The sequence below is a fragment of the Streptomyces luteolus genome (assembly GCF_029968015.1).
Classification (GTDB): domain Bacteria; phylum Actinomycetota; class Actinomycetes; order Streptomycetales; family Streptomycetaceae; genus Streptomyces; species Streptomyces luteolus.
Genome location: NZ_JASCIS010000063.1, coordinates 1 through 41,080, shown reverse-complemented (window position 1 = coordinate 41,080; position 41,080 = coordinate 1). Strand labels below are relative to the sequence as shown.

33 protein-coding genes, 2 tRNA genes and 2 pseudogenes are annotated in these 41,080 nt (G+C 70.7%); 29 read left to right on the top strand and 8 right to left on the bottom strand.

From position 1 onward, the window contains the following. Window positions 1-378: amino acid permease (locus QIT00_RS35675; protein ID WP_282539653.1), on the bottom strand; the 378-nt coding region annotated here is incomplete at its 3' end. A 164-nt stretch (window positions 379-542) separates the two neighbouring features. Between QIT00_RS35675 and QIT00_RS35670 the strand changes: the two genes are divergently transcribed. After that, complete coding sequence (locus tag QIT00_RS35670) at window positions 543-1,031, top strand: ribose-5-phosphate isomerase (RefSeq protein WP_282539652.1); 489 nt, start codon at window positions 543-545, stop codon at window positions 1,029-1,031. A gap of 185 nt (window positions 1,032-1,216) precedes the next feature. Then, the gene (locus QIT00_RS35665) at window positions 1,217-2,041 is read left to right on the top strand and encodes an Fpg/Nei family DNA glycosylase (RefSeq protein WP_282539651.1); all 825 of its coding nucleotides are present in this window, start codon (window positions 1,217-1,219) and stop codon (window positions 2,039-2,041) included. A 25-nt stretch (window positions 2,042-2,066) separates the two neighbouring features. Here QIT00_RS35665 and QIT00_RS35660 read toward each other — a convergent pair. Beyond that, a pseudogene (locus tag QIT00_RS35660) lies at window positions 2,067-3,343 on the bottom strand (GNAT family N-acetyltransferase). Window positions 3,344-3,484: 141 nt separating this feature from the next. Between QIT00_RS35660 and QIT00_RS35655 the strand changes: the two are divergent. Further along, complete coding sequence (locus QIT00_RS35655; protein WP_282539650.1) at window positions 3,485-4,660, top strand: PP2C family protein-serine/threonine phosphatase; 1,176 nt, start codon at window positions 3,485-3,487, stop codon at window positions 4,658-4,660. 203 nt (window positions 4,661-4,863) lie between these two features. On the opposite strand, the gene QIT00_RS35650 is transcribed toward QIT00_RS35655, so the two are convergent. Then, on the bottom strand, window positions 4,864-6,027 hold the full coding sequence (locus QIT00_RS35650) for a cation:proton antiporter (protein ID WP_282539649.1): 1,164 nt from the start codon (window positions 6,025-6,027) through the stop codon (window positions 4,864-4,866). A 237-nt stretch (window positions 6,028-6,264) separates the two neighbouring features. Between QIT00_RS35650 and QIT00_RS35645 the strand changes: the two are divergent. The 3 genes and pseudogenes from QIT00_RS35645 (at window position 6,265) to QIT00_RS35635 (ending at window position 9,507) form a co-directional block, all read left to right on the top strand. Next, a pseudogene (locus QIT00_RS35645) lies at window positions 6,265-6,799 on the top strand (HD domain-containing protein). A 64-nt stretch (window positions 6,800-6,863) separates the two neighbouring features. Next, on the top strand, window positions 6,864-7,997 hold the full coding sequence (locus QIT00_RS35640) for a type VII secretion integral membrane protein EccD (RefSeq protein ID WP_282539648.1): 1,134 nt from the start codon (window positions 6,864-6,866) through the stop codon (window positions 7,995-7,997). Window positions 7,998-8,394: 397 nt separating this feature from the next. Beyond that, window positions 8,395-9,507: a MinD/ParA family ATP-binding protein gene (locus tag QIT00_RS35635; RefSeq protein WP_282539647.1), complete on the top strand. Its 1,113-nt coding sequence runs from the start codon at window positions 8,395-8,397 to the stop codon at window positions 9,505-9,507. Window positions 9,508-9,622: 115 nt separating this feature from the next. Here QIT00_RS35635 and QIT00_RS35630 read toward each other — a convergent pair whose 3' ends face one another. Next, window positions 9,623-10,732 carry an acyltransferase family protein gene (locus QIT00_RS35630; RefSeq protein ID WP_408909920.1) on the bottom strand — a complete coding sequence of 370 codons (1,110 nt, stop codon included), beginning with the start codon at window positions 10,730-10,732 and terminating at the stop codon, window positions 9,623-9,625. An 875-nt stretch (window positions 10,733-11,607) separates the two neighbouring features. Between QIT00_RS35630 and QIT00_RS35625 the strand changes: the two genes are divergently transcribed. After that, a complete protein-coding gene (locus QIT00_RS35625) occupies window positions 11,608-11,802 on the top strand; it encodes a hypothetical protein (RefSeq protein ID WP_282539645.1) in 195 nt (64 codons plus the stop codon). A 123-nt stretch (window positions 11,803-11,925) separates the two neighbouring features. On the opposite strand, the gene QIT00_RS35620 is transcribed toward QIT00_RS35625, so the two are convergent. Then, a tRNA-Gly gene (locus QIT00_RS35620) sits at window positions 11,926-11,996 on the bottom strand. Window positions 11,997-12,201: 205 nt separating this feature from the next. Here QIT00_RS35620 and QIT00_RS35615 point away from each other — a divergent pair. The 6 genes from QIT00_RS35615 (at window position 12,202) to QIT00_RS35590 (ending at window position 17,691) form a co-directional block, all read left to right on the top strand. Continuing rightward, window positions 12,202-12,278: transfer RNA gene (locus tag QIT00_RS35615), tRNA-Pro, on the top strand. A gap of 292 nt (window positions 12,279-12,570) precedes the next feature. Then, the gene (gene tig, locus QIT00_RS35610) at window positions 12,571-13,941 is read left to right on the top strand and encodes a trigger factor (RefSeq protein WP_282539644.1); all 1,371 of its coding nucleotides are present in this window, start codon (window positions 12,571-12,573) and stop codon (window positions 13,939-13,941) included. A gap of 471 nt (window positions 13,942-14,412) precedes the next feature. Then, window positions 14,413-15,018: an ATP-dependent Clp protease proteolytic subunit gene (locus QIT00_RS35605; protein ID WP_282515113.1), complete on the top strand. Its 606-nt coding sequence runs from the start codon at window positions 14,413-14,415 to the stop codon at window positions 15,016-15,018. Window positions 15,019-15,128: 110 nt separating this feature from the next. Continuing rightward, the gene (locus QIT00_RS35600) at window positions 15,129-15,821 is read left to right on the top strand and encodes an ATP-dependent Clp protease proteolytic subunit (protein ID WP_282539643.1); all 693 of its coding nucleotides are present in this window, start codon (window positions 15,129-15,131) and stop codon (window positions 15,819-15,821) included. Window positions 15,822-15,979: 158 nt separating this feature from the next. After that, a complete protein-coding gene (gene clpX, locus QIT00_RS35595; RefSeq protein ID WP_282539642.1) occupies window positions 15,980-17,266 on the top strand; it encodes an ATP-dependent Clp protease ATP-binding subunit ClpX in 1,287 nt (428 codons plus the stop codon). A 101-nt stretch (window positions 17,267-17,367) separates the two neighbouring features. Beyond that, the gene (locus QIT00_RS35590; RefSeq protein WP_282539641.1) at window positions 17,368-17,691 is read left to right on the top strand and encodes a hypothetical protein; all 324 of its coding nucleotides are present in this window, start codon (window positions 17,368-17,370) and stop codon (window positions 17,689-17,691) included. Window positions 17,692-17,781: 90 nt separating this feature from the next. Here QIT00_RS35590 and QIT00_RS35585 read toward each other — a convergent pair whose 3' ends face one another. Further along, entirely contained in the window at window positions 17,782-18,717 is a 936-nt protein-coding gene (locus QIT00_RS35585) for a hypothetical protein (RefSeq protein WP_282539640.1), read from the bottom strand. Between the two features lie 135 nt (window positions 18,718-18,852). Here QIT00_RS35585 and QIT00_RS35580 point away from each other — a divergent pair, with 135 nt between their 5' ends. Beyond that, window positions 18,853-21,507, top strand: coding sequence for a valine--tRNA ligase (locus QIT00_RS35580; protein ID WP_282539639.1), 2,655 nt, complete (start codon window positions 18,853-18,855; stop codon window positions 21,505-21,507). A 345-nt stretch (window positions 21,508-21,852) separates the two neighbouring features. Here QIT00_RS35580 and QIT00_RS35575 read toward each other — a convergent pair whose 3' ends face one another. Next, window positions 21,853-22,461, bottom strand: a complete 609-nt coding sequence (locus QIT00_RS35575; protein WP_282539638.1) for a hypothetical protein — start codon at window positions 22,459-22,461, stop codon at window positions 21,853-21,855. A 213-nt stretch (window positions 22,462-22,674) separates the two neighbouring features. Here QIT00_RS35575 and QIT00_RS35570 point away from each other — a divergent pair, with 213 nt between their 5' ends. Further along, on the top strand, window positions 22,675-23,838 hold the full coding sequence (locus QIT00_RS35570) for a sensor histidine kinase (RefSeq protein WP_282539637.1): 1,164 nt from the start codon (window positions 22,675-22,677) through the stop codon (window positions 23,836-23,838). Between the two features lie 11 nt (window positions 23,839-23,849). Here the strand turns inward: QIT00_RS35570 and QIT00_RS35565 are convergent, their stop codons facing one another. Beyond that, the gene (locus QIT00_RS35565) at window positions 23,850-24,857 is read right to left on the bottom strand and encodes a rod shape-determining protein (RefSeq protein WP_282539636.1); all 1,008 of its coding nucleotides are present in this window, start codon (window positions 24,855-24,857) and stop codon (window positions 23,850-23,852) included. Between the two features lie 101 nt (window positions 24,858-24,958). Here QIT00_RS35565 and folC point away from each other — a divergent pair, with 101 nt between their 5' ends. The 14 genes from folC to QIT00_RS35495 all read left to right on the top strand — a co-directional run. Continuing rightward, window positions 24,959-26,518, top strand: a complete 1,560-nt coding sequence (folC, locus tag QIT00_RS35560) for a bifunctional tetrahydrofolate synthase/dihydrofolate synthase (protein ID WP_408909919.1) — start codon at window positions 24,959-24,961, stop codon at window positions 26,516-26,518. A gap of 3 nt (window positions 26,519-26,521) precedes the next feature. Beyond that, complete coding sequence (locus QIT00_RS35555; protein ID WP_282539635.1) at window positions 26,522-26,875, top strand: DUF4233 domain-containing protein; 354 nt, start codon at window positions 26,522-26,524, stop codon at window positions 26,873-26,875. Between the two features lie 113 nt (window positions 26,876-26,988). Next, window positions 26,989-27,402 (top strand): nucleoside-diphosphate kinase, encoded by a 414-nt coding sequence (ndk, locus tag QIT00_RS35550; RefSeq protein WP_282539634.1) that lies wholly within the window; start codon window positions 26,989-26,991, stop codon window positions 27,400-27,402. Window positions 27,403-27,716: 314 nt separating this feature from the next. Further along, window positions 27,717-28,736, top strand: a complete 1,020-nt coding sequence (locus QIT00_RS35545) for a rod shape-determining protein (protein ID WP_282539654.1) — start codon at window positions 27,717-27,719, stop codon at window positions 28,734-28,736. A gap of 170 nt (window positions 28,737-28,906) precedes the next feature. Further along, the gene (gene mreC, locus QIT00_RS35540) at window positions 28,907-29,986 is read left to right on the top strand and encodes a rod shape-determining protein MreC (RefSeq protein ID WP_282539633.1); all 1,080 of its coding nucleotides are present in this window, start codon (window positions 28,907-28,909) and stop codon (window positions 29,984-29,986) included. A 5-nt stretch (window positions 29,987-29,991) separates the two neighbouring features. Next, window positions 29,992-30,666, top strand: a complete 675-nt coding sequence (mreD, locus tag QIT00_RS35535; protein ID WP_282539632.1) for a rod shape-determining protein MreD — start codon at window positions 29,992-29,994, stop codon at window positions 30,664-30,666. Beyond that, a complete protein-coding gene (gene mrdA / locus QIT00_RS35530; protein ID WP_282539631.1) occupies window positions 30,663-32,843 on the top strand; it encodes a penicillin-binding protein 2 in 2,181 nt (726 codons plus the stop codon). Before mreD ends, mrdA begins: the two co-directional genes overlap by 4 nt. Then, window positions 32,843-34,033: a rod shape-determining protein RodA gene (gene rodA, locus QIT00_RS35525; RefSeq protein WP_282539630.1), complete on the top strand. Its 1,191-nt coding sequence runs from the start codon at window positions 32,843-32,845 to the stop codon at window positions 34,031-34,033. Before mrdA ends, rodA begins: the two co-directional genes overlap by 1 nt. A 50-nt stretch (window positions 34,034-34,083) precedes the next feature. Continuing rightward, on the top strand, window positions 34,084-35,664 hold the full coding sequence (locus QIT00_RS35520) for a CYTH and CHAD domain-containing protein (RefSeq protein ID WP_282539629.1): 1,581 nt from the start codon (window positions 34,084-34,086) through the stop codon (window positions 35,662-35,664). Window positions 35,665-35,868: 204 nt separating this feature from the next. Next, window positions 35,869-37,791 carry a TIGR03960 family B12-binding radical SAM protein gene (locus QIT00_RS35515; protein WP_282539628.1) on the top strand — a complete coding sequence of 641 codons (1,923 nt, stop codon included), beginning with the start codon at window positions 35,869-35,871 and terminating at the stop codon, window positions 37,789-37,791. 126 nt (window positions 37,792-37,917) lie between these two features. Next, on the top strand, window positions 37,918-38,472 hold the full coding sequence (locus QIT00_RS35510) for a GNAT family N-acetyltransferase (protein ID WP_282539627.1): 555 nt from the start codon (window positions 37,918-37,920) through the stop codon (window positions 38,470-38,472). Next, window positions 38,469-39,614, top strand: coding sequence for a hypothetical protein (locus tag QIT00_RS35505; RefSeq protein ID WP_282539626.1), 1,146 nt, complete (start codon window positions 38,469-38,471; stop codon window positions 39,612-39,614). Before QIT00_RS35510 ends, QIT00_RS35505 begins: the two co-directional genes overlap by 4 nt. A 136-nt stretch (window positions 39,615-39,750) precedes the next feature. Further along, complete coding sequence (locus QIT00_RS35500; protein WP_282539625.1) at window positions 39,751-40,542, top strand: TIGR03936 family radical SAM-associated protein; 792 nt, start codon at window positions 39,751-39,753, stop codon at window positions 40,540-40,542. Window positions 40,543-40,781: 239 nt separating this feature from the next. Further along, a partial coding sequence (locus tag QIT00_RS35495) for a hypothetical protein (protein ID WP_282539624.1) occupies window positions 40,782-41,080 on the top strand: 299 nt, incomplete at its 3' end.

Sequence of the window (41,080 nt, the reverse complement as noted above, 5' to 3'; positions counted from 1 at the left end):
CGCCTCGACGGCGAGGACGACGACCCAGAAGAACCAGTACAGCCAGCCGATGGAGAACCCGGCCCACCGGCCCAGCGCCCGGTCGGCGTACTCGGAGAACGAGCCCGACGTCGGATTCGCCGCGGCCATCTCCCCCAGCATCCGCATCACGAGCACGACCATCACGCCGACGAGCGCGTACGAGACGAGGATGGCGGGACCGGCCGCCGCGATACCGGCACTGGAACCGACGAAGAGCCCGGCTCCGATCACACCACCGATAGCGATCATGGAAAGGTGGCGGTTCTTGAGCCCCGCCTTCAGGCCGTCACCGGACGGAGCCTCTTCCGGGGGTGCGGAAGGGCTGTCTTGCTTCGCAAGGGACGGTTGCGAGGTCATGGACGAATCCTTAAGTTCTCGGGTTACGAGCCCATGCATTCAAACCTCTTAGTCGGATATACGGAAGACCTGATTCCGATTCGTTGCAAGGACCACCCCGGTCCCGAGGCGGGGCGACGACCCGGGGCGGCCCCACCCTCCCCGGCCGTGCCACACTCAGACGCATGCGCGTGTACCTCGGCTCGGATCATGCCGGCTATGAACTCAAGAACCACCTCGTCGAGTGGCTCAAGGCCCATGGGCACGAGCCCGTGGACTGCGGCCCCCACATCTACGACGCCCAGGACGACTACCCGCCGTTCTGCCTCCGCGCCGCCGAGCGGACGGCCGCGGACCCGGACTCCCTCGGCATCGTGATCGGCGGCTCCGGCAACGGCGAGCAGATCGCCGCGAACAAGGTCAAGGGCGTCCGCTGCGCCCTCGCCTGGAGCGAGCAGACCGCCGCGCTCGGCCGTGAGCACAACAACGCCAACGTGGTGTCGATCGGCGGCCGCATGCACACCCTCGACGAGGCGACGAAGTTCGTGGAGATCTTCTTGTCGACCCCGTACTCCGACGAGGAGCGCCACACGCGCCGCATCGAGATGCTCTCGGCTTACGAGACCACGGGCGAGCTGCCCCCCGTTCCGGCGCACCACCCGCAGCAGCCGTAAGTCCGAGGTCGACTCGGGCACCGTCGATCGCCCTCCGGGCTCGTCCTCAAACGCCGGACGGGCTGGATTTGCCGGCCAAGGCCGCAAAATTCAGCCCCTCCGGCGTTTGAGGAGCGGGGGTCCGGGGGCTGGCCCCCGTGCGACGGACCCGCACCGCATCACGAAACCTCCGGAGGAGACCCCCCGTGCCGGAAGGGCACACGATCCACCGCCTCGCCGCCGACCACCGAGACCGCTTCCTCGACCGGCAGGTCCGCGCAACCAGCCCCCAGGGCAAGTTCAGCGACGCCGCGGCCCTCCTCGACGGCCAGTCGCTGGACACCGCCGACGCCCACGGCAAGCACCTCTTCCTCGGCTTCGGCCCGGCCGGCCACGTCCACATCCACCTCGGCCTCTTCGGCAAGCTGAACTTCGGCGACGTGCCCGCCCCGCCGCCCACGGACACCGTCCGCCTCCGCCTCGTCGGCCCCACCGCGTACGCGGATCTGCGCGGGCCCACGACCTGCGCGCTGATCACGGACGCCGAGAAGCAGGCGATACACGAGCGCCTCGGCCCCGACCCGCTGCGCCCCGTCGACGGCACCACGAACGACCCGGACAAGGCGTGGCAGCGGATCTCCCGCTCCCGCAGCACCGTCGCCGCGCTGCTCATGGACCAGAAGGTCATCGCGGGCGTCGGCAACGTCTACCGCGCGGAAGTCCTCTTCCGGCACGGCATCGACCCGTACCGCCCCGGCAAGGACCTCGCGTACGACGAGTGGACCGCGATCTGGGACGATCTGGTCGGGCTGATGCGGGAGGGGGTGCGGCACAACCGCATCGACACCGTCCGCCCCGAGCACACGCCGGAGGCGATGGGCCGCCCGCCGAGGGTCGACGACCACGGCGGTGAGGTGTACGTCTACCGCAGGGCGAACCAGTCCTGCCACATCTGTGGCGGCGAGATCCGCACCGCCGATCTCGCCGCCCGCAATCTGTTCTGGTGCCCGGACTGCCAGCGAGGCCGGTGACAACTCCCGTACGGGACGGGCTCGTTCAGAAGCCGTGCGGCAGCCACGGCGCCACCGTGCCGGAGAACGCGAGCGAGGCCTCGGCGAGCGCGCCGCGCCGCTCCTCCCGCACCCGGCCCGCCGCCGCGAGAGCGGCCAGGGAGAACCCGCCGAGGTAGACCGTCCCCAACTCCCGTACGGACAAGGTGAGATCGGCCGGGTCGTCGGTGCGCGCGCAGACGGCGCCCTTCGGCCCGCCGGACAGCCGCCAACGGCCGGTGTTCCAGGGGCAGAACGGGTCGGAGACATCCAGGACGACATCCACGTCCGTGGCGTACGTCCGCGCCTCCAGGGCCGCGCCCACCTCCACCGGCCGCAGGAACAGGCCGTCCCGCAGCGCCACCGAGCAGCGGCGGATGTCGGAGACGAGGTGCTGCCAGGCGTCGTCGGCGGGGCGGTTGCGCATCGCCACCGTCGACATCAGGTCCAGGTCGAAGAGGTACCGGCACAGCGCGGCGTACGCGCCGGGCTCCGGCGCCTCCAGGTCCTCCACCGTGACCACCCCGGCCGGAACACCCGCGCCCTCCCACTCCGGCTTCAGGCGATACCGGGCATACCCGAGCACCTCGCCGCCGCGCTCGGCGAGCACGCACTGCAGCGCCGAACCGCCCGCCCGCTCCTGCGCCGGGTCGATCACTCCGTGCCGCTCCCAGCCGGGCCGCCGCACGAGCATCCCGGGTCGCGCCGCCGCCTGCCGCGCGTACACCGCCTCGCACCGGTCGAGGACGTCCGCCGGTTCGGCGAGCCGGAGCGTGAACTCATCGGTTCCGGGCGGGAGTTGGAGGCGTACCTGATCGGTCCGGATGCGGGCGCCGAGGCGCTGCGTCGCGACGCCGTACCCGAACCGGCCGTAGATCGCGGCCTCGGACGCGGTGAGTACGGATGGGGGTCCCCCCTGTTCGAGCGCAGTCGAGAACTTGGGGGAGGCTCGCCCAGGGCGCGTATGTCGTCGAGCTGGCGCCGCATCATCGACGTCAGGATGCCGCGCCGCCGGTGCGTGGGCGCGACGCCGACCATCGTGACGCCCGCCGTGCGCACGGCCGCGCCGCCCGGCACGGTCATCCGGAACGAGAACGCCCCCGCAGTACCGACGACCCCGTCCCCGTCCCCCTCCCAGACGCCGAGGGAGCGCTCGAACTCGGTGACGTCACGGTCAAAGGCGCGCACCTCATCGGGCCACCGCACTCCCCCGAAGGCGAGCTCCAGACCGCTGAACCAGCGCTCCCAGTCGTCGGGCTGCAGTACGCGTACATCCGTCGTCATGGGCCCATCCCTATCAACCCCCGTCGAGTGAGGGCGAGGGGATTTCTGCCGTCACGTCCGGGCCGTTCGTCCCGCTCGACAGAGGGACAACCGGTACCTCCCGTGCGCATCTCCAGAAAGCCTGTATAGAGTCCGCGAGCAATGGCGGTACGACATCGGAGCCGCCGCGACCCCGAGCGGCGCGCGGCAGCGGAGACGTTCCCGGCCCGGTTGCGCAAGCGTCTGCACCGGGCCCGCATCGCGCTGCGCAAATCCGGGGTCGACTACTTCCGCGGCGACGGCTCCGACTGGATCGCCCTGGCCGGGCTGCTCCTCACCATCCCGGTGATCGCCCTCGGCACGCTCGCGATTCCGGTCTGGTTCTCGCCCGCCCTGCTCGTCCTGCCGATCGTCGCGGGCGGCCTGCTGCTCCGCCCGGCCAGCCTGCTCGGCCTGTACGCGGCGGCCGCCGGAGCCCTGATCGTCGAGTCGGTGCAGCTCGGCCCGTACACCGAGGGCGCCTCGCGGGTCACGCCCGGCGTCGTCCTGACCGTGGCGGCCTGCGGCTTCTTCGGCCTGGTCATCGCGCAGTTCCGCAGCCGGGTCGGGGTGCCGTGGCGGCGCGGCGGCACGATGCTGTTCGACCTGCGCGAGCGGATCAAGACCCAGAGCAAGCTGCCGGGGCTGCCGCCCGGCTGGCACCGCGAGATGGCGCTGCGGCCCGCGGGCGGCCAGTCGTTCTCCGGTGACTTCGTGGTCGCCGCGCGCACGAGCGGCGGGCGCACGCTTGAGGTCGTCCTCACCGACGTCTCCGGCAAGGGCATGGACGCGGGCTCCCGTGCGCTGCTGCTCTCCGGTGCCTTCGGCGGACTGCTCGGCTCGCTGCCGCCGCACGCGTTCCTGCCCGCCGCCAACGGCTATCTGCTCCGCCAGGACTGGGACGAGGGCTTCGCGACCTCCATCCACCTCGCCCTCGACCTGGACTCCGGGGACTACGAGCTCCTCTCCGCGGGCCACCCGCCCGCCGTCCAGCTGCACGCCGGCACCGGCCGCTGGGAGGAGAAGTCCGCCGAGGGCCCGCTGCTCGGGGTGTACGACGGGGCGCAGTTCGACCCGGTGAAGGGGCGGCTCGGCCCCGGCGACGTGCTGATGCTGTTCACCGACGGCCTGGTGGAGACCGCCGAGCGCGACCTCTCCGAGGGCATCGACCGCCTGACCGGCGAGGCCGACCGCTACGTTGCCGGGGGCTTTCACGGGGCGGCGTGGCACCTGATCGAGGCGGTGGCGAAGGACGTCAACGACGACCGGGCGCTGCTGCTGCTCTGCCGGGACGCGTGAGTTTTCCCGTTCACCGCTGCCGGGTGCGGGCCGTCCTGGGCCGGTCGCGCAGTTCCCCGCGCCCCTGAAGGCCTGCGGCTGCGCCGCGCCTTCCTCGATGAGCGGCGGCGCAGCCGCATCGCTCAGGGGCGCGGGGAACTGCGCGAGGACGGACCACCGGGCCGCACCCGGCGACGACACCGAACCCCTACGGCGCGTACGACTCACACCCCGGCGCCGACCCGCTCCTCCACCGCCCCCACGGGAACCCCCCGCCGGACAGGCGACCGCCCCGCCGCAAGGGGCCCGAGAACCGCGAGCAGCAACACGTACCCCGCGATGAACGGCGACAGCCGCTCGTCCAGACCCGCGGCAGCGGCCATCGTGGCGAGGATCAGCGCGAACTCCCCTCGCGCGAGCAGCGTCGTCGAGATGTTCGCGGCGGGCCCGGCCCCGAAGTCGTACACCTTCGCCGCCGCCAGCCCCGCAAGCACGTTCATCAACAGCGTCAGCGCAACCGCGGCGAGCACCGGCCACAGCACCACCGGCAGGTCGCCGGGGTCGATGGAGAGGCCGAAGGCGAAGAAGAAGATCGCGCCGAACGCGTCCCGCAGCGGATGGACCAGCTTCCGGATGCGTTCGCCGGAGCTGGTGGAGCCGAGCATCAGGCCGACCATGAACGCGCCGATCGCGTCCGCGACCCCGAACCACTCGGAGACACCGGCGAGGAAGACGGCCGCGCCGAGGAAGGAGATGACGAGCAGCTCGTCGTCCGGGGTGTTGATGAGCCGGCCGACCAGCTTCGTACCGAACCGCGCGGCCAGCGCGAGCAGCAGCAGGAAGCCGAAGGCCTTGCCGCCGTCCATCAGGGCCGACGAGAGGCTGTCGGCGCCGGACAGGATGGGCTGGAGCGCGGCCAGGTAGAGGGCGAGGAAGACGTCCTCGACCACGATGATCCCGAGGATCGGCTTGGTCTCCGGGTTGCCGAGCCGACCCGTGTCCACCAGGACCTTGGTGACGATCGCCGAGGACGAGATGCCGAGCACCCCGGCGAGAACCAGCGCCTCGGAGGTGCCCCAGCCGAGGGCGAATCCGAAGCCCAGGCCCGCGCCGACGTTCAGCACGAGGTAGGCCCCGCCGGCGAGGGCCATCTTGCGGCCGCCCGCCTTGAGGTCGTCCATGTGGAACTCGAGGCCGAGGTAGAAGAGCAGCAGCACCAGGCCGAGCGCCGAGAGCATCTCCAGGTCGTGCGGGTCGGACAGCAGCACCCAGCCGGGGGTGTGCGGGCCGAGGAGGATCCCGGCCAGGATGAAGAGGGGAATGGTGGGCAGTCCGATCCGGCCGCCGAGGCGGGCGAGGACTGCGGCGGCGAGGAAGGCGCCGCCCATGGCTATCAGGGTGTCCGCGTGTCCGATGGGCCGTACCTCCGAGTCAGGTCGTGCGCGGTCGGGTGGGCATACGTGACGCCCCTTCGGCAAGCAAAGGGCGCGTCAAGAAAGCGTCAATAATTAGGTTACCAAACGATTGAAGGCGAAACTGAGGGTCCGGTGCCGGGGCCTCCGCTCGCGTACGGGAGAATGCCGGGCAGGGAAGCGCGGCAGGATCCGCGGCGGGAGGGGGCACGGATGGAGCGGCAGCAGCAGCGGCAGCAGCAGCGGCAGCAGCCGCGTCGGAGGCTGAGCCTCACCGAGGTCGAGGCCCTCGCCCGGGACGCCCACGCCACGCAGACCGACAAGGCGGGACGGCCGTACGCCGAGCATCTCGCCGCCGTCGCCGAGGGAGTGCGCGTCCGAGGGGGCGACGACGAACAGATCGCCGCGGCCTGGCTGCACGACGCGATCGAGGACGCGGCCCTCACCGAGCAGTGGCTGGCCGACGCCCCGCTCACGGCCCGTACGAAACAGATCGTCCTGGCCCTCACCAAACGCCCCGGCGAGAACCCGCGAGGCTACGCCGACCGCATCCTCGCGACTCCCGGCGCCACCCTCGTCAAAACCGCCGATCTCGCGCACAATGCCGATCCGGCCCGGCTCGCCGCCCTGGACGAGCCGACGCGATGGGGGTACCTCCCTGCTCGAGCGCAGTCGAGAGCTTGGGGGACGGCTGACCCGCAAGTACGCGGAGATGCGCGGCCTGCTCGGACTCGGGGACGACGCATGACGAACGGCGCCAGGACTCAACTACACAGCAGGGCAAAGAGGTTGGCGATGAGAGGTTCCCGCGCGTGGTGAACGTGGTGGGTGGGGTGGGCGCCTCGGCGGAGCCGCACGACGACATGACCGCGGCGGCCGGGCGGCTCGACCTGCGGACCTGGCGCTGGCGGCCCGCCGCGCGCCGCCCGGTCGCGGCCGCCGCCGCACTCCTCCTCGCCGCCGTGACCACGCAGTTCGCCCGCGCCGCCTACCCGGCGGGCCCGGTGGCGTACGGACTGCTGGGCAGCGCACTCGTCGTCGCCGCTGTCGGCGCGCTCGCCGCCAGGACCGACAGGGGCGCCCCCGCGTCCGTCGCGGGCCGCGGCAACCGCGGGCTCGCGGCCGTACTCCTTGTGATCGCCGCCCTGTTCGCCGTGGCCGGTGCCTGGACCGCGGCCGACGCGCACGCGCTGCCCGGCGCGGCCCGGCTCGCCGTCACTGCGGCCGCCGTCGCGCTCGGCCTGCTGCTGCTCGGGCTGTGCACGCCGTTCGCCCGCGCCGGGCTCGTCGGCGCGGGCGCCGCCGTGGCGCTCACCGCGCTGTGGGAACTGGCCGCGCTCGCCGTCGACGGCGCACCGGCCCGGCTCGGCGCCCTGCTCGCGCTCGCCTCGCTCGTCCTGCTCGGCCTGCTGCCCCGGATCGCGCTGCGCGCCACCGGCCTGACGGCCATCGACGACCGGCGCGCGGCGGGCAGTTCGGTCAGCCGCCACCATGTCGCCGACGCGCTCGCCGACACCCACCGCGGCCTCGTCGCCGCCACCGTCCTCACGGCGGCCTCGGCGGCGGCCGCGGGCTGGCTGCTCACCTCGGCCGCGCCCACGCCGTGGACGGTCCTGGCCACCGCGGTCACCGCCGTCGTACTCCTCGCCAGGGCACGGGCGTTCCCGCTGGCCGTCGAGGTCGTCGCGGTGTTCGCGGCCGCCGCCGTACTCGTCGTACGGCTCGCGGAGCTCTGGCTGCGCGGCACGGACGGGCCGGGCCCGCTCCTGCTGCTCGGCCTGGCCGCGGCCCTGCCGCTGCTCGCCCTCGTCCTGCAGCCCGCGCCGCCGCTCGCGCAGCGGCTGCGGCGCGCGGCCGACCTGGTCGAATCGATCGGAGTGGTCGGCCTGTTGCCGCTCACGGTCGGAGTCTTCGGTGTGTACGCGCACCTGCTCGGCGGATCCTGAACGGGCAGCAGGGGAGAGGGACATGATGCCGAACGGAGACCAGGACCGGCCCGAGCACCACACGGGCCCGGAGGCGGTACACGGTGCGGGCTCGCCCGGCCCGTCCTTGGCGAAGGCCACGGACAGTGGGGGTACGGGAACGGGAACGGGAACGGGAGCGGGCACCGGTACCCGCACCGCCGATGCTCCTCCGCTCCTCGACGACTTCGCGGAGCCGACTCCCGCACCGACCCCTGCCCCGAGTCCGGCACCGGCGCCTGCGCAGGCTCCCGCCCCGGCTCCCGCCCCGGCCGTGCCGCTTCCCGACGCCCCGACCGCCGTACTCAGGGACGTCGTCCCCGAAGGGGTCTCAGTACCGCTTCCGCCCGCGCGGCCCGACGGTTCGGTGCCCTCATCGATGCCCGCTCCGGAAGAGGTGACAGCCGTCATCCCGTCCGTACCGGTGCCCTCCTCCGCCCCGGACCTCTCCGCCGCGCCCCCGCTCGGCCGCCCCACGGCAGTCGAACAGCAGACCCAGCCGCCCGCCGCGCCCCCGCAGGCCCCGCCGCGGTCCCCGTACGCCCCGCCCGGCGCGGCCCCCGCGCCCGGCACGTTCAGCTCGCTGCCGGTCGTGGACGACTCGCTCGCCGGAACCCGGCGCAAGCCGCGGCACGGCGAACCGCTCGTCGGCCGCGCCCTGCGGGCCGTGCGCCGCACCGTCTCCTCGTCGGCGGCGCGCGAGGTCGCCGAGGCCTCCCGTACCGCCGAGACGCTGCAGCAGCCGGTGGCCACGGGGCGGCAGATCGCCGTCACCTCGATCCGGGGCGGCGCGGGCAAGTCCACGGTCGCCGCGCTGCTCGGCCGGACCTACGCGCACTACCGGCACGACCCGGTGCTGCTCGTGGAGGCCGACCCGGCACTCGGCACCCTGCCGTTCCGGCTCGGCGCCGAGTCGCTGCGCTGGACGGTGCGCGACCTCGCCGGGATGCTCGAACCGTCCATGTCCCTGCTCGACGTCACCGGCTACCTCGTCCAACTCCCCGACAACGCCTGGCTGTTGCCGGGCAGCAAGGGCGAGGTCGGCGCGATGCTCGACACCAAGGCGTACGAGAAGGCCATGGTGGCGCTGCGCCGCTACTTCGGCGTGACCGTCGTGGACTGCGAGACCCTGCCCGCAGAGGTGGCCCGCACGGCGCTCTCCGCCGCCCACTCCCGGGTCCTGGTCGCCCCCGCCACGTTCGAGGGCGTGGCCAGCACCCACTCCGTACTGAAGTGGATGTCGGGCCTGCCCCGGCAGGTCGTCGCGGGCACGGTCGTCGTCCTCACGGAGGCCGTGCCGCACGGGGGCCTCGACGTGGACAAGGCGGTCGAGAAGCTGCGCGCCACGGGAGCGGCCGTACATCTCCTGCCGTACGACCGCCACCTCGCGGCCGGCGGCGAGATCAGCACAGAACTGCTCGCCCACTCGACCCGCGAGGCGGTCACACAGGTTGCGGCGGAGGCGCTGGCGCTGTCGCTCAGGCGACCGTAAATCCAGCCCGTCCGGCGTTTGAGGACGAGGCCGCAGGCCGATGAAGCGGGGGTCTGGGGGCGCAGCCCCCAGGTGCCGAGCCCCGGACAACGGTGCGGGTCGTCCTCCTTAAGACCTACCGACGCGACCGCGCAACCGCCGCCGCGTCCCGCTTGAACGCCCACTCCATCCTCGGCTCCATCGCGAAGCGGAACGCCCGCTGCACCGGCGGGGTGCACAGAACTGTGACGACCGCCGCCGCGACCACGGTCACGAAGATCTCGCCGAGTGGCTTGTGCAGCCACTCGTAGTCGTCGAACCAGCCCCAGAAGCGGGAGCCCTTGGCGAGGAAGCCGTGCAGCAGGTAGCCGTACAGCGTGCCCGCGCCAAGGATCGTGAACCACATCTTCCGTTTGGGAACCCAGGCGAAGAAGCAGGCGACGAGGACCAGCGAGCAGCCGAGCAGCGCGAGCGTCATCACGACACCGCTCCACCACGGCGCCCCCAACTCCTGCGCGCTGTCGCGGTGGTAGAACCACGCCGACGTCATCCGCGGCCCGGCCCAGTACGCGAGCAGCAGCGCGCACGCGAAGACCGGGATCGAGAGCAGCTTGACCTCACGACGCCGCACGAGCTGGAAGTGCTCCGGCTTCATGAACAGGCCGATGACGAAGAACGGCAGGAACTGCAGGACGCGCTGCAGATCGAGGTCGTCGCCGATGTCGGGCGAGACCGAGGCGAGCACGGCGATCGCGATCGACAGCGGAATCGGCCAGCGCACCAGCTTCCACAGCGGAGTGGTCATCCGCCAGACGAACAGCGCGGCCAGGAACCAGGTCAGGTACCAGGGGTCGAGCAGGCTGATCGGCTGCGTCGGATCGTCGTCCGCCCACCTCTTGAAGAAGGTGTACGCGACCTCGAAGATCACGAACGGCACGAGCACACCCGTCACCAGGCGCTTGAGCCGGTCCGCGCGCATGTCGAAACTGCGCGAGAAATAGCCGGAGATCAGGATGAAGGCCGGCATGTGGAACGTGTAGACGGTCATGTACAGCGCCTCGGCGGCGCGGCTTCCGTCTGTCAGCGGCTCCCATGAGTGCCCCATCGCGACCAGCACAATGGCCAAGTACTTCGCGTTGTCGAAGAAGGCGTCACGCTGTTTCGCGGGCTTCGCGCCGGGCGCGGTCCGCGTGCTCGCGTCGGCGGACGCGTCTGTTCCGCCCTGCGACGGCCGCGGGTTCGGCACAGCGGATGCCGATTCCCCGGCCGGGGGCAGCGGGTTTCTCTGGTGGCCACCCGGGCGCAGCGAATTCGTCACAGGCCCTCCCGCCACGTACTCGGGAAGTCGATCCGTGACCGCACTGCGCCTTCGGAGGTGGAGGAGGCAGCGTGGAACATCTGATGCACCCTAGCGGCGGACGAGTGTTTTCGTAAAACGTCTGCGGACTACCGGCGCGATATCCGCTTATGCCTGTCCGAGTACCCTCACATGCCGCCCTCATGCCCTCACTCATAGGGACTTCACAGGCTTCGCAGGGAGATCCATCTCACCAATGCGGCCTGAATGTACGCCCGTTGTGTCCTTCTTGATCCGGATTGATCGGGGCATATCGTCCGCAGGCGACTCCGGTGAAATGTCCCGCTTCAATTACGCGATTCCCTCAACCACCGGACCACCGCGAGAACTTGCCCACACCGTCGCGGAGCCCGGGGATCAATCGAGGCGATGTGGCGGCACCGACAATTCGAATTCCCTGCGAACGCGCAGAACAACTCCCGGAAGTGGGATACGTGTGCGCCGTCACAGCCGAGGTATGCGCGGGGGTGTGACCGCTGTCGCACAGGGAAACGATCAAGCCGAAATCCGCGGCCGTCTCCAACGCCGAATTCCGGCCACACCGCGGACTTCCGGCGCCCGGCGTCCCAGGTGCCACAGTTGCGTGCGTGCGCCCCGGTGGTGCGCCGGTGCCGCGCGGGGCCGTACGGACGTGCTCGTCATTGGCCAACGATGTCTCACCCGCCGCATAGCCAGGGCCCGTTGGTGGCACGATGGTTCTGGCGGGGGCGTGCGGGGTGCGTGCCTCCGAGCGGGAGTGCGGACCGACCTAGGGTGTGATCAATGTGGCGATTTCGCTGTCTGTGGTGCTGCTGTTGGCGATCATTCTTGTGGTGCTGATCCGCGGGGGCTCGCTCAAGGCGGGGCCTGCGGTCGTCGCCATACTCTTCGGCTTCTTCCTGGCCTCGACCGGCATGGCCGACGACATCCAACGCTTCCTGGACTCGATAGCGGAGACCCTCAACTCCATCCAGTTCTGACGCCCGGGCATCCGGTTCCGCCCGAGCCCGTCGGCCGCGGTGTCCGCCCGCGCACGCGAAAAAGCCTCCGGCCCGGTCCGTGTCTGCGCTCTCGCGCGAAACGGACCGGGCCGGAGGCCACAGAGCGGGCGACGGGAATCGAACCCGCGTAGCTAGTTTGGAAGACTAGGGCTCTACCATTGAGCTACGCCCGCAAGCACCGCACCGCAGGTCACGCCGACCGCGGTACGAAGAGCATCGTAGCGGGTCGGCCCCCCGCGGCGCACACCCCATCCTTCCGAGGTCCCCGCGAAACCCCTCCCGCGCCCCCGCGAATCCCCTTCGAAGCCCCCTCCGTACCCCCATGAACAATGCGGGAGCCGCATGCTCGGCGGGCATGTACCCTACGTGTCGCACCGACGGGGTGTGGCGCAGCTTGGTAGCGCGTCCGCTTTGGGAGCGGAAGGCCGTGGGTTCAAATCCCGCCACCCCGACCAGCACTGATTCCCTCGGCGTTTCCGACGTTCTCCGACGTTCCCCGTGGCCCGCCATGGAACCCGGTGGTTCTTCGCTGTCGTACGGGTACGGGGGCCGCTCGGCGCGGTCCGTCAAGATCGCCTTTTGGGGCGCGTACCTGCTGCGGTTACTATGCAAGCTGCGCGCCCGTGTGTCTCACGTCTGATGAAGTTCTCCCGGGCGACCCAATCCGCTGAAGCCCTCCCACCGCCCAGTCGCGGCGGGGCCAGGCCCAGCAGAACCCAAGAAGTCAGCCACCAAGGAGACCGAACCGTGAAGAGCGCCGTGGAGACCCTGAACCCGACCCGGGTTCGGCTCACTGTCGAGGTGCCCTTCGAGGAGCTCAAGGACAGCCTCGACGCGGCGTACAAGAAGATCAACCAGCAGGTCACGGTCAAGGGCTTCCGCAAGGGCAAGATCCCCGCGCGCGTCATCGACCAGCGCTTCGGCCGCGGTGCGGTCCTCGAAGAGGCGGTCAACGACGCGCTGCCGAAGTTCTACACCGAGGCGGTCAACGAGGCCGAGCTCAACGTCCTCGGCCAGCCCGAGGTCGACATCACGGAGCTGAAGGACGGCGAGACGCTGAACTTCACCGCCGAGGTCGACATCCGCCCCGAGATCGAGATCCCGGACTACTCCGGCATCGAGGTCGAGGTCGACGCGGTCGAGGTCACCGACGAGGACGTCGAGAAGTCCGTGGAGCAGCTCCGCGAGCGCTTCGCGTCCACGACCCCGGTCGAGCGCGCCGCCGCCGAGGGTGACGTGCTCACCATCGACCTGGAGGCCAAGGTCGAGGGCGAGGTCCTCGAGGACGGCGTCGCGGGCGGTGTCTCGTACACCATCGGCTCCGGCGAGCTCCTCGACGGCATCGACGAGGCCGTCACCGGTCTGGAGAGCGGCGGCGAGGCCACCTTCACCTCGCAGCTCAAGGGCGGCTCCGCCGAGGGCAAGGACGCCGAGGTCACCGTCAAGGTCACGCAGGTCGCCGCGCGCGAACTGCCCGAGCTCGACGACGAGTTCGCGCAGCTGGCCTCCGAGTTCGACACCCTGGACGAGCTCAAGGCGGACAGCCGCAAGCGCCTCGAGAACATGAAGCAGTACGACCAGGCCACGCAGGCCCAGGAGCGCGTCCTGGAGAAGCTGCTCGAGCTGGTCGAGGTGCCCGTCCCCGAGAAGCTGCTCGAGGACGAGGTCCACACCCGTAAGCACAACCTCGAGAACCACCAGCTCGCGCAGATGGGCCTCGACCTCGCCAAGTACCTGGAGATCCAGGGCAAGTCGGCCGAGGACTTCGAAGCCGAGACCCGCGAGCAGGCCGTCAAGGGCATCAAGACCCAGTTCGTCCTCGACGAGCTGGTCAACAAGGAGAAGCTGAACGTCAACCAGGAGGAGCTCACCGAGCACCTCATGCGGCGCGCCCAGTCCTCCGGCATGTCCCCCGACCAGTTCGCCCAGGCCGTCGTCGAGGGCGGCCAGGTCCCGATGCTGGTCGGCGAGGTCGCCCGCGGCAAGGCCCTCGCGGTCGTCGTCGAGGCCGCCACGGTCAAGGACACGAATGGTGAGGTCGTCGACCTCTCGGACGAGGAGGAGGCCTCCGAGGGCGGCGAGACCGTCGAGGCGGACGAGGCCAAGTCCGAGGCCTGAGCTTCGCGCTCTGCATAAGCGGTACTGAGCCCCCGGAACCTGGCAGGTTCCGGGGGCTCACGCGTCCCCGTCGGGGGCGCGGGGGACTGCGCGCTCAGCCCCCACGAGCCGCAGACGCGTCTGCCACGGTCTGTCCTACGGCGGCCGCGGCCCGTCGCGGGCTGGTCGCGCAGTTCCCCGCGCCCCTGACGGGGCACCCGGCGCGTACCCCCGACCGCCCCTGACGGGGCACCCGGCGCGTACCCCCGACCGCCCCTGACGGGGCACCCCGCGCGTACCCCTGACCGCCCCTGCGAGGAACCTGCGCTCACAGCGAACAGTTCCCTCTCCGGGATTCCCCGAAGGGACCCGCGCGTTAGGGTCCATAACTACGAGGGCAGGGGAGTCCCCGAAAGAGGCTCCTGGCCCGCAGAAGACGTGAGACGGCCCGGCGCCGTCGCAAGACGAGCAGGTGGATACGTGACGAATCTGATGCCCTCCGCCGCCGGCGAGCCCTCCATCGGTGGTGGCCTCGGCGACCAGGTCTACAACCGGCTGCTCAACGAGCGGATCATCTTCCTCGGTCAGCCGGTCGACGACGACATTGCCAACAAGATCACCGCGCAGCTGCTGCTCCTGGCCGCCGACCCGGAAAAGGACATCTTCCTTTACATCAACAGCCCCGGTGGCTCGATCACGGCCGGCATGGCGATCTACGACACCATGCAGTACATCAAGAACGACGTGGTGACGATCGCCATGGGCATGGCCGCCTCCATGGGCCAGTTCCTGCTCAGCGCGGGCACCCCCGGCAAGCGCTTCGCCCTGCCGAACGCCGAGATCCTGATCCACCAGCCGTCCGCGGGCCTCGCGGGTTCCGCGTCGGACATCAAGATCCACGCCGAGCGGCTGCTGCTGACCAAGAAGAAGATGGCCGAGCTGACGGCCTTCCACACCGGCCAGACCGTCGAGCAGGTGACCCGCGACTCGGACCGCGACCGCTGGTTCGACCCGCAGGAGGCCAAGGAGTACGGCCTCATCGACGACATCATGCCCACGGCCGCCGGAATGCCGGGCGGCGGCGGCACCGGGGCCTGAGCGCCCCTGAGGGGCTGCTGCCACACCCCCGCCTGCCGCCGGACGGACGGCGGGGGCGTGACAGCAGCCCCTCGCCCCCAGCCGACCCAGCTCACTCCAGGAGAACCCCAGTGAACGATTTCCCCGGCAGCGGCCTCTACGACCGCGTGCGCGCCGAGCAGGCCGCCGGCCAGTACACCGGCCCGAGCGCCGAGTCCCGGTACGTCATCCCGCGCTTCGTCGAGCGCACCTCGCAGGGCGTGCGTGAGTACGACCCGTACGCGAAGCTGTTCGAGGAGCGCGTGATCTTCCTCGGCGTGCAGATCGACGACGCCTCCGCCAACGACGTCATGGCGCAGCTCCTGTGCCTGGAGTCGATGGACCCGGACCGGGACATCTCGGTCTACATCAACAGCCCCGGCGGCTCCTTCACGGCGCTCACCGCGATCTACGACACGATGCAGTTCGTGAAGCCGGACATCCAGACGGTCTGCATGGGCCAGGCCGCCTCGGCCGCCGCGGTCCTGCTCGCCGCCGGTACGCCCGGCAAGCGCATGGCCCTGCCGAACGCGCGCGTGCTGATCCACCAGCCGTACAGCGAGACCGGCCGCGGTCAGGTCTCCGACCTGGAGATCGCCGCGAACGAGATCCTCCGCATGCGTTCGCAGCTGGAGGAGATGCTGGCCAAGCACTCGACGACGCCGATCGACAAGATCCGCGACGACATCGAGCGCGACAAGATCCTCACTGCCGAGGACGCGCTGTCGTACGGCCTGATCGACCAGATCATCTCGACGCGCAAGATGAACGCGTCGGTCGCCTGACCCGAGCACAGCAGTATCTGCAGCCCCTTGGCGCGGTTGGCGGAAGAAGTGAACCGCGCCAAGGGGGGCCCGAACGGGGGGCCCGGCAAGGTACCGTCGGATATGAGGCACCAGGAGCCGTCTTCACGGGCGTCTCCCAGGCGAAGGGGAAGCACCTCGTGGCACGCATCGGTGACGGCGGCGATCTGCTCAAGTGCTCGTTCTGCGGAAAGAGTCAGAAGCAGGTCAAGAAGCTCATCGCAGGCCCCGGTGTGTACATCTGCGACGAGTGCATCGACCTCTGCAACGAGATCATCGAGGAAGAGCTGGCGGAGACCAGTGAGGTCCGGTGGGAGGAACTCCCCAAGCCTCGCGAGATCTACGAGTTCCTCGAGGGTTACGTCGTAGGTCAGGAATCGGCCAAGAAGGCCCTCTCGGTCGCGGTGTACAACCACTACAAGCGGGTCCAGGCCGGAGAGAACGGCGGGGCCCAAGGGCGCGACGACGCCATCGAGTTGGCGAAGTCCAACATCCTGCTGCTCGGCCCCACCGGCTCGGGCAAGACCCTCCTCGCCCAGACCCTGGCCCGGATGCTGAACGTCCCGTTCGCGATCGCGGACGCCACGGCGCTGACCGAGGCGGGCTATGTCGGCGAGGACGTAGAGAACATCCTCCTGAAGCTGATCCAGGCCGCGGACTACGACGTCAAGAAGGCCGAGACCGGCATCATCTACATCGACGAGATCGACAAGGTGGCTCGCAAGTCAGAGAACCCGTCGATCACGCGTGACGTCTCCGGCGAAGGCGTGCAGCAGGCCCTCCTCAAGATCCTTGAGGGCACGACGGCCTCGGTCCCGCCGCAGGGCGGCCGTAAGCACCCGCACCAGGAGTTCATCCAGATCGACACGACGAACGTGCTGTTCATCGTGGGCGGAGCCTTCGCAGGTCTGGAGAAGATCATCGAGGGCCGGGCGGGCGCCAAGGGCATCGGCTTCGGCGCGACGATCCACTCCAAGCGGGAGCTGGAGGAGAAGGACCAGTTCGAGGACGTCATGCCCGAGGACCTGGTGAAGTTCGGGATGATCCCCGAGTTCATCGGCCGCCTCCCGGTCATCACGTCGGTCCACAACCTCGACCGCGAGGCCCTGCTGCAGATCCTGGTCGAGCCGCGCAACGCGCTGGTGAAGCAGTACCAGCGCCTCTTCGAACTCGACGGCGTGGAGCTGGACTTCGAGCGCGAGGCCCTGGAGGCCATCGCCGACCAGGCGATCCTGCGCCAGACCGGCGCCCGCGGCCTGCGCGCCATCATGGAGGAGGTCCTCCAGTCGGTGATGTACGAAGTCCCGTCCCGCAAGGACGTGGCCCGCGTCGTCATCACCCCGGACGTCGTCCACTCCAACGTCAACCCGACGCTGGTCCCGCGCATCGTGGGCAAGAACGACGGACGCCACGAGAAGAGCGCGTGACGCTCCGCTGCCTGAACGGAGAAGGGGCCCGGCCAGTTGTTCTGGCCGGGCCCCTTCTTTTCGGTCAGATCGTGAATGGGGCTTGGTCCTCTGAGCCCTTCATGATCGTATTGCCGCTGACCAGGCTCGGAAAACGGGAGGGAACGAACGTGAAATCGCTGAAGAAGAGGCGAGTGCTCGCTGCGATGGGGCTGGCGATCGCGGCCGGCGTGACTCCGGTGGCCACCGCATCGCCCGCCGCGGCAGACATCCCCAGCTGCCTCTTCTACCTCGAAGACCGAGGCTACGTCGTGGGGAAAGGCGTGACGAGCGCCTGCCGGACGGGGTCGAATCCCACTGAGTTCAGGGCCTGTTACAAGAAGCTCACGAGTCTCGGTGTCAGGTCCGCGCACGCCGACACGGCGTGTGCCCTGGCCGGCCGCTGAGGCTGAGCTCTCGACGCCTCGGGGTCGGCCGAAAGGCGGAGGGGGTTCCCGGCCGACCGGCCGGGAACCCCCTCTGTTGCGTGGTGCGACTCACTTGGCCTCGACGCGGACCTCATCGCGGACCTTGGCGGTGGTGGCGGCCGCCTCGTCGATGGACATGCTCTTGCCGGACAGGATCGCCTGGGTGTCCGTCGTGACGACGAGAGCGAAGGTGCTGTGGTCGGCCCACAGGCACATCGGCATCGTGATCGGCTTGGAGTTGCCGGAGTCGGAGCCGAGGGCCGCGCCCATGTTGATCTCGGCCTCCTGGCACTTCATGACGCCGCCCTCGAACCCGGCGGGGTTCATCTCCTGCGGCTCGCCGATCATCTTGCCCTGCGACGGGTTCTTGCCAGCCTCCTCCTTCATGCCCGCGAAGCCGGCGTCGAGGAAGGCCTCGGGGTCCTCGATCTCGCCGTAGGCGCCGTTGAACTGGATCAACTTCGTCGCCATCGGGTTGCTCTCGTCCTTCGACTCGTACTGCGAGCCGACCTCCTTGCCGTTCTTCAGGCCCCACTTCTCCGCGTCCCGGACCTGACCGCCGGACTCGGTGCCCGCCTTCTTCTTGTACTCACCGAGCAGCGTCGCCGGGGTCGTCAGCTCGTACGTCTTGCCGTCGTCGGCGACATCGCTGCCACCGCCGCTGTCCGACGTGAAGAACCACACGCCGCCCGCGACCAGTGCGACCGCCACGACCGCGGCGATGATGATGCCCGCCTTCTTGCCGCCGCCACCGCCCTGCGGCGGGGGCGGGACCTGGCCGTACGGGGGCTGCTGGCCGTACGGGCCGGGCGCCTGCTGCTGCGGGTAGCCGTAGCCCTGCTGCGGCGGGACGCCCTGGGGGGCCTGCTGCGGGTAGCCGTAGCCGGGCTGCGGCGCCTGCGGCTGCTGGCCGTAGGGGCCCGGCTGCTGCGGCTGACCCGGCTGACCGTACGGTCCGGGCTGCTGGGGCTGGCCGCCGTACGGGCCCGGCTGGTTGTAGCTCATTCCTCTGTCCCCTCCAGAACTTATGCGTATCCAACATCCTGACCGAAGGCGCCGCGGAGCGGGGCGCCGGGGGTCACACCGTTACCAAGGAATCTGGTTTCGGTACGGGACCGTGACGGCTCTAAACTGTCCGTCGTGACCGAGAACACTCAGCATCAGAACAGCAGCGTCCCCGAGCCCGAACTGCCGAAGACCTACGCTCCGGCCGAGGTAGAGGGGCCGTTGTACGAGCGCTGGGTAGACCGCGGTTACTTCGCCGCCGACGCCAAGAGCGAGAAGCCGCCGTACACCGTCGTCATCCCCCCGCCGAACGTCACGGGCAGCCTGCACCTGGGGCACGCCTTCGAGCACACGCTCATCGACGCGTTGACGCGCCGCAAGCGCATGCAGGGCTTCGAGACGCTGTGGCAGCCCGGCATGGACCACGCGGGCATCGCCACGCAGAACGTCGTGGAGCGCGAGCTCGCCAAGGAGGGCAAGTCCCGCCACGACCTGGGCCGGGAGGCGTTCGTCGAGCGCGTCTGGCAGTGGAAGAACGAGTCCGGCGGCCAGATCTCCGGCCAGATGCGCCGCCTCGGCGACGGCGTGGACTGGGACCGTGAGCGCTTCACCATGGACGAGGGCCTGTCCCAGGCGGTCAAGACCCTCTTCAAGAAGCTGTACGACGACGAGTTGATCTACCGCGCCGAGCGCATCATCAACTGGTGCCCGCGCTGTCTGACGGCCATCTCGGACATCGAGGTGGAGTACCAGGACGACGAGGGCGAGCTCGTCTCGGTCAAGTACGGCGAGGGTGAGGAGACGCTCGTCGTCGCCACCACGCGTGCCGAGACGATGCTCGGCGACACCGCCGTCGCGGTCCACCCGGACGACGAGCGGTACGCGCACCTCATCGGCAAGCGGATCAAGCTGCCGCTGACCGACCGCTCGATCCCGGTCGTCGCGGACACGCACGTCGACCCGGAGTTCGGCACCGGCGCCGTCAAGGTCACCCCGGCCCACGACCCGAACGACTTCGAGATCGGCCAGCGTCACGACCTGCCCAACATCGCGGTCATGGACGAGCACGCCGTCATCACCGCGCACGGCCCGTTCCAGGGCCTCGACCGCCTGGAGGCCCGCTCCGCGATCGTCGGCGCGCTGCGCGCCGAGGGCCGGATCGTCGCCGAGAAGCGGCCGTACACCCACTCGGTGGGCCACTGCTCGCGCTGCAAGACGACCGTCGAGCCGCGCCTGTCCATGCAGTGGTGGGTCAAGGTCGGCCCGCTCGCGAAGGCCGCCGGTGACGCGGTCCGCGACGGCAAGGTCAAGGTCCACCCGCAGGAGATGGAGAAGCGGTACTTCGACTGGGTCGACAACCTCCACGACTGGTGCATCTCGCGGCAGTTGTGGTGGGGCCACCGCATCCCCGTCTGGTACGGGCCGAACGGCGAGGTCGTCTGCCTAGGCCCGGACGACGAGGAGCCGACGGGCGAGGGCTGGACGCAGGACACCGACGTCCTGGACACCTGGTTCTCGTCGGGCCTGTGGCCGTTCTCCACGCTCGGCTGGCCCGAACAGACCGAGTCGCTCGAGAAGTTCTATCCGAACTCCGTCCTGGTCACCGGGTACGACATCCTGTTCTTCTGGGTCGCCCGGATGATGATGTTCGGCCTGTACGCGATGGACGGCACCCCGCCGTTCCACACGATCGTGCTGCACGGCATGGTCCGCGACCAGTTCGGCAAGAAGATGTCGAAGTCCTTCGGCAACGCGGTCAACCCGCTCGACTGGATGGACAAGTACGGCTCGGACGCCCTGCGGTTCACCCTGGCCCGCGGCGCCAACCCGGGCGTGGACGTCCCGATCGGCGAGGACTGGGTCCAGGGCTCGCGCAACTTCGCCAACAAGATCTGGAACGCCACCCGCTTCGCGCTGATGAACGGCGCCACGGTCGAAGGTGAACTCCCGCCCGCCGAGCGCCTGTCGGCGACCGACCGGTGGATCCTGTCGCGGCTCAACTCGGTCGTCGCCGAGGTGGACGCGTACTACGAGGACTACCAGTTCGCGAAGCTCTCGGACGCGCTGTTCCACTTCGCCTGGGACGAAGTCTTCGACTGGTACGTCGAGTTGACGAAGACCACGTTCCAGGAGGGCGGTCAGGCCGCCGAGGACACCAAGCGCGTCCTCGGTGAGGTCCTGGACGTCACGCTGAAGCTGCTGCACCCGGTCGTCCCGTTCGTCACGGAGACGCTGTGGACGACGCTCACGGGCAACGAGTCCCTGGTGATCGCCGACTGGCCGACCGCTGTGTCCGTTCCTGGGGCTGACGCCCCGGGCGGCTTCCGGGACGAGGCCGCCGAGCGGGAGATCGAGACGCTCCAGCAGGTCATCACCGAGGTCCGCCGGTTCCGTTCCGACCAGGGCCTGCAGCCCGGCCAGAAGGTCCCGGCCCGGCTCACCCTGGACGGCACGGCGCTCGCGCCGCACGAGGCGGCCATCCGCCAGCTGCTCCGCCTGCAGCCGGAGGGCGAGGGCTTCGCCGCCACGGCGACGCTGCCGGTCTCCGGTGCCACGGTCGCGCTCGACCTCTCCGGCACGATCGACGTCGCCGCCGAGCGCAAGCGCCTCGCCAAGGACCTGGCGGCGGCCGAGAAGGAGATCACGGCCGCCAACGCCAAGCTCACCAACGAGGCGTTCCTGGCCAAGGCCCCCGACCAGGTCGTGGACAAGATCCGCGGCCGGCTCAGCAAGGCCGAGGCCGACATCGAGCGCATCAAGGGCCAGCTGGACGCGCTGCCCGCGGCGTAACGCGTGCCCGGCCGTCACGGCCGTACGAAGGCCCCGGAACCGTCACGTCACGGTCCGGGGCCTTCGCGCGTACGGGCCTCCCGGCTGCCAGGGCCCGTCTCCCCGATCTTTGCGGGCCCGCGACTCCCCCAGCCTCCGGCCGGGAGGTGCCCCCAGGCACGGCACCTCGCCGCACGCCCGAATCACCCAAGTACGTCCAGTACGAGGGCGATCCGGGCGCACGCCGATGCACCCTCCCCCAAGCTCTCGGCTCCTCCCCCAGCCTCCGGCCGGGAGGTGCCCCCAGAGCAGGGAGGTACCCCCTCGACGCCGCGGGCTGATCCGCAAAGATCGGAGAGACGGGCCCTAGGCGGTCCGCAGGCCGAGGCGGACCAACTCCGCGTCCGCGAGGGCGTCCAGGGTCTCCGGGTCGCCCTCGCGCCAGCCCTCGGCGAGGCTGCCCGGGGTCGCGTCCTCCAGGGTCTTCGCCGTACGGGACACCTCGTCCAGGGGGCGCATCAGGGCGCGCAGGGCGAGGAGTTCGCGCCCGTCCTCGGAGGCGGCAAGCTCGTACGCGGCGGCCGCCTGCCGGATCCAGCGCAGCCGGCGCGGCAGCCACAGCACGAGGACGAGCCCGACGGGGACCAGGAAGACGAGGACGGCGCCGCCCGCGGCGAGCCCCTGGGCGACCGCCTGCCCGCCGTCGAACCGGTCACCGGCGCCCGCGACTCCGCGCAGCGCGGCGTCCAACCGCTCGCCGACCAGGGGCATGTCGGCGGCGGACCGGCCGAAGCGGCCGAGGCCGGAGCCCGAGCCGCGGCCGTGCGCCGAGGGGGTCGTCACGGGGCGCGCGACGTGCTGCGCGAGCCGATACGCGATCATCGCGGCCGCGGCCCACGCCGCGGTCCACAGCAGGACCGCGGTGTCGCCGAGCAGCTGCCGCACTCTGCGGCCGGAGTTCTGGGCGTACCACATGCACCGATTGCACCCCCGCCGCGCGGCAGCTCCGGCAAACCGCGCCGTGGCCCGTGCGGCCGGTCCCCGGAACGGGCCAGTGGGGCTCAGGAGGCTCCTGTGGGGCTCAGGAGGCGCCTGTGGGGCTCAGGATGCGCCTGTGGTGCCGTACATCACGTGATTCAGGACGGAAGTCCCATGAATCGGGCCGAACGACCCCGGATGATGGAAGACATGCACATACGGTCCGCCCTGGAGGCGCTCAGCGGATGGGCGGCCCTCGGGAGCCGCCTCGTCCGGCGCTCGGCGGACCGGCCGCGTGCGCTCGACGTGCTGACCGCGCTCAGCTGCCTGGCCGTGATGGCGCTCGACGTGCCGGGCCTCGCCGCGGCCGACAACTCCCTCGACACGCGCCTGCAGGCCGGGCTCGTCCTGACCGCGAGCGCGTCGACGCTGCTCGTGCGGCGCCGGGCGCCGTGGCTCGCGTACGCCGTGGGGCTCGGGCTGCTCGGGTGGCTGCACGAGCTGACCCTCGTCCAGTTCGCGCTGTACTCCGTCGCCAGGTTCTGGGGCAGGCGGGCCGGGGTGGCGGCGGGAGTGCTGTACGCCGTGGTCGCGTACGCGCTGTTCAACCTGCCGGGGTGGCCGGTGAGCAGGGCCGGGTCGGTCGCCGAGTTCCTGTCCCTGGTCGTGCCGGTCGGGGCGCTCGCCGTCGGCGTCGGCATCGCGGCGAACCGGCAGGACCTGGTGCGCGCCCTGGAGAAGCAGCGCGCCACGACCGCCGTGCTCGAAGCGGTGCAGAGTGAGCGGTCGCGGGTCGCGGGGGACGTGCACGACTTCGTGGGGCGGGAGTTGACGCTGCTCACGGTGCGCTCGGAGGTGCTGGCCCGCAGGGCGCGCGGCGAGGCGTACGCGCAGGACTTCGAGGAACTGTCGGAGACCGCGCGCCGGGCCCACCGGGTGCTCAACGAGATCATCGTGCAGCGCGGCGCCGACGGCGCTCCCACGCCCGGACTCGACGGCCTGACCGCACTCGCGGAGCAGAGCGCACGGGCGGGCAGCGCGGTCGACCTCGACGTGGACGACGCGGCGTTCCGGCTCTCGCCGCTGCGCCAGGCGGCCGTCTACCGAGTGGTCCAGGAGTGCCTGACCAACGCCGCGAAGCACGCGCCGGGCGAGCCCGTCACCGTCCGCGTCGGCATCGGCGACGGCAGCGCCCGTATCGCCGTCAGCAACGTCCTGCCCGCCTCGGGGCCCGGCCGCGCGCCGGTGTCGGCGGGGACGGGCACGGCCGGGATGGCGGAGCGGGTGCGGAGCGTCGGCGGGACTTTCGAGGCGGGGCGCGGGGACGGCACGTACGAGGTGCTTGCGGAGCTGCCGGCCGGCGCCGGGCTCTGAGGCGACCGGGCTCAGGCGGCCGTCATCAGCCGCTGCAGCGCGTCGAAGTCCTCCACGCACTTGCCGCAGCCCAGGGCCACCGAGTCCAGCGGATCGTCGGCCACGACGACCGGGATGCCCGTGGCCGAGGCGAGGCGCAGGTCGAGGCCGGGCAGCAGGGCGCCGCCGCCGGTCAGCACGATGCCGTGCTCCATGACGTCGCCGGACAGCTCGGGCGGGCAGTCCTCCAGCGTGGCCCGTACGGCCGTGATGACCGCCTCGACCGGCTCGTCCAGGGCGGCCCGCACCTCCTTCACCGTCAGGTCGACGGTCTTCGGCAGGCCGCGGACCTTCTCCCGCCCGCGGACCGGGTACGACCGCATCTCGAAGGCGTCCGCGCCCGGCACCGGCCAGGCCGAGCCGATGGCGACCTTGATGTCCTCGGCGGTGCGCTCGCCGATGAGCAGCCCGTGTTCCTTGCGTACGTAGTCGGTGATCGCGGCGTCCAGACGGTGGCCGCCGACCCGCAGGGACTGGGCGGTGACGATCCCGCCGAGGGAGATCACGGCGACCTCGGCGGTGCCGCCGCCGATGTCCACGACCATCGAGCCGCGCGGCTCGGACACCGGCAGGCCCGCCCCGATCGCCGCGGCCATCGGCTCCTCGATCAGGTGCACGGCCCGCGCCCCGGCCCGCTGCGCGGCGTGCACGATCGCGCGCCGCTCGACCGGCGTGACCCCGCTGGGCACGCAGACGACCAGGCGGATTCGTGGGCGGCGGCCCGGTACGGCCTTGCGGACGAAGTGCCGGATCATCTCCTCGGCGGCCTCGAAGTCGCTGATCACGCCGTCCCGCAAAGGGCGGATCGCAGTGATCGACCCCGGCGTGCGGCCGATGGTCTCCTTGGCCTCCGTGCCGACCGCGAGCGCGGAGCGGCTGCCCTCGCGGACGGCCACGACCGAGGGTTCGTTGAGCACGATGCCCTGGCCGCGGGCGTAGAGCAGGGTGTTGGCGGTGCCGAGGTCGATGCCTATGTCCATGATCGCCAAGTCTGCCCGGCGAATCCGCGGACCGGCGGGCCGAACGTCCCGAACCGGGCGGGTCGAACGTCCTGTCACACCCGCTCCGTAGACTGGAGGGCGTGAGCGACCTCCCCCCGCACGGCGGCCCGAGCGACGACAGCGAACCCGACTCCTTCGACGACGAGGAGCGCGAGCCCGACGCCTTCGACGGCATCGTCGAGGAAGAGACCAACCGAGACCCCGACCTCGCGGTGATCGAGGCCGGCAGCCGCACCCTGCGCGCCCAGACGGCCCCGCCGCAGGCCGAGGTCCCGGCGCGCCCCGAGGACCCCGAGGTGGACCGGGCGCTGCGCGAGGTGGAGGCCGAGCTCGCCACCCGCTGGGGCGAGACCAAGCTGGACCCGTCGGTGCGCCGCATCCAGGCCCTGATGGACGTCCTCGGCGACCCGCAGCGGGCGTACCCGTCGATCCACCTGACCGGCACCAACGGCAAGACGTCCACGGCCCGCATGATCGAGGCCCTGCTCGGCGCGTTCGAGCTCCGCACGGGGCGGTACACCTCGCCCCACGTCCAGTCGATCACCGAGCGGATCAGCCTGGACGGCGCCCCGATGTCGGCCGAGCGCTTCATCGAGACGTACCAGGACATCAAGCCGTATGTCGAGATGGTCGACGCCCAGGAGGACTACCGCCTCTCGTTCTTCGAGGTGCTCACGGGCATGGCGTACGCCGCGTTCGCGGACGCCCCGGTGGACGTCGCGGTGGTCGAGGTCGGCATGGGCGGCACCTGGGACGCGACGAACGTCATCGACGCCGACGTCGCCGTGATCACCCCCATCGACCTGGACCACACGGACCGCCTGGGCGAGACGCCCGGCGAGATCGCGGGGGAGAAGTCCGGCGTCATCAAGCAGGACGCCACGGTGATCCTCGCCCAGCAGCCGGTGGACGCCGCGCAGGTGCTCCTGAAGAAGGCCGTCGAGGTCAACGCCACGGTGGCCCGCGAGGGCATGGAGTTCGGCGTCGTCTCCCGGCAGATCGCCGTCGGCGGCCAGCTGGTGACGCTGCGCGGACTCGGCGGTGCGGCCACCGAGTACACCGAGATCTTCCTGCCGCTGCACGGCGCGTACCAGGCGCACAACGCCGCGGTGGCGCTCGCCGCGGTCGAGGCGTTCTTCGGGGTCGGCGCGCAGCGCGCCGAGCCGCTGGACATCGAGGTGGTGCGCCGCGCCTTCGCCTCGGTCGTCTCGCCGGGCCGCCTGGAGGTCGTCCGCAAGTCGCCGACGGTCATCCTGGACGCCGCGCACAACCCGGCCGGCGCCCGCGCCACGGCCGAGGCGATCAGCGAGGCCTTCGGCCTCAGCCGCCTGGTCGGCGTGGTCGGCGCGAGCGGGGACAAGGACGTACGCGGACTGCTCGAGGCCTTCGAGCCGATCTTCGCGGAGATCGTCGTCACGCAGAACTCCAGCCACCGCGCGATGGACACGGACGCCCTGGCCGCGGTCGCCGTCGAGGTCTTCGGTGACGAGCGCGTGCAGGTCGAGCCGCGCCTGGACGACGCCATCGAGGCCGCGATCACCCTCGCCGAGGAGGAGGGGGAGTACGCCGGTGGCGGCGTCCTCGTCACCGGTTCCGTCATCACCGTCGGCGAGGCCCGACTGCTCCTGGGGAGGGGCTGACCCATGCGCACGCTCTGTTCGTCCACGCTGATCGGCGAGTTCTTCATCATCGGCTTCGCCGGTCTCGTGGCGATGAAGAACCCGGACCTGACGATGGGCACGGTCTGGACGGTCTGCGGTATCGCCATGGCGCTGTCGGTGCTGCTGTGCGGCATGGTCACGCGGCCCGGCGGGGTGCAGCTCGGCTGGGCCCTGCAGATCGGCCTGGTCCTCGCCGGGTTCATCGTGCCCACGATGTTCTTCCTCGGCGCCTGCTTCGCCGCCCTGTGGTGGTGCTCGGTGCACTTCGGCCGCAAGGTCGACGAGGCCAAGGCCCGGTTCGCCGCCCAGCAGGAGGCGGGCGCGGACCCGGCGTAGCCCGCGAGGGGAGGGCCCTGCGGCGGGCTTGACGCTGAGTAACCGCTGCTGCTCGTGGCCCTGTAGCCTCTGCGTACCGCTCTCCCGTATTTGCACTTGAAGGAGCCGACACCGTGAGCCAGCGCACCCTCGTCCTGCTCAAGCCCGACGCCGTACGCCGTGGTCTGATCGGCGAGATCATCGGCCGCATCGAGCGCAAGGCGGACTGGACCATCAGTGCGCTTGAGCTGCGCACCCTCGGCCAGGACGTCCTGGAGCAGCACTACGGCGAGCACAAGGGCAAGCCCTTCTACGAGCCGCTGGTCGCGTTCATGTCGTCCGGCCCCGTCGTCGCCCTGGTCGTCGAGGGCGAGCGGGTCATCGAGGGCGTGCGCGCGCTCGCCGGTCCGACCGACCCGATCGCCGCCGCACCCGGTTCGATCCGCGGTGACTTCGGCACGATCGTGCGCGAGAACCTCATCCACGCCTCGGACTCGGAGGAGTCCGCGGAGCGCGAGCTGAAGATCTTCTTCCCCTCGCTGGTCTGAGCCGCCGGTACGAGTTTCTGACGTACCGTTTGCTGACTCGGTGTCAGGATCTTGGCTGGAACCAAGGGGCGGCCGCGAATTGCGCGCCGCCCCTTGGCATATGCAAGCCAATCGGGGGAACGCATCCTTCCGTCGGCTCGTCCCCATTAGCGGGGCGGCGAGTGTTCTGCTGACAATGGCGGAGACCCTCGCGCCGTGTCCGTGCAGGCGAGACTACGATGTAAGCCTTCACGCCACAGCACCCACCTCGCCGACCTGACAAAGCCATTGACGCTCGACTTTGGGAAGGCCAGACGCTCCTGATGGGAACCAACATGTCGTTCATCGGCCGTGACATGGCTGTCGACCTCGGGACCGCCAACACGCTGGTGTACGTCAGGGGCCGCGGCATCGTACTCAACGAACCTTCCGTCGTCGCCATCAACACGAACACGGGCGGCATCCTGGCGGTCGGCGCTGAGGCGAAGAAGATGATCGGCCGCACCCCTGGCAACATCGTCGCGGTCCGTCCTCTGAAGGACGGCGTGATCGCCGACTTCGAGATCACCGAGCGGATGCTCCGCTACTTCATCCTCAAGATCCACAAGCGCCGTTATCTGGCCCGGCCGCGCGTCGTGGTCTGTGTCCCCTCCGGCATCACCGGCGTCGAGCGCCGCGCGGTCATCGAGGCCTCCACGCAGGCCGGTGCCCGTCAGGTGCACATCATCGAGGAGCCGATGGCCGCGGCGATCGGCTCGGGCCTCCCGGTCCACGAGGCCACGGGCAACATGGTGGTGGACATCGGCGGCGGCACCACCGAGGTCGCCGTGATCTCCCTCGGAGGAATCGTCACAGCGCAGTCGATCCGCGTCGCGGGGGACGAGCTGGACAACGCGATCATCCAGCACATCAAGAAGGAGTACAGCCTCCTCCTCGGCGAGCGCACCGCCGAGCAGATCAAGATCACCATCGGTTCGGCGTACGACATGGACGCCGACGAGCACACCGAGATCCGCGGCCGCGACCTGGTCAGCGGCCTGCCCAAGACCGTGGTGATCTCCGCGGCCGAGGTCCGCAAGGCCATCGAGGAGCCGGTCAACGCGATCGTGGACGCGGTCAAGACCACCCTCGACAAGTGCCCGCCGGAGCTCTCCGGAGACGTCATGGACCGCGGCATCGTCCTCACCGGCGGCGGCGCCCTGCTGCGCGGCCTCGACGAGCGTCTGCGCCGCGAGACGGGCATGCCGATCCACATCGCCGAGGACCCGCTGGACTCCGTGGTGCTCGGATCCGGCAAGTGCGTGGACGAGTTCGAGGCCCTGCAGCAGGTCCTCGACGCCTCACCGCGCAGGTGAAGTAGTTCAACGATCCGCCGTACAGAGTTTCGTTTCGTACGGCGGATCGTTGGTATAGAGGCATGAACCAGACCCGTTGGGCGGGTTCGGCCGACAACAAGCGCGCCCCCGCAGGCGCCACATAAGCAAGAGGCACAACCATTCCGACGAGGAAGGCACGGCCGCCGCACGTGAGGGACACACGAGAGAGCCGGCTGCTCCTGGTGCTGCTGATCGCCATCGCGTTCGCTTTGATCACGGTGGACATCCGCGGCGGGGAGGACTCCCCGGTCGACGGTGCCCGGCAGGCCGCCGCCACGGTCTTCGGCCCGGTGGAGAACGGCGTATCGGCCGCGGTGAGCCCGATCGGCAACGCGATCGCCGCGGTCCGCGACTCGGGCGAGCGGCACAGCCGCATCAGCGAGCTGGAGCGGGAGAACGCCGCGCTCAAGGCGAAGCTGGGCAGCGACGACCGCAACCGCAGCCGCGTCCGCCAGCTCGACAAGATGCTGAAGACGGCCGGCGCCGGCCAGTACGGCATCAAGGGCGCCGAGGTCATCGCCATAGGAGCCGCGCAGGGCTTCTCCTGGACCGTCACCATCGACGCGGGCGCCAACGACGGCCTCCGCCGCGACATGACCGTCCTCAACGGCGACGGACTCGTCGGCCGCGTCACCACCGTCGGCCCCAACACCGCGTCCGTACTGCTCGCCAACGACCCGGACTTCACGGTCGGCACCCGCATGGAGAAGACCGACGAGCTGGGCTTCGCCACCGGCCGCGGCGACCGGGACCTCGCCGTGCAGATGCTCAACGGCAAGGCCAAGGTCAAGAAGGGCGACCGGATGGTCACGTTCGGCTCGCACGCCGACAAGCCCTTCGTGCCCGGCGTCCCGATCGGCGAGGTCGTGAAGGTCGACCCCTCCGGCGGCGACCTGACGCGCACGGTCCATGTGAAGCCGTACGTCAGCTTCACCAAGCTCGACATCGTCGGCATCGTCGTCGAGGCCCCCCGCACCGACCCGCGCGACAAGGTGCTGCCCAAGCCCGTGAAGCCCAAGCCCACGCCGACCGTCACGGTCACCGTCACCCCGCCGGGGCCCGGCGAGGAGGGCGAACAGGGCCAGGGCGAGGACGGCCAGGCGCCGCCCGCCGACGGAGCGGAACAAGGCGGAGCGGCGCAGGACGGAGCGGCGCAGGACGGAGCAGCGCAGGACGGCGCCGATCCAGGCGCAGGTGACGGCCAGCAGCCCCAGAACGACCAGGAGTAAGGCCCATGCGTGTCAACCGGATGCTCCTGTCCACCACCCTGGTGGTCCTCGCCCTCATCATCCAGGTCAGCGTGCTCGCCCGGCTTCATCTGCCCGGCGCCGTACCGGACTTGATGCTCCTGACCGTCCTCGGCCTCGCCCTCGTCTACGGACACGTCGGCGGCGCACTCATCGGCTTCGGCGCCGGGCTCCTCGCCGACCTCGCGCCGCCCGCCGACCACGCGGTCGGCCGGTACGCCCTGGTGCTCTGCGTCATCGGCTACCTCGCGGGCCTCGTGAAGCCCGATTCCGGCCAACTGCGCTCCGCCACCGGCCCGATGGCCGTCGTGGTCGGCGCCGCCATCGGCTCCACCCTCCTGTACGCGGGAGTGGGCGCCCTCGTCGGCGACACCGCCGCCGCCCATGTCGGCCTCGGCAGCCTGCTGTTCACCGCCACGCTCTACGACCTGCTGCTCGCGCCCTTCGTCGTACCCGCGATCATGGCGCTCGCCAGACGCACCGAGCACGATCCGCTCGCCGAGAACAGCGCCGGAGCCAAGACCAGCGAAGTCTCCACCGGCTGGCTCTCCGCGGGCACCGGGATGCGCATCGGCAGCCAGCGCGGCGGCGGGCTGCGCATCAAGTCGGCCAAGGCGCGCGTCGCCCGCGCGGGACGCATCAAGGGGGTCAAGCGGCTGTGAGCAATATTCCTGAGACGGGCAGGACCCCTCGGGTCCGGATCCGGCTCGTCATCATCCAGGTCCTCGTCTTCTCCCTGTTCCTCACCCTCGGCGGCCGCCTCTGGTACCTCCAGGTGCGCAACGGCGACGAGTACGCGGACGAGGCCAACGGCAACCATGTGCAGCGCGTCGTGGACCCCGCCGTACGCGGATCGATCCTCGACGCCCGGGGCGTGCCGCTCGCCGACAACCAGACGCGGCTCGTGGTCTCCGCGTCCCGCACCGAGCTGATGAAGATGAAGGACGACGGGGACGCCGTCCTGACCCGGCTCGCCGGTGTGCTCGGCATGACGCCCAAGGAGGTCGGCAACAAGGTCCGCCTCTGCGACGACGAGACCCCGCAGCCCTGCTGGAACGGCTCGCCCTACCAGCCCATCCCGATCACCGACGAGGCCACGCCCCGGCAGGCCCTGCAGATCCGGGAGCGCGCCGAGGACTTCCCCGGCATCACCGCCGAGCCCACCGCCGTCCGCCGCTACGCCGCACCCGGCGGCGCCCGGACCTCGCAGGTCCTCGGCTATCTCTCGCCGGTCACGGACGAGGAGATCAAGGCCGCCGAGAACACCTCCTCGCCGTTCCTGCGCTCCGACCAGGTGGGCCGCTCCGGCCTTGAGCGGACGTACGACAAGTACCTGCGCGGCAAGGCCGGCGTCACCTCGTACGAGGTGGACAAGCTCGGCCGGGTCATGGGCAAGACGCAGGCCGACGCGGGGACGCCCGGCTCCAACGTCGTCACCAGCATCGACGCCCGCGTGCAGAGCGTCGCCGAGTACGAGCTCAACCAGGCGATGAAGACCGCCCGCCAGCAGACCGACAAGATCACCGGTCGCAAGTACGAGGCCGACTCGGGCGCCGTCGTCGTCCTGGAGTCGAAGACCGGCCGCGTCGTCTCCATGGCCTCCCAGCCGGACTACGACCCGAACGCCTGGGTCGGCGGCATCTCCGGCAAGGACTACGCCAGGCTCACCACCAAGAAGTCCAACTACCCGCTGCTCAACCGGGCCACCCAGGGCCAGGCCCCGCCCGGCTCCATCTTCAAGGTGATCTCCGCGAGCGCCGCCGTCCGGGCCGGGCATCCCTTCGACGGCACCTACAACTGCTCCAGCTCCTACAGCCTCGGCAACCGCAGCTTCAAGAACTTCGAGTCGAAGGGGTACGGCCCGATCAGCCTCGGCCGCGCCCTCGAAGTCTCCTGCAACACCGTCTTCTACGCCCTCGGCCACAAGGAGTGGAAGGCCGACGGCGGCAACAAGCCGAAGAACCCCGACGACTGGTTCTACCGGACGGCCAAGGAGTTCGGCCTCGGCAAGGAGACCGGCATCGACCTCCCCAACGAGGTCTCCGGCCGCATCCCCGACCGCCAGTGGAAGCAGGACTTCTGGGAGGCCAACAAGGACGCCTGGTGCAAGCAGGGCAAGAAGGACGGCGACTACGCCGAGCGGATCGCCTTCGAGAACTGCCGTGAGGGCAACCGCCTGAAGGCCGGTGACAGCGTCAACTACGCCATCGGACAGGGCGACATCCTCGTCACCCCCATCCAGATGGCCACCGTCTACGCCGCCATCTCCAACGGCGGAACCCTCTACGACCCCAGCGTCGGCAAGGCGATCATCAGCCCCGACGGCAAGCAGGTCGAGGAGATCAAGCCCGAGTCGCACGGCAAGCTGCCGGTGGACGACAAGACCATCGCCAACCTGAACAAGGCCCTGGAAGGTGTCGCCACCCGAGGTACCGCCGCCTGGCGGTTCGGCGGCTGGCCGCACGACAAGATCCCGATGCACGCGAAGACCGGTACCGCACAGGTCTACGGCAAGCAGACCACCGGTTGGCTGGCGACGTACACCGACGACTACACGATCGTGATGACCATCTCCCAGGGTGGCACCGGATCCGGCTCCGCCGGGCCCGCCGTACGCAACATCTACAACGCGATCTACGGCCTCGACGCCGAGGGCAACCAGGACCCCAAGACGGCGCTGCTGCCCAAGCCGCAGTCCGAGCTGCCCAAGATCGAGCCCGACGGCTCGATCGACGCGCCCGAGATCAAGCCGTACGAGCCGCAGCAGGAGGAGCCGCCCGCGCCCGAGCAGGAACTCGCGGCCGCACTCGCCGGACCGGCACCTTGGAGGCGTGACTGATGGCAGGCGGCTTCTCCGTCTCCGGATACGGACCCGAACGGGGCTCCTGGTCCAAGCTGTTCGCCCGCGACTCCGTCACCCGACGGCTCGACTGGCCGCTGCTCCTGGCCGCGATCGCGCTGTCCCTGATCGGCTCGGCGCTCGTCTACTCGGCGACCCGCAACCGCACCGAACTCGTCGGCGACGACCCGTACTCGTACCTCTTCAAGCACGTCCTGAACGTCGGCATCGGGCTCGCCCTGATGATCGGGACGATCTGGCTCGGGCACCGCACGCTGCGCACGGCCGTGCCGATCCTGTACGGCGTCTCGGTCTTCCTCGTGCTGCTCGTGCTGACGCCGCTCGGCGCGACCATCAACGGCGCGCACGCGTGGATCAACGTCGGCGGACTCTCCCTGCAGCCCTCCGAGTTCGTGAAGGTCACGATCATCCTCGGCATGGCGATGCTGCTCGCGGCGCGCGTCGACGCGGGCGACCGGGACCACCCCGACCACCGCACCGTCGTCCAGGCCCTCGGCCTCGCCGCCGTCCCGATACTGATCACGATGCTGATGCCGGACCTCGGCTCGGTCATGGTGATGGCGTTGATCGTCCTCGGCGTGCTGCTCGCCTCCGGCGCCTCCAACCGCTGGGTCTTCGGGCTGCTCGGCACGGGCGCCGCCGGTGCCGTCGCGGTCTGGCAGCTCGGCCTGCTCGACGACTACCAGATCGCCCGCTTCGCGGCCTTCGCCAACCCGGCCCTCGACCCGGCGGGCGTCGGCTACAACACCAACCAGGCCCGTATCGCCATCGGCTCCGGCGGCCTCACCGGCGCCGGGCTCGGCAACGGCTCGCAGACCACCGGCCAGTTCGTGCCCGAGCAGCAGACCGACTTCATCTTCACCGTCGCGGGTGAGGAGCTGGGCTTCATCGGCGCCGGACTGATCCTGTTCCTGCTCGGCGTCGTGCTCTGGCGCGCCTGCCGGATCGCCCGCGAGACGACCGAGCTGTACGGCACGATCGTCGCCGCAGGCATCATCGCCTGGTTCGCCTTCCAGTCCTTCGAGAACGTGGGCATGACCCTCGGCATCATGCCGGTCGCCGGTCTGCCGCTGCCGTTCGTGAGTTACGGCGGTACGTCGATGTTCGCGGTCTGGATCGCCATCGGACTGCTCCAGTCGATCCGGGTGCAGCGGCCCATGTCGGCGTGAGCGGGGTCGCGGGGCTGCCAAGGGGCGGGCCCCGCGACTAAATTCGTTTTATGGCGGATACGAAGCGCGAGATCGAGCGAAAGTACGAAGCCACCGGATCCACCGGAACCGACGGAACGGACGGAACGGACGGAACGGACGGAACCGAAGGAGCCTCTGGCGGCCCCGGGCTGCCCGATCTGACACGGGTGCCCGGGGTCGCCACCGTCCTGGACCGCGGCACCGTCGACCTCGACGCCACCTACTACGACACCGCCGACCTCCGCCTCGCCGCGTCCGCCCGCACCCTGCGCCGCCGCACCGGCGGGGACGACGCGGGCTGGCACCTCAAACTCCCCGTCTCCGCGGGGGTGCGCGACGAGGTCCAGGAACCCCTCTCCGACCAGGTCCCGCGCGCCCTCGCCGACCTCGTCCGCTCCCGGGTGCGCGACGCCGACCTCGTCCCCGTGATCCGGCTCCGCTCCGCCCGCGCCGTACGCCACCTCGTGGACGCCGACGGGGCTCTGCTCGCCGAGGTCAGCGTGGACTCCGTACGGGCCGACCGGCTCGCCGGCGGCGACGGCAGCGCCGAGTGGACCGAGATCGAGGTGGAGCTGGCCGAGGGCGGGGACCCCGGGTTCCTCGACAAGGTGGAGAAGCGGCTGCGCAAGGCGGGCGTCGTCCCGGCGGGCTCGGCGTCCAAGCTGGCCCGCGCGCTCGCCGAGACGGGCACGGAGCCGCGCGTCAGGACGGCGAAGCCCGCGCCGCCCGTCACCTCGGGCGATCACGTCCTCGCGTATCTGCGCACCCAGCGCGACGCCCTCGTCGAGCTCGACCCGGCCGTGCGCCGCGATCTGCCGGACGCGGTGCACCAGATGCGCGTCGCCACCCGCCGGATGCGCAGCGCGCTGCGCTCGTACCGCAAGGTCCTGGACCGGTCCGTCACCGACCCGGTCGGCGACGAGCTGAAGTGGCTCGCCGGTGAACTGGGGGTCGACCGGGACCGCGAAGTGCTGAGCGAACGCCTCCGGGAGGCCGTCGCGGAGCTGCCGCACACACTGGTCGACGGGCCCGTACGGGCACGCCTGCGCACCTGGTCGGCGGCGCGCCACGATGGCGCGCGGCGCCGGCTGGCCACCGTGCTCGACGGCCGGCGCTACCTCGCGCTGCTCGACACCGTCGACGCGCTGCTCGCCGACCCGCCGCTGCGCCCGGCCGCCGCGAAGCCCCCGAAGGCCGTGCTGACGAAGGCCGTGCTGCGCGAGTTCAAGCGGTTGACCGACGCCGTAGACGCGGCCCTCGCCGCCGAGCCGGGCACCGAACGGGACCGGGCCCTGCACGAGGCCCGCAAGAAGGCCAAGCGCACCCGGTACGCGGCGGAGGCCGCGAAGCCCGCGCTCGGCAAGCCCGCGAAGCGCCTCGCCAAGCGCGCGAAGAAGCTGCAGAGCGGGCTCGGCGAGCACCAGGACAGCGTGATGGCGCGGGCCACACTGCGCGATCTGGCCGGGCAGGCGCACGCGGCGGGCGAGAGATCCTTCACGTACGGACTGCTGTACGGCGGAGAGGAACGGACCGCCGAACGGTCGGAGGCGGGGCTGCCCGGGTGGTGGGAGGCGACTGTCTCGGAGGCAGGAAAACTCGGACGCACCTGAGCCGTAACCGGCAGCGCGTTCGATCGTTGAGCTGGTGTACGGCCTCCCCGCCGGTGCGGGGATGTTCCGCCGTGGGACGAGTGCGATGTGCGCTGGGCCCTCTGCTCCCCGCCGATGCGGGGTGATCGAGATCGTCGTGCAGGGGGTGACTCTCATCGGGTTACGCTAGAGGGTCACCCCTGCCAGCCCACGAAGGTCGCCGTGATGCCTGTCGAGTCCGTCTTTCCCAAACTTGAAGCGCTTCTGCCGCACGTTCAGAAGCCCATTCAGTACGTGGGCGGCGAGCTGAACTCCACCGTCAAAGCCTGGGAGTCGTGCGACGTCCGCTGGGCGCTGATGTACCCGGACGCGTACGAGGTCGGTCTGCCCAACCAGGGCGTCATGATCCTTTACGAGGTACTGAACGAGCGCGAGGGCGTCCTCGCCGAGCGCACGTACAGCGTGTGGCCGGACCTGGAAGCGCTGATGCGCGAGCACAAGGTGCCGCAGTTCACGGTCGACAGCCACCGCCCGGTGAAGGCCTTCGACGTCTTCGGGCTCTCCTTCTCCACGGAGCTCGGCTACACCAACATGCTCGCGGCCCTGGAGCTCGCGGACATTCCGCTGGAGTCCAAGGACCGCACCCTCGACGACCCGATCGTGCTCGCGGGCGGCCACGCCGCGTTCAACCCGGAGCCGATCGCCGACTTCATCGACGCCGCGATCATCGGTGACGGCGAGCAGGCCGTGCTCGACATGACCGAGATCATCCGCGCCTGGAAGGCCGAGGGCCGGCCGGGCGGCCGCGAGGAGGTCCTGTTCCGCCTCGCGAAGACCGGCAACGTCTACATCCCGGCGTTCTACGACGTGGAGTACCTGCCGGACGGCCGCATCGGCCGCGTCGTACCCAACAAGTCGGGCGTCCCGTGGCGTGTGTCCAAGCACACGGTCATGGACCTCGACGAGTGGCCGTACCCGAAGCAGCCGCTCGTCCCGCTCGCGGAGACCGTGCACGAGCGGATGTCCGTCGAGATCTTCCGCGGCTGCACGCGCGGCTGCCGTTTCTGCCAGGCGGGCATGATCACGCGCCCGGTGCGTGAGCGGTCGATCACCGGCATCGGCGACATGGTCGACAAGGGCCTGAAGGCGACGGGCTTCGAGGAGGTAGGTCTCCTCTCCCTCTCCTCCGCGGACCACTCGGAGATCGGCGACATCGCGAAGGGCCTCGCGGACCGGTACGAAGAGGACAAGATCGGCCTGTCCCTCCCCTCCACCCGCGTCGACGCCTTCAACGTCGACCTGGCCAACGAGCTGACCCGCAACGGCCGTCGCTCGGGCCTGACCTTCGCCCCCGAGGGCGGCTCCGAGCGCATGCGCAAGGTCATCAACAAGATGGTCTCGGAGGAGGACCTGATCCGGACGGTCGCCACCGCGTACGGCAACGGCTGGCGCCAGGTGAAGCTGTACTTCATGTGCGGCCTCCCCACCGAGACCGACGAGGACGTCCTGCAGATCGCCGACATGGCGACTTCCGTGATCGCCAAGGGCCGTGAGGTCTCCGGCAAGAACGACATCCGCGCGACGGTCTCCATCGGCGGCTTCGTGCCCAAGCCGCACACGCCGTTCCAGTGGGCCCCGCAACTGTCGGCGGAGGACACGGACGCGCGTCTCGAAAAGCTCAGGGACAAGATCCGCGGCGACAAGAAGTACGGCCGCTCCATCGGCTTCCGCTACCACGACGGCAAGCCCGGCATCGTGGAAGGTCTGTTGTCGAGGGGCGACCGCCGCATCGGCTCGGTCATCCGCGCGGTCTACGAGGACGGCGGCCGCTTCGACGGCTGGCGCGAGCACTTCTCGTACGACCGCTGGATGCAGTGCGCCGAGAAGACGCTCCCGTCGTACGGTGTGGACGTCGACTGGTACACGACCCGCGAGCGCACCTACGAAGAGGTCCTGCCCTGGGACCACCTGGACTCCGGCCTCGACAAGGACTGGCTCTGGGAGGACTGGCAGGACGCCCTCGACGAGACCGAGGTCGAGGACTGCCGCTGGACCCCGTGCTTCGACTGCGGCGTCTGCCCCCAGATGGACACCCAGATCCAGATCGGCCCCACGGGGAAGAAGCTGCTGCCGCTCACGGTGAAGTGACATACCGTTGCGGTGGCGACCGTAATGCTCCCCGCCGACGCGGGGATGTTCCGCTGCTGCCGCTCACGGTCGTCAAGTAGCCCGGCCCGCCGGGGCGTTCCCGCGCCCCGGCGGCACAATGGCGCGATGCCTCAGCTCATCGCGCCCGACGTCCGCCTCCACGCCTCGTTCCTGGAGGCGATGACCGAGTTCGCCGCCGAGGAGTTCCTCGGCCGGACACTCGCTCGGGAACTTGTCGAACACGCCCCGACCTGGCACGACCCGGCCGGCTTCGCCCGCTACGTCGGCACCGTCCTGGCCGACGACTCCGCCGACACCTACTGGTACGTCGACGGCGCCACCTTCCTCGGCCGCATCCTGATCCGGCACGGGCGCCTCCTGCCACCGGACGACCTGGCCGGACACATCGGGTGCGGCGTCCGGCCCTCCGCCCGGCGGCGGGGACACGCGACCGGGATGCTGCGGGCGGCCCTGCCGCACGCCTTCGACCTCGGGATCGACCCCGTGTTCGTCACCTGCGACACCGCCAACACCGGCTCCCGCAAGGTGATCGAGGCCGCCGGTGGTGTGCTGGAGGGGGAGCGGGGCGGGAAGTTGCGGTTCTGGGTGGGCGGTGGTGGATCCGAATCGGGTGGTGGCGCGTCGTCGATGGCATGGAAGAACCGGAGAAGCGCGCCATGACCCCCAACCCGCCGCCGGCCCCCGCGTCGTCCGAGGGGTGTCTGGTCACGGCGATCCGGCTGCCGGTGCGGATCGTGGTGCTCGTACTGGTCGTGCCGGTGCGGATGGTCTGGGACGCGCTGGTCGTCTGCGGGCGGTTTCTCGACCGCGCCCTGTTGCGTCCCCTCGGCCGTGCGCTCGCCCGGCTCGGTCGGGCGCTGTTCGTCGTGCCGTGGGTGTGGGCGTACCGGAATCTCCTCACCCCGTTCGGCCACGGCCTTGTGTGGACGCTGCGCACCCTGGTCGTACGGCCCGCGCGGTGGCTGTACGCGCACGTGCTCACGCCCCTCGGTCAACTCCTCGCCGTCGCCACGAAGTTCATCGGCGACGTGATCGGCTGGACGCTGGTCGCGTTGTTCGTATGGCCGTGGGTCGGGCTGTGGCGGTATGTGCTCGTGCCAGCCGGGCGCGGGCTCGCCTGGCTGGGGCGGGTGCTGTGCGTGGTGCCCGCGGTGTGGCTGTACCGGCGGCTGCTCACTCCGCTCGGACACGGCGTCGCCTGGTTCGTACGCGGGATCGGCGCCGGCGTCGCCCGGACCCTGCGGGCGCTCGGCGCGGCGCTCGCGTTCCTGTGGCGGTGGGGTGTCGTCGTGCCGGTCGCGTTCGTATGGCGGTGGGTCGTCGTCGTGCCGGTCGTGTTCGGGTGGCGGTGGCTGATCGTCGTGCCCGTCCGCTTCCTGTGGACGTGGCTCGTCGTCGTGCCCGCGGGGTTCCTGTGGCGGCGGGTGCTCGTGCCCGTCGGGCGGGAGGTCGGGGCCGCGTTGGGGCACGCGTGGCGGATCGCCGGGTACGTGTCGCGCGCCGTCGGCCGCTTCCTCGGCGGACTCCTGCGGTGGACGTACCGGTACGTCCTCACCCCCGTGGGGCACCTGCTCCGCGACGGCCTGTGGCGGCCCGTCGCCCGTACCGTGCGGCAGGCGGTCGGCGCCGCCCGCAGCACCGCGCGCCAGGTACGGGCGGATCTGCGGCGGGCGCTGTTCGGCGAGTCCGCCCGCACACGAGCCGATGCGCGGGCCGGGGCCCGGAGCGAACGGGCGGTCACTGAACCGCGTACTCTTGGTGAGAGTCCCGGACAGTACGTGGCCCCGCCCGAGCGGGGATGATCCGGACTGGACGACGCTGGGAAGGCATCGGCCGGAATGCTCCTCGCCACTGCGGGGATCAAGGCGGCCGAGCCGTGCACAAGGAGATGTACCACTGGGCAAGCGACAGCCCGAAGGCCCGCCGCCCGCACCGGCGGTGCAGCGCATCCGACTGCGCTACACCAAGCGCGGCCGCCTCCGGTTCACCAGCCACCGCGACTTCCAGCGCGCGTTCGAGCGCGCCCTGCGTCGCGCCGAGGTCCCCATGGCGTACTCGGCGGGCTTCACCCCGCACCCCAAGGTGTCGTACGCCAACGCCGCACCCACCGGCACCGGCAGCGAGGCCGAGTACCTGGAGATCGCCCTCACCGAGCACCGCGACCCCGTGAAGCTCAAGGACCTGCTCGACGAGTCGCTGCCCGACGGGCTCGACGTCACCGACGTGGTCGAGGCCCGCACCTCCGGCCTCGCCGACCGGCTGCAGGCCTCCGTGTGGGAGCTCAGGCTCGACGGCGTGCCCGTCGAGGACGCCGAGCGCGCCGCCGAGGCCTTCCTCGCGGCCGAGTCGGTCGAGGTACAGCGGCGTACGAAGAACGGCATGCGCAGTTTCGACGCGCGTGCCGCCGTAGCGTCTCTCCAGGCGTCCCGTCCATCAGCTGATAGGCCGGTGGACAACCCCTGTGCGATACTGCGGCTGGTTGTTCGGCACGTGACGCCTGCCGTTCGACCCGACGACGTCCTGTCCGGTCTCCGAGCTGTGGCCGACCTGGCGCCGCCGGTCCCCGTCGCGGTGACCAGGCTGGCGCAGGGGCCATTCGATGAAGAGACCGGCACGGTGACCGACCCGCTCGCGCCCGACCGCGAGGCAGTCCCGGCCGCCCCGGCCGATCGCTCAGGGGCCGCCGGATCGCCCGCCGCGGCAGCGCAGGTGCCGGAAGGCTCCGCGTAGGGACGTCCGTCGTAGCGCAGCCCTCGTACTCGGGAGCCACCTGGGTCGGGCCGCGCGCCACCGACCAAGACTTTCGCCAGGCCGTACGTACATCGCGTACGGAACCGGCGAGACAGACAAAGAGAGCTCCCGTGCGGCGCCCGCGCCTACCGGACGGCGGCCCCGCGCATCGCGCGCCGGCCGCGGACGTCACCGGTGCAAGGCGCGGCGCCCGGGAGCCTGACGGGAGAACCGCCCGCATGCTTGAGCCGAACGAATCCGGTGTGACCGGAGAGGCCGAAGAAACCAATAACGCTCCTGGCGACAAGCTGCCGCCGCGCCGCCGGCGCCGCGCCGCTTCCCGCCCGGCCGGACCGCCCACGGCGGCCGCCGAGACGACCCCGGCCGCGGCTGTGACCGCGTCCGCCGTGGACCCCCTGGACCCCCTGGACCCCGTGGACCCTGAGGACGGCGCCGAGGAGACCGAAGAGGTCGAGGCCGCCGCCGCTCAGCCCGAGCCCGCCGAGAGCGCCGCCCCGCCGCGCGCCCGCCGCCGTGC

Coding starts and splice junctions, on each gene's coding strand:
- rodA (WP_282539630.1), top strand. CDS start 32,843: ATGGCAGGCGGCTTCTCCGTCTCCGGATACGGACCCGAACGGGGCTCC.
- QIT00_RS35585 (WP_282539640.1), bottom strand. CDS start 18,717: ATGAGCTACAACCAGCCGGGCCCGTACGGCGGCCAGCCCCAGCAGCCC.
- QIT00_RS35570 (WP_282539637.1), top strand. CDS start 22,675: ATGCACATACGGTCCGCCCTGGAGGCGCTCAGCGGATGGGCGGCCCTC.
- QIT00_RS35605 (WP_282515113.1), top strand. CDS start 14,413: ATGCCCTCCGCCGCCGGCGAGCCCTCCATCGGTGGTGGCCTCGGCGAC.
- QIT00_RS35670 (WP_282539652.1), top strand. CDS start 543: ATGCGCGTGTACCTCGGCTCGGATCATGCCGGCTATGAACTCAAGAAC.
- QIT00_RS35565 (WP_282539636.1), bottom strand. CDS start 24,857: ATGGACATAGGCATCGACCTCGGCACCGCCAACACCCTGCTCTACGCC.
- QIT00_RS35650 (WP_282539649.1), bottom strand. CDS start 6,027: ATGGGCGGCGCCTTCCTCGCCGCCGCAGTCCTCGCCCGCCTCGGCGGC.
- QIT00_RS35590 (WP_282539641.1), top strand. CDS start 17,368: ATGATCGTATTGCCGCTGACCAGGCTCGGAAAACGGGAGGGAACGAAC.
- QIT00_RS35510 (WP_282539627.1), top strand. CDS start 37,918: ATGCCTCAGCTCATCGCGCCCGACGTCCGCCTCCACGCCTCGTTCCTG.
- QIT00_RS35505 (WP_282539626.1), top strand. CDS start 38,469: ATGACCCCCAACCCGCCGCCGGCCCCCGCGTCGTCCGAGGGGTGTCTG.
- QIT00_RS35575 (WP_282539638.1), bottom strand. CDS start 22,461: ATGTGGTACGCCCAGAACTCCGGCCGCAGAGTGCGGCAGCTGCTCGGC.
- QIT00_RS35635 (WP_282539647.1), top strand. CDS start 8,395: ATGCCCGCTCCGGAAGAGGTGACAGCCGTCATCCCGTCCGTACCGGTG.
- QIT00_RS35515 (WP_282539628.1), top strand. CDS start 35,869: ATGCCTGTCGAGTCCGTCTTTCCCAAACTTGAAGCGCTTCTGCCGCAC.
- QIT00_RS35520 (WP_282539629.1), top strand. CDS start 34,084: ATGGCGGATACGAAGCGCGAGATCGAGCGAAAGTACGAAGCCACCGGA.
- QIT00_RS35655 (WP_282539650.1), top strand. CDS start 3,485: ATGGCGGTACGACATCGGAGCCGCCGCGACCCCGAGCGGCGCGCGGCA.
- mreD (WP_282539632.1), top strand. CDS start 29,992: ATGCGTGTCAACCGGATGCTCCTGTCCACCACCCTGGTGGTCCTCGCC.
- QIT00_RS35555 (WP_282539635.1), top strand. CDS start 26,522: ATGCGCACGCTCTGTTCGTCCACGCTGATCGGCGAGTTCTTCATCATC.
- QIT00_RS35545 (WP_282539654.1), top strand. CDS start 27,717: ATGTCGTTCATCGGCCGTGACATGGCTGTCGACCTCGGGACCGCCAAC.